The 57,671-nt window shown below is 29.4% G+C and carries 42 protein-coding genes, 3 pseudogenes and 1 other annotated feature (2 of these 46 cut by a window edge); of the genes and pseudogenes, 38 read left to right on the top strand and 7 right to left on the bottom strand.

Going from position 1 to position 57,671, the window contains the following annotated elements; translation table 11 throughout:
• From HMPREF9629_RS04095 to pepF, 12 genes are all read left to right on the top strand, one after another.
• Window positions 1-703, top strand: partial view of an ABC transporter substrate-binding protein gene (locus HMPREF9629_RS04095; protein WP_009525088.1) — the 3' portion only. It extends 476 nt beyond the left edge of the window; the window shows 703 of its 1,179 coding nt (coding positions 477-1,179); its start codon lies off the left edge, out of view; its stop codon occupies window positions 701-703.
• A gap of 85 nt (window positions 704-788) precedes the next feature.
• Window positions 789-1,673: a branched-chain amino acid ABC transporter permease gene (locus HMPREF9629_RS04090; protein ID WP_009525087.1), complete on the top strand. Its 885-nt coding sequence runs from the start codon at window positions 789-791 to the stop codon at window positions 1,671-1,673.
• Between the two features lie 9 nt (window positions 1,674-1,682).
• Window positions 1,683-2,669 (top strand): branched-chain amino acid ABC transporter permease, encoded by a 987-nt coding sequence (locus HMPREF9629_RS04085; RefSeq protein WP_009525086.1) that lies wholly within the window; start codon window positions 1,683-1,685, stop codon window positions 2,667-2,669.
• Window positions 2,662-3,429 carry an ABC transporter ATP-binding protein gene (locus HMPREF9629_RS04080; RefSeq protein WP_009525085.1) on the top strand — a complete coding sequence of 256 codons (768 nt, stop codon included), beginning with the start codon at window positions 2,662-2,664 and terminating at the stop codon, window positions 3,427-3,429. The genes HMPREF9629_RS04085 and HMPREF9629_RS04080 overlap by 8 nt, the downstream gene beginning before the upstream one ends.
• Window positions 3,430-3,441: 12 nt before the next feature.
• Window positions 3,442-4,158, top strand: a complete 717-nt coding sequence (locus HMPREF9629_RS04075) for an ABC transporter ATP-binding protein (RefSeq protein WP_009525084.1) — start codon at window positions 3,442-3,444, stop codon at window positions 4,156-4,158.
• A gap of 362 nt (window positions 4,159-4,520) precedes the next feature.
• Window positions 4,521-5,681: a GGDEF domain-containing protein gene (locus tag HMPREF9629_RS04070; protein ID WP_009525083.1), complete on the top strand. Its 1,161-nt coding sequence runs from the start codon at window positions 4,521-4,523 to the stop codon at window positions 5,679-5,681.
• A 388-nt stretch (window positions 5,682-6,069) separates the two neighbouring features.
• On the top strand, window positions 6,070-6,858 hold the full coding sequence (locus HMPREF9629_RS04065; RefSeq protein ID WP_009525082.1) for an MBL fold metallo-hydrolase: 789 nt from the start codon (window positions 6,070-6,072) through the stop codon (window positions 6,856-6,858).
• Between the two features lie 94 nt (window positions 6,859-6,952).
• Complete coding sequence (locus tag HMPREF9629_RS04060; RefSeq protein ID WP_009525081.1) at window positions 6,953-8,164, top strand: S1C family serine protease; 1,212 nt, start codon at window positions 6,953-6,955, stop codon at window positions 8,162-8,164.
• Between the two features lie 301 nt (window positions 8,165-8,465).
• Window positions 8,466-9,158, top strand: a complete 693-nt coding sequence (locus HMPREF9629_RS04055; RefSeq protein ID WP_009525080.1) for a hypothetical protein — start codon at window positions 8,466-8,468, stop codon at window positions 9,156-9,158.
• A 350-nt stretch (window positions 9,159-9,508) separates the two neighbouring features.
• Window positions 9,509-10,867, top strand: coding sequence for a glucose-6-phosphate isomerase (locus HMPREF9629_RS04050; protein ID WP_009525079.1), 1,359 nt, complete (start codon window positions 9,509-9,511; stop codon window positions 10,865-10,867).
• Window positions 10,860-11,372, top strand: a complete 513-nt coding sequence (locus HMPREF9629_RS04045) for a Gx transporter family protein (RefSeq protein ID WP_009525078.1) — start codon at window positions 10,860-10,862, stop codon at window positions 11,370-11,372. The genes HMPREF9629_RS04050 and HMPREF9629_RS04045 overlap by 8 nt, the downstream gene beginning before the upstream one ends.
• Before the next feature lie 36 nt (window positions 11,373-11,408).
• Entirely contained in the window at window positions 11,409-13,139 is a 1,731-nt protein-coding gene (gene pepF, locus HMPREF9629_RS04040) for an oligoendopeptidase F (RefSeq protein ID WP_009525077.1), read from the top strand.
• A 155-nt stretch (window positions 13,140-13,294) separates the two neighbouring features.
• On the opposite strand, the gene HMPREF9629_RS04035 is transcribed toward pepF, so the two are convergent.
• The 3 genes and pseudogenes from HMPREF9629_RS04035 to HMPREF9629_RS04025 form a co-directional block, all read right to left on the bottom strand.
• Window positions 13,295-14,503: a DUF1015 domain-containing protein gene (locus HMPREF9629_RS04035; protein WP_009525076.1), complete on the bottom strand. Its 1,209-nt coding sequence runs from the start codon at window positions 14,501-14,503 to the stop codon at window positions 13,295-13,297.
• 43 nt (window positions 14,504-14,546) lie between these two features.
• Entirely contained in the window at window positions 14,547-15,443 is an 897-nt protein-coding gene (locus HMPREF9629_RS04030) for an NAD(P)-dependent oxidoreductase (RefSeq protein WP_009525075.1), read from the bottom strand.
• A 212-nt stretch (window positions 15,444-15,655) separates the two neighbouring features.
• A pseudogene (locus HMPREF9629_RS04025) lies at window positions 15,656-16,727 on the bottom strand (pyridoxal-phosphate-dependent aminotransferase family protein).
• Window positions 16,728-16,914: 187 nt separating this feature from the next.
• Window positions 16,915-17,182: a binding site (T-box leader), on the bottom strand.
• A 230-nt stretch (window positions 17,183-17,412) separates the two neighbouring features.
• Here HMPREF9629_RS04025 and rsmB point away from each other — a divergent pair.
• The 22 genes from rsmB to HMPREF9629_RS03920 all read left to right on the top strand — a co-directional run bounded on the left by rsmB (window position 17,413) and on the right by HMPREF9629_RS03920 (window position 39,267).
• Complete coding sequence (rsmB, locus tag HMPREF9629_RS04020) at window positions 17,413-18,720, top strand: 16S rRNA (cytosine(967)-C(5))-methyltransferase RsmB (protein WP_009525072.1); 1,308 nt, start codon at window positions 17,413-17,415, stop codon at window positions 18,718-18,720.
• A 187-nt stretch (window positions 18,721-18,907) separates the two neighbouring features.
• Window positions 18,908-19,945, top strand: a complete 1,038-nt coding sequence (gene rlmN / locus HMPREF9629_RS04015; protein ID WP_009525071.1) for a 23S rRNA (adenine(2503)-C(2))-methyltransferase RlmN — start codon at window positions 18,908-18,910, stop codon at window positions 19,943-19,945.
• Complete coding sequence (locus tag HMPREF9629_RS04010) at window positions 19,942-20,679, top strand: Stp1/IreP family PP2C-type Ser/Thr phosphatase (protein WP_009525070.1); 738 nt, start codon at window positions 19,942-19,944, stop codon at window positions 20,677-20,679. The genes rlmN and HMPREF9629_RS04010 overlap by 4 nt, the downstream gene beginning before the upstream one ends.
• Before the next feature lie 24 nt (window positions 20,680-20,703).
• The gene (pknB, locus tag HMPREF9629_RS04005; protein ID WP_009525069.1) at window positions 20,704-22,635 is read left to right on the top strand and encodes a Stk1 family PASTA domain-containing Ser/Thr kinase; all 1,932 of its coding nucleotides are present in this window, start codon (window positions 20,704-20,706) and stop codon (window positions 22,633-22,635) included.
• Window positions 22,636-22,912: 277 nt separating this feature from the next.
• Window positions 22,913-23,830, top strand: coding sequence for a ribosome small subunit-dependent GTPase A (rsgA, locus tag HMPREF9629_RS04000; protein WP_009525068.1), 918 nt, complete (start codon window positions 22,913-22,915; stop codon window positions 23,828-23,830).
• Window positions 23,830-24,486 (top strand): ribulose-phosphate 3-epimerase, encoded by a 657-nt coding sequence (gene rpe / locus HMPREF9629_RS03995; protein WP_009525067.1) that lies wholly within the window; start codon window positions 23,830-23,832, stop codon window positions 24,484-24,486. Before rsgA ends, rpe begins: the two co-directional genes overlap by 1 nt.
• 25 nt (window positions 24,487-24,511) lie before the next feature.
• Entirely contained in the window at window positions 24,512-25,153 is a 642-nt protein-coding gene (locus HMPREF9629_RS03990; protein ID WP_242822009.1) for a thiamine diphosphokinase, read from the top strand.
• Between the two features lie 225 nt (window positions 25,154-25,378).
• Complete coding sequence (gene rsmD, locus HMPREF9629_RS03985) at window positions 25,379-25,933, top strand: 16S rRNA (guanine(966)-N(2))-methyltransferase RsmD (RefSeq protein ID WP_009525065.1); 555 nt, start codon at window positions 25,379-25,381, stop codon at window positions 25,931-25,933.
• A gap of 10 nt (window positions 25,934-25,943) precedes the next feature.
• The gene (gene coaD, locus HMPREF9629_RS03980) at window positions 25,944-26,426 is read left to right on the top strand and encodes a pantetheine-phosphate adenylyltransferase (RefSeq protein WP_009528933.1); all 483 of its coding nucleotides are present in this window, start codon (window positions 25,944-25,946) and stop codon (window positions 26,424-26,426) included.
• A 96-nt stretch (window positions 26,427-26,522) separates the two neighbouring features.
• Window positions 26,523-26,987 carry a hypothetical protein gene (locus HMPREF9629_RS03975; RefSeq protein ID WP_009525063.1) on the top strand — a complete coding sequence of 155 codons (465 nt, stop codon included), beginning with the start codon at window positions 26,523-26,525 and terminating at the stop codon, window positions 26,985-26,987.
• A 90-nt stretch (window positions 26,988-27,077) separates the two neighbouring features.
• Window positions 27,078-27,419, top strand: coding sequence for a hypothetical protein (locus tag HMPREF9629_RS03970; protein ID WP_009525062.1), 342 nt, complete (start codon window positions 27,078-27,080; stop codon window positions 27,417-27,419).
• Window positions 27,400-27,552, top strand: a complete 153-nt coding sequence (locus HMPREF9629_RS12135) for a hypothetical protein (protein ID WP_009525061.1) — start codon at window positions 27,400-27,402, stop codon at window positions 27,550-27,552. Before HMPREF9629_RS03970 ends, HMPREF9629_RS12135 begins: the two co-directional genes overlap by 20 nt.
• Before the next feature lie 413 nt (window positions 27,553-27,965).
• A complete protein-coding gene (locus HMPREF9629_RS03965) occupies window positions 27,966-28,358 on the top strand; it encodes a CoA-binding protein (protein ID WP_009525060.1) in 393 nt (130 codons plus the stop codon).
• Between the two features lie 42 nt (window positions 28,359-28,400).
• Entirely contained in the window at window positions 28,401-29,144 is a 744-nt protein-coding gene (gene nadE, locus HMPREF9629_RS03960; RefSeq protein WP_009525059.1) for an NAD(+) synthase, read from the top strand.
• A 94-nt stretch (window positions 29,145-29,238) separates the two neighbouring features.
• Window positions 29,239-29,967: a hypothetical protein gene (locus HMPREF9629_RS03955; protein ID WP_009525058.1), complete on the top strand. Its 729-nt coding sequence runs from the start codon at window positions 29,239-29,241 to the stop codon at window positions 29,965-29,967.
• Window positions 29,968-30,434: 467 nt separating this feature from the next.
• Window positions 30,435-31,982 carry an L-lactate permease gene (locus HMPREF9629_RS03950; RefSeq protein ID WP_009525057.1) on the top strand — a complete coding sequence of 516 codons (1,548 nt, stop codon included), beginning with the start codon at window positions 30,435-30,437 and terminating at the stop codon, window positions 31,980-31,982.
• 139 nt (window positions 31,983-32,121) lie between these two features.
• A complete protein-coding gene (locus tag HMPREF9629_RS03945; protein WP_009525056.1) occupies window positions 32,122-33,552 on the top strand; it encodes an FAD-binding oxidoreductase in 1,431 nt (476 codons plus the stop codon).
• An 86-nt stretch (window positions 33,553-33,638) separates the two neighbouring features.
• Entirely contained in the window at window positions 33,639-34,772 is a 1,134-nt protein-coding gene (locus HMPREF9629_RS03940; RefSeq protein ID WP_009525055.1) for an acyl-CoA dehydrogenase family protein, read from the top strand.
• 359 nt (window positions 34,773-35,131) lie between these two features.
• Complete coding sequence (locus HMPREF9629_RS03935) at window positions 35,132-35,911, top strand: electron transfer flavoprotein subunit beta/FixA family protein (protein ID WP_009525054.1); 780 nt, start codon at window positions 35,132-35,134, stop codon at window positions 35,909-35,911.
• Between the two features lie 9 nt (window positions 35,912-35,920).
• Window positions 35,921-36,895, top strand: coding sequence for an electron transfer flavoprotein subunit alpha/FixB family protein (locus tag HMPREF9629_RS03930; RefSeq protein WP_009525053.1), 975 nt, complete (start codon window positions 35,921-35,923; stop codon window positions 36,893-36,895).
• Window positions 36,896-36,973: 78 nt separating this feature from the next.
• Window positions 36,974-38,254, top strand: coding sequence for a nickel-dependent lactate racemase (gene larA, locus HMPREF9629_RS03925; protein WP_009525052.1), 1,281 nt, complete (start codon window positions 36,974-36,976; stop codon window positions 38,252-38,254).
• A gap of 323 nt (window positions 38,255-38,577) precedes the next feature.
• Window positions 38,578-39,267 carry a FadR/GntR family transcriptional regulator gene (locus HMPREF9629_RS03920; RefSeq protein WP_242822008.1) on the top strand — a complete coding sequence of 230 codons (690 nt, stop codon included), beginning with the start codon at window positions 38,578-38,580 and terminating at the stop codon, window positions 39,265-39,267.
• Window positions 39,268-39,314: 47 nt separating this feature from the next.
• Here HMPREF9629_RS03920 and asnA read toward each other — a convergent pair whose 3' ends face one another.
• The 3 genes and pseudogenes from asnA to nrdD form a co-directional block, all read right to left on the bottom strand.
• A complete protein-coding gene (asnA, locus tag HMPREF9629_RS03915; RefSeq protein ID WP_009525050.1) occupies window positions 39,315-40,301 on the bottom strand; it encodes an aspartate--ammonia ligase in 987 nt (328 codons plus the stop codon).
• A 402-nt stretch (window positions 40,302-40,703) separates the two neighbouring features.
• A complete protein-coding gene (gene nrdG, locus HMPREF9629_RS03910; RefSeq protein ID WP_009525049.1) occupies window positions 40,704-41,216 on the bottom strand; it encodes an anaerobic ribonucleoside-triphosphate reductase activating protein in 513 nt (170 codons plus the stop codon).
• Window positions 41,217-41,642: 426 nt separating this feature from the next.
• Window positions 41,643-43,770: pseudogene (gene nrdD, locus HMPREF9629_RS12655) on the bottom strand (anaerobic ribonucleoside-triphosphate reductase).
• 945 nt (window positions 43,771-44,715) lie between these two features.
• Here nrdD and xdh point away from each other — a divergent pair.
• From xdh to HMPREF9629_RS03885, 4 genes and pseudogenes are all read left to right on the top strand, one after another.
• Window positions 44,716-47,304, top strand: coding sequence for a selenium-dependent xanthine dehydrogenase (gene xdh / locus HMPREF9629_RS03900; protein WP_009525046.1), 2,589 nt, complete (start codon window positions 44,716-44,718; stop codon window positions 47,302-47,304).
• Window positions 47,305-47,700: 396 nt separating this feature from the next.
• Window positions 47,701-48,745: pseudogene (locus HMPREF9629_RS03895) on the top strand (YeiH family protein).
• Between the two features lie 468 nt (window positions 48,746-49,213).
• Window positions 49,214-51,559 (top strand): putative bifunctional diguanylate cyclase/phosphodiesterase, encoded by a 2,346-nt coding sequence (locus HMPREF9629_RS03890; RefSeq protein ID WP_009525043.1) that lies wholly within the window; start codon window positions 49,214-49,216, stop codon window positions 51,557-51,559.
• Between the two features lie 573 nt (window positions 51,560-52,132).
• The gene (locus tag HMPREF9629_RS03885; RefSeq protein ID WP_009525042.1) at window positions 52,133-56,752 is read left to right on the top strand and encodes a DUF7601 domain-containing protein; all 4,620 of its coding nucleotides are present in this window, start codon (window positions 52,133-52,135) and stop codon (window positions 56,750-56,752) included.
• 450 nt (window positions 56,753-57,202) lie between these two features.
• On the opposite strand, the gene HMPREF9629_RS03880 is transcribed toward HMPREF9629_RS03885, so the two are convergent.
• A protein-coding gene (locus HMPREF9629_RS03880) for a diguanylate cyclase domain-containing protein (protein WP_009525041.1) crosses the window boundary here: on the bottom strand, window positions 57,203-57,671 show its 3' portion. The gene runs 473 nt beyond the window's last position; only the last 469 of its 942 coding nucleotides appear in the window; its start codon lies beyond the right edge, outside the window; its stop codon occupies window positions 57,203-57,205.

Genomic DNA, 57,671 nt, shown 5'->3' with positions numbered 1-57,671 from the left:
TGATCCATATCAAGGTGAGGTTATGGCTGTATTTGCAAAAGATGAATTGAAAGTTCAAAAAGTTGCAGTAATAAGAAATAATTCAAGTGATTATTCAGACGGACTTGCAACAGCGTTTGTAGATAAAGCAAAAGAATTAGGATTGGAAGTAGTAGCAGACGAATCTTATGGAGAAAATGACGTAGATTTTAAATCACAACTTACAAAAATACAAAATGCAAACCCTGATGTATTATTTATACCTGATTATTATCAAAAAGTATCTCTAATAGCTCCACAAGCAAGACAAGTCGGAATAAATGTACAACTTATAGGTGGAGATGGTTGGGACGGAGTAATAAAATCTATAAAACAGGATGATCTGAATTCAGTAGAAGGTGCATATTTCTGCAATACATTTGCACTTGATGATCCGGAAGAAAAAGTACAAAATTTTATAAAAAAATATACAGACACTTATAATGAAGCTCCACAATCATTCTCAGCACTTGGATATGATTCAGTATATTTAATGGCGGAGGCTATGAAAAATGCGGATTCTACAGATTCAAAGGCAGTTGTTGAAGCACTTAAAAATATATCTTATGACGGAGTGACAGGTTCTTTCAAATTTGATGAGAATAGAAACCCTATAAAATCAGTATTTATGACTACAATAGAAGGCGATCAATATAAACTTTACAAAAAAATGGTAGCCGAATAAATTAGAATAGCTTTAAAAAAAGGGTATGCAAGCAGTTTTGCTGCCCTTTTTTTAATTTATATATAGTAAGAAAGGAGGATAATCAGTGGATTTCATAAAACAATTAATAAACGGATTACAAATAGGAAGCATATATGCACTTGTATCGCTCGGATATACAATGGTTTACGGTATAGTAAAACTTATCAATTTTGCACATGGAGATATAATAATGGTCGGAGCATACATTGCTTTCATATCGTTACCTGTATTATCATCTATGGGACTTCCTGTTTGGCTTACAGTTGTACCAGCAATAGTATTTTGCGCTGTTACTGGTATTTTAATAGAAAAAATAGCTTATAGACCTATGAGAAATTCGGCAAGGATATCTTCGCTTATAACTGCAATAGGGGTTTCATTGTTGTTACAAAATGCATTTATGCTTATATTTTCTCCAAATCCGAGAGCATTTGAAACTGTATTTTCTACAACTCCGATTCAAATGGGAGAGTTGAATATAAATATATCAACTATAATAACTATACTTGTATCAATAGTATTAATGGTATCATTACAATTATTTATAACTAAAACTAAGGCAGGTAAAGGTATGGTTGCAGTATCAGAAGATTTTTCTGCTGCACAGTTGGTTGGAATAAATGTTGATAATATAATATCTATGACATTTGCGATAGGTTCATCTCTTGCAGCTGTAGCATCTATATTATATGTATCTTCATATCCTCAGATAACACCTACAATGGGCTCTATGCTTGGCTTGAAAGCATTCGTTGCAGCTGTACTTGGAGGGATAGGTATAATTCCGGGAGCCATGATAGGCGGATTTATAATAGGTATAGTCGAGGCGCTTACAAAAGCATATATATCTACACAATTAGCAGATGCAGTTGTATTTGGTATATTGGTAATAGTGTTGTTATTTAAGCCGGCAGGAATTTTTGGAATAAATAAAAAAGAAAAAGTATAGGAGGAGCATATGAATACATTTAAAAAGAAAAATTTCATAATAAATATTTTCGGTGTAACTGCTGTGTTCCTGTTAGTTAATTTTCTTATGAAAATAGGCATAATAACCAATTATTTAAGCGGTATAATGATTTTGGTATGTATAAATATGGTTCTTGCAATAAGTCTTAACATAACTGCAGGTTGCCTTGGGCAGATGGCACTTGGACACGCAGGTTTTATGTCAATAGGAGCATATACAGCCGGATTGTTCACTAAATCAGGAATACTTCCGGGATTTGCAGGATATATAGTAGCACTCATATTAGGCGGATTAGTTGCTGCTATAATAGGATTGGGCATAGGTATACCTGCACTTAGGCTTAAAGGAGATTACTTGGCGATTCTTACTCTTGCATTTTGTGAGATAATAAGAGTTTTGATTGAGTTTTTTAAGTTTACAGGCGGAGCAAAAGGACTTACAGGAATAAAACTTTATAAAAACTTTTCAGTAATATATATTATCATGGTTTTATGTGTATTTATGATGTATACATTTATGAAATCAAGACACGGAAGAGCAATACTGTCAATAAGAGAAGATGAGATAGCATCTGAAGCATCAGGTATAAATCCTACATTTTATAAGACACTTGCATTTGTATATTCTGCTTTTTTTGCAGGATTAGCAGGAGGTATGTATGCGCATTATATAGGAATATTGGGAGCGAAAAATTTTGATTTCAATAAATCTATAGATATATTGGTTATTGTTGTACTTGGAGGACTTGGAAGTTTTACAGGTTCTGCAATAGGTGCAATGGTACTTACTATATTACCTGAGCTTCTTAGAGGATTTAATGATTATAGAATGTTCATCTATTCTATAATATTGATATTGATGATGATATTTAGACCATACGGATTGCTTGGAACAAAAGAGTTTTCTCTTACAAATTTGATTGATAGAGCGCTACCCAATGCAAAATTGAAAAAAGGCGGTGGGGCAAATGAGTAAAAATCTTATATTGTCAGCAAAAAATATAGGAATAACATTCGGCGGTTTGAAAGCAGTTTCAGAATTTAATTTGGAAATATATCAAAATGAAATAGTTGGACTTATAGGACCTAACGGAGCGGGAAAAACTACTGTATTTAATTTACTTACAGGAGTTTATGAACCTACAGAAGGCGAAATAAAATTAAACGGAACCTTGCTCAACGGAAAAAAAGTTCATCAAATAGTGTCTATGGGTATAGCAAGAACATTCCAAAATATAAGACTTTTTAAAGCACTTACAGTTGTCGAAAATGTTGCTGTAGCCTTTAATAAAGATATGAAAACGTCAATTTCTTCATCCATTTTCAGAACAAAAGGATTTTTTAAAGAAGAAAGAAAAATATATCATAAAGTAATGGATATTTTAAAAATATTTTCATTAGATGAATATAAAGATGAAAAAGCGGATAACCTTCCATATGGTAAACAAAGAAAATTGGAAATAGCAAGAGCCATGGCGACATCTCCACAATTGTTGTTGCTGGATGAACCCGCTGCCGGTATGAATGATACGGAAACGGCAGAACTTATGGAAACAATAGGTATATTAAAAGACAAATTCAAAGTATCTATATTATTGATAGAACATGATATGAACCTTGTGCTTGGAATATGTGAAAAATTGAATGTTTTGGATTATGGAAAAATGTTGGCATCAGGTAATCCGCAAGAAGTAATAAAAGATGAAAGAGTAATAAGTGCATACTTAGGGGATTAGGAGGAAAAACTTATGTCATTATTAGAGATAAAAGATTTGAATGTATATTATGGAAACATACACGCAATAAAAGATATATCCCTGATAGTAGAAAAAGGAGAAATAGTATCACTGATAGGTGCAAACGGTGCAGGTAAGACTACAACGCTTCAAACCATATCAGGAATAATAAGAGCGAAAAGCGGACAGATAATTTACCATGATAAAGATATAACCAAAATGAAGGCACATATAATACTTAAAGAAGGTATAGCACAAGTACCGGAAGGTAGAAGGATATTTTCGCATTTAACGGTATATGACAATCTTATGTTAGGTAGTTACAGTATAAAAGATAGTATGGAGAATAAAAAGAGGGAAATAGCACATATATATGAGAGATTTCCAAGACTTGAAGAAAGACAAAAGCAACTTGCAGGAACTCTGTCAGGTGGAGAACAACAAATGCTTGCGATAGGCAGAGCTATAATGAGCAGACCGGAGATACTCATATTAGATGAACCGTCAATGGGATTAGCACCTTTGCTCGTTAAAGAAATATTTGAAATAATAAAAGACCTCAATAAAAACAACAATACTACAATATTATTGGTAGAGCAAAATGCAAAAATGGCACTTAGCATTGCAGATAGAGCCTATGTATTGGAAACAGGTAAGATAATAAAAGAAGGAAATGCAAAAGATTTGTTGAATGATGATATAGTAAGAAAAGCATATTTAGGTGCATAAAATCATTCAAATATATAAAAAAAGTATATTTTTATAAAATTTGAAATTTATATAAATGTACTTTTTTTATATTGCACTGAAAATTATCTTACAGAATATATCAATACTAAATACTATTTAAATTAAAGTATTTTAAAATATATTTTACTCTATGTACTTTTATAACTACATGAAAAGCAGATATTTATAGAAGTGTTGGCGGTTTTGCTTATAAAATAATTTTAATATCATATTAAAATTATCTGTATTTAATTAGATAATAGCATAAAAATAGTTAAAATTTGAATTATTCCATCTTTTTTATGATATAATGTAAGCTATAGTGGATTATAAATTTTGAGAGAAATTGAGTTGATTATAATATGTACAGTATAAATTATTTTAATAAAGATGAATTTAAGGAGAGTCTGATAGAAAAAGGAACTATTCCGTTAAACGAAAAATGGCGAAAAATACATTTAAAGATAGAATTATTAGTTATATTTGTAACTTTTGTAATGGAATTGATAATACTTGTTGTAGGATACAAAAAATATATAAATATAAGTTCATCTACTTATCTGATTAGATATTTATTGACTCCTGTATCTATTAACCTGCTATTATATTTGATTGCATATCTTGTCAATAGATATAGTACGAATGATAAAAAATTTGAAAATATTAAAAACATAGTAGTAAATATTTCTTTCGTAATTCAAATATTTGTAGTAGCAGTTGTACATCAGTATTTTTCGGCAGTGTATTTTATATTCACAGTACCTATTTTATTATCAGTAATATATGGAAGTATAGGTATGGCGGCTATTATTACAATATTATCTATATTTTGTATAATGATAAGTGCATTTTTGATTAAATATGATTCTGATTTAGTTGTAAATTTCGCTTTTTCTGTAGATATTTTACTGATAGAAACAATGATTATAATATTTTTTATATTAGCTGTATTGATAATGGTATATATTAGAAAAAAGCAGGAAAAACTGATATCTACAATGATTGATATACAAACCCTGAAAAATAGTATTAATGTTGACAGATTGACAGGCGTATATACAAAAATAATGCTTAGAGAATTTTTTGAAGATGCAAAAGAAGGTTTGTTTGGAAATGAGTTTTGTATAGCTATATGTGATATTGATAATCTGAGCAATGTTAACAATGAGTTTAGCCATACAGCCGGAGACAGGATATTGAATATATTCGGGAATATATTGAAAAGATATGAGAGCAACAATTTTGTTCCTATAAGATATGGAGGAGAAGAATTTGTTTTAGGAATAAATGAAAATATCGACAAAGCAATAAGAGAACTTAATCAAATAAAAGAAAGATTTAAAAGAGAATGTAAAGATGAGTTCGGAAAACAGGTGAGTTTGAGTATAGGAATAACAATAGCCGATATAGATAAAGCACCACCACATATATTGTCTGAAGCGGATGTCGCTTTACGCTATGCTAAACAATCAGGTAAAGACAAGATTTCAATTTATGATGAGAAAACGATGAAAATAGATTAATATTGAATACTGTTAGAGTTAATACAAGATTAAATATATTAAAAAATATCCATATTTAATTATACAATAGTATAAAAATATTTATCAGATAAATTTTTTATGCTTCATTTTTTTTAAAGAACACTATTTTTTAGTGTTTTTTTTGTGGTATAATAAGAACTGTAGTCAATTAAAGGCTTTATATTTTTTAAAATAATCTTAAATGATATAAAGCAAATATTTGCTTTTTGTTTAAAATAATATAAAAATTAAAAAATAAATATCAATAAAATATAGGCAGATACTATATTTTTGGTATTAATATAATATAAATTAAAAAAATATAAAGTATTTAGATTAATTTAAGTCTTAGATGTTAGAATTAAAAATCATATATGAGAGGATAGATATGCAATATATATCAGTAGCATCCGGAAGTAGTGGAAACTGCCATTTCTTACAGGAAAAAAATACAAAAATTTTAATAGATGCAGGTCTTAGTGGAAAAAGTATAATAGATTTGTTGGCAAGGCACGATATTGAGCTTAATGGTATAAATGCTGTGTTCATAACTCATGAACATACAGATCACATAAAAGGAGCGGGTATAATATCAAGAAAATTTGATATACCTATATATTCTACACAAGGAACATGGGAAAGCATGATGCATAAAATAGGTAATATTAAAGAGCATAACATAAAAATTATAAAAAATATGGATGATGTTTTCATAGGTGATTTAAAGATATCGTCAACTCCTATAAATCACGATGCTGCAGATCCTGTAGCTTATAAAATAACAGATGGAAAAAAAGCTTTGTCAATAGTTACAGATCTCGGTATAGTAACAAAACAGCTGATGAATTTTATTAAAGAATGTGAGGTAATAATTTTAGAGGCAAATCATGATATAAATATGCTTGATGCAGGTCCGTACACTTATGAATTAAAAAGAAGGGTGAAATCTAATTTTGGTCATTTGTCAAATGACAGTGCTGGTGAATGTGCAGCATCTTTAGTAAAAGAAAAAGCGTATAAAATAATGCTTGCTCACCTGTCAAGACAAAACAACGTTCCTATATTGGCTTATCAAAGTGTACTTTCAATATTATCCGAGCATGGTATTAAAGTGGGTTGTGATGTAGAACTTTCAGTGCTTGAACAGTTTACTACATCAGAGAAAGTGACAGTATAGACGCTCTTTATATGATAGTGTTAAGCATAAAAATAAGCACTTGAAATAAGAATTTACAAGATGGAAAAAATTAAAAAGTTTGGAGGTAACAGCAATGAGAAATAGATTGGGCAACTTTTTTTCGGGACTTTTAGGGGTAGTAATCGGATGTGTTGTAACATTTGTGGCGATTGTACCGCAGGCAAATAGAGTTATGACTACCAATACAAGCAATAATGCAATTAATGAAATAGCAGTAGAAAAAACAAATGCAGATATAAGCAAATATGATTTTACAAATTTATATAAAAATGTAGCAAAATCGGCTATGCCGTCAGTAGTTGGTATAACAACAGTCTTTTTAGATGATTCATCACAAGATTCATATTTTGATTTTTATTTTGGCAACGGTGCGACTTCAAGAGTTAGAGAAGGTCTTGGAACAGGGGTTATCGTTGATTCATCAGGATATATATTGACAAATTCACACGTTGTAGAAGACGGTCAAGCTGAAAAAGTGAATGTATTGTTTAATGACGGTACAACAAAAGAAGCAGAAGTAAAATGGTATGATACAAGCTTGGATCTTGCAATAATAAAAGTGGAAGGCGAAAACTATCCGGTAGCAAAACTTGGAAACAGTGATAACGTAGAAGTTGGAGATATAGCAATAGCCATAGGTAATCCATTAGGTTTGCAATTTGAAAGAACAATGACTCAAGGAATAATAAGCGGAATAGACAGAACGGTTAGCGTAAGCGACTCCACATCTATGAGTAATTTATTGCAAACAGATGCGTCAATTAATCAGGGAAACAGTGGTGGACCGCTATTAAATGCAAACGGTGAAGTAATAGGAATAAATACAATTAAGGCAACAGGAGGAGAAGGTCTTGGCTTTTCAATTCCGATAAATACTGCAAAAGTATTCGTTGATATAATAAAAGAAAACGGAGAAATAAAAGATAAGCCTATTTTAGGAGTAAAAGCAATTACGCTAAGTCAAATAAAAAATTCAGCAAAATTGGAAACACAAACAAAAGACGGAGTATATGTTCACAGCATATATGACAATTCACCGGCTCAAAAAGCAGGTCTCAAAAAAGGAGATATAATTATAAAGCTAAACGATGATACAATAAAAAATATGTCAGATTTACAAGCAAGTTTATATAAGTATGGTCAAGACTTGAATAAACCTGTAACAATAACAATAGAAAGAAATAAAAAAGAAATGGTATTAAAAACCGCCTTGATGACTGAAGATGAAATAACAAACATTAAAAAGAAACAATCATCTCCATTAAATTCACTATTCGGTAATTAGACAACAAAACTGCCGTTAATACGGCAGTTATACATATAGTAATTAAGAAAAATTAATACGGTTATCCGATTAATGATAAATATAATAAAAAACTGTTATAAAACAGGTATCACTTAATCTAAAATATTTTTGTTGTATTTTTCAGCATAGTTCAGTATAATATTTTTTAACAGAGCTGAGTTTATTATTTTCTATAATAAGATAAACAAGTAAATTAAGCAATTTATTTGCTTAAAATATATGTAACATAAGGATAAAAATTATTCTTATGAAAAAAATTATAAAAACGAGGTATAAAATTATGAAAAGAAAATTATTGGGATTTATGTTAATTGGACTTATGGCGTTTTCTCTTGCAGCCTGCACTTCGCAAGATAAACCTAAGGGTGATGATGCCGGCAAAAAAACTGAAACAAGTCAAACTGAAAATACGAAAGAAAATGAAAAAGAAGATGCACAAGATTCATTATCAGAACTTCCTCAAATAGCTCAAATGGGAACAATAACTTCTGATGATGCTTCAGGTAATCAAATCGGTATAGAGGTTAAAGGTGCTACAGAAAAAGATACACAAGAAATTGTGTTGAATGTAGATGAAAATACACCTGTTGTAGATGCACAAACAGGTATGAAGGTGGAACGCTCACAATTAACAAAAGGAACTGAAGTTTTCGCTTGGGTTTCTAACGCATTTACAGCAAGTATGCCACCACAGACAACTGCATATGTTATATTGATTAATGTAAAAGATGGTGTGTTACCAAATTATTTAGAAGTTGACAACATAGAAAAAGGAGAAAGTGAAACGATACTTTCAGATAAGCCGGGAGCAAAATGGAGCGTTGATAACAACCTTGTTCCTATATCTTTGAAAGATGGAAAAGAAACTACATTTGATAGCATACAAAAAGACAGTAAATGTCTTGTTTGGCCATCTAATGAACAAGGAAAAGACGGTGCAATAAAAGTAGATAAATTATTGGTTTTAAATTAATAATTATGAAATAATTTAAGAAGATAAAATAAACCCTGTATAGCAGACAGTTTTTTACAGCTATCTATACAGGGTTTATTTTAATTCTCCAATATAATAACAGATAACTTATATGAGGAGTTTATATGGTATAAAATGCAGACTTAGTGTAATTTACAAAATTAAAAAACAATGATATAATTTATCAAGTATTTTGTAGTTTGTTATCATATTAATTCCAGAAAAAATTAATTTTTTATTATGTATTAATCTAAAATTTTTATATCATTTTAAACATAGGTTTGAGATTAAATTAGGCAAACTTAACAAACTTAATTAACTATTAATTATTCATTTAGGGGGTATTTTTTATGAGCAATTTGAATTTGACATTAAACTACTCAAAATGCAACGCATTTATAAAAAAACATGAAATAGATAATATGATTGAAACGGCAAAAAATGCACAAGATATGTTAAAAAAAGGCAATGGTGCAGGTAAAGATTTTCTGGGTTGGGTAAATTTACCTTGTAATTATGATAAAGAAGAGTTTGACAGGATAAAAAAGGCAGCAAATAAGATACAGTCTAACAGCGAAGTGCTTGTAGTTATAGGTATAGGTGGTTCATATTTGGGTGCAAGAGCTGTCATAGAGGCACTTTCAAATAATTTTACAAATTTTATGTCAAAAACTGAAAATAAGTTTCCGAAGATAATTTTTGCGGGAAATTCCATATCTTCTACCTATTTAAGCGAACTTGTAGAATTTTTGCAAGATAAAGAATTTTCTATAAATGTAATATCAAAATCAGGTACTACTACAGAACCTGCGATAGCTTTTAGAATTATAAGAGAAGTATTGTTAAATAAATATACAAAAGAAGAGGCAAAAGACAGAATATTTGTGACTACTGACAGGCAAAAAGGAGCTTTGAAAAATTTTGCCGATGATGAAGGCTATGAAACTTTTGTAGTTCCTGATGATGTAGGAGGAAGATATTCCGTACTTACTGCTGTAGGTTTGCTTCCAATTGCGGTAGCGGGTATGAATATAGATGAACTTATGTCAGGTGCTAAAAAAGCGAAAGATGAGTTTGAAAAAGATGATGTGCTTAAAAATGATGCACTTATGTATGCAATTCACAGAAATATACTTTACAGAAAAGGCAAAGTTGTAGAAATTCTTGTAAACTATGAGCCTCAAATGATGTATTTCAACGAATGGTTCAAACAACTATACGGTGAAAGTGAAGGAAAAGATCAAAGAGGTATATTCCCGGCAAGCGTGGTATTTTCTACTGATTTACACTCAATGGGACAATTTATACAAGACGGCAACAGAAATATATTTGAAACAGTTATAAGCATATCTTCTCCAAGAAAAGATATAACGCTTAAAAAAGAAGAGCAGGATTTGGACGGACTCAACTATCTTGAAGGAAAGACGGTTGATTTTGTAAATAAAAAAGCTATGCAGGCTACTTTACTTGCTCATATAGACGGAGGAGTGCCTAATCTTATTTTAAATATAGAAAAACTTGATGAATTTAATTTAGGATATATGATTTATTTCTTTGAATATGCTTGTGGAGTAAGCGGATATATAAATAATGTAAATCCTTTTGACCAAGAAGGTGTAGAAGATTATAAGAAAAATATGTTTGCACTTTTAGGTAAAAAAGGATATGAAGATAAGAAAACAGAATTGGAAAAAAGATTAAATGAATAAGACGAGTAAGATGGTGTTGCTTGCTATAATGCTGTCATTTTCTCTTGTTTTGTATTATATAGAAAATATGTTGCCTCCGATAAATTTGATAGCTCCCGGTGCAAAACTGGGATTATCAAATATCATAAGTCTTACATGCCTGTATGTTTTCGGTTTTAAAGAGGCTTTTGTGATTTTGTTTATGAGGATATTTCTCTCATCTACATTTTATGGTGGAATATCGACATTTATGTATAGTATATCAGGAGGAATATTGAGCATTATAGCCATGGGTATATTAAAAAAATTAGATTTAAAATCTGTAAGCATGATAGGAATATCAGTAGTTGGAGCATTATTTTTTAATATAGGTCAGCTTTTGGTAGCATCATTTATGATATCAAATACTAAGATATTTTATTATTTGCCGTATATGTCATTTATTTCGATAGGAACAGGTATATTTATAGGTATCACATCGCAATTTTTGACAGAACATTTGAAAAAAATAATAAAGAAAAATTGATTGTATAATAGTTTTGACAAAAGAAAGGGAAATTATATGAAAGAATTTAACTGGGATTTATCGCTTATATATAATTCTGATGAATCTATACAAAAAGATATGAAAAAAATAGAAGATTTGATTGCTAAGTTCAGCAATATAAAATCAGAAAAAAATATATCTCTTGAAGAATTGCTGAAAGTTGTAGAAGAAGCATCTGTTATTATGTCAAGACTTATAGCATACTCAAATATGAAAAGAGATGAAGATACAACGGTATCTAAAAGTCAAAAAACAGCGCTTGAAGTGGAAGCATTATCTGCAAAAATGAGCGAAGAATTCTCATCATTTGAACCGATTGTTATGAGTACAAGCGAAGAAAAGATAAATGATTTTATGAAAAAATCTGACAGGGATGATTATAAGCAAGTTATATCAAGAACATTAAGGAATAAACCTTATGTTTTGAGTGAAAAAGAAGAATATCTTTTAAGTATGGCTCAAGATATAGCGAGCGATACAGAAAACAGTTTTTATATGCTTTCATATGCAGATATGAGATTTCCTGTAATCGAGTCAGATAAAGAAAAAAGGGTACTTACTCATGCTAATTACAGCAATTTTCAAACTGATCCTAACAGACAGGTAAGAAAAGAGTCCTTTGAAAAAATGTACGAAACTTACGGGAAATATGTAAATACGTTTGCAGCAGATTATTATGGTCATGTAAAGGCTAAGGAAAAATTGGCAAAAGCGAGAAATTTTAAATCAAATTTATCTCAAGAATTATTTGGAGATAATGTTGATGAAAAAGTATATGATACTCTTATAGAAGCAATACATGATTATATACCGGTACTTTCAAAATATATGGATATAAAGAAAAAATATTTGGGAGTAGATGAAATACACAACTACGACTTATATGTGCCATTATTTGAAAAAGACGAAACAAAATATAGATATGAAGAGGCTGAACAAATAATAAAAAATGCTTTGAAACCTTTAGGGGAAGAATATCTTTCAATATTGAAAAAAGGTTTTGAAGACAGGTGGATAGACGTATATCCTAAAGAAGGTAAAAAAGCCGGTGCCTACTCTTTTGGTGCATATGACACCAATCCGTATATACTTATGAATTATACGGATAACTTAAACTCAGTATTTACATTAGCACATGAGCTTGGTCACTCAATACACAGCTATTATTCAAGAAAAAATAATCCATTCTTGCAATCAGACTATACCATATTTGTAGCAGAAGTTGCATCTACTACAAACGAGTTGTTGCTTTACAATTATATGCTGAAAAATGCAGATACAGATATTCAGAAAAAAAATCTTATGGTATATAATATGGAACAATTCAGAACAACAGTTTTCAGACAAGTGATGTTTGCAGAATTTGAAAAAATTGTGCATGACGAAGTTTTGTCAGGTAAAGCATTGACGGCAGAAAGCTTGAATGAAATATATTATAACTTGAACAAGACATATTATCCTACAGTAAAATTAAATGATGAGATTGCTTTGGAATGGGCGAGAATACCACATTTCTATTCAGATTATTATGTATATAAATATGCTACAGGGTTTACTTGTGCAACGTTCTTATCACAAGCTGTATTAAAAGGTGCAGAGAATGTAAACAGATATATCAACTTCTTAAAAGACGGTAATAAAAATTATCCGATAGATCAATTAAAAATGGCAGGAGTGGATATAAGCAAAAAAGAAACAATATGCCAAGCATTAGATGTGTTTAAAGATACATTGGATAAATTTTAAAAGTTTAGATGAAAACTATGTAATATAAGTCATCATTTATACTATTACCTAATTAAAATTTAAATATATGTTTTTTTAAATTAGGTAATAGTATTGCTGATAAATTTTTAAAAATAAGAATATTCGTTTTTTTATTAACATTTAGTATAAAATTTCTAAAATTCATGTATAAATAAACCGCTTCTGAGTTTCGGCTCAAACCAAGTGGATTTTGGAGGCATTATAGCATCAATATCACTTATGTTTTTTATCTGCTCAATTTGAGTAGGATACATTAAAAATACAATATTTCCATTTTTAAGCTCATCTATATTTTTCAGTGCGTTTGTACCGCCTACGAACTCAATATCATCTTCATTTTTTATATCTGTTATTTTAAATAAAGGTTCTATTATATTTTTGTGAAGTATTATAGTATCCAATGAGTTTATTGGATCTTTTTCGTCTATTATGCTTTTGTTTGCTGTGAGTTTATAAATTTTATTGTTTAATATCATTGTAAAGCTGTGTTTTTCAGTGGGAAAAGTTACTTTATCATATAGTTGCACTTTGAAATTTGTTTTTATTTCTTTCAATATATTTTCAATATCATATTTTTCTAAGCTTTTTATAATTCTGTTATATGGTAATATTTTTAGCTCGTCCTCAAAAAATATAACTGCCATAAAATAGTTGAATTCACTATTTTTATCATAAGCAGGATTTTCTTGTCGTATTTTTAGTGCTACGTCTATGGATGATGCTGTTCTATGATGTCCGTCAGCTATATAAAGAGAGTTTACTTTCTTAAACAAGCTTTCGAGCTTATTTACAACTGTTTCGTCATCTATTTTCCATAAAATATGTCTTACATTATCTTCGCTTATAAAATCATATTCTTTTTGCTTGGTAAGTTTTGTATTATAAATTATTTTTTCAATTTCTGCATTTCTGTTTTGAAATAAAAATACAGGTTCAGTGTTGGCTTTACAAGTATAAAAGTTATTTATTCTGTCTATTTCTTTTTCTTTTAGAGTTTTTTCGTGTTTTTTTACATTTCCTTTTATATATTCATCAATATTTATAGTTGCGACGATACCTGTTTGATTTATGTCTTTGAAAATTTCTTGATATATATAAAATGACTTTTTCTCGTCTTGTATTAATAAATTTTCTTTTTTTAATTGTTCAAGGTTTTCTCTTGCTTTTTCGTAGATGTTTTCATCATATAAAGAGTCTGTCTTTATAACTTTGAAAAACAAATTTGTGTTATTTTGAATTGCAGTTTTTACCTGTGTATCGTTTACTACATCATAGGGCAAGGTAGAAAAATCTTTTACGAAATCAGCTTTCGGTCGTAATGCTTTAAATCCTCGTATATCCATAATATTCTCCAATTTTTAAATGAAAAATTTGATTATTTCTAAATTACATATTCATAAATTCTTTTACAATGTCAACTATTTCCATACCTATTTTTTGCTGTGCTTCATCGGTTGCACCGCCTAAGTGAGGGGATAAATATATCTTGTCATTTTGCATTAATTTTTCGTTTTCTATAGGTTCTTTTTTTAATACGTCCATAAAACAGCCTGCAACCTTTCCGTTTTCTATGGCTGTTATAAGTGCATCTTCGTCCAAGTTATCACCTCTGGATGTGTTTACTATATAACAACCATCTTTCATAATATTGAACTCATTTGTAGATATGAAATTATCTCTTACAAACGGTGTGTGTATGCTTATAAAATCTGATGTTCTAAGTAAATCTTCAAGTGAAAGATAGGCATAATTTTCGCATTTATCCACAAATTTATCATAAAATACTACTTTCATACCGAGTGCATCGGCTTTTTTTGCAAGAAGTTTGCCGATATTACCCATACCTATTATGCCGAGTGTTTTGCCTTGTATTTCTATACCTTGATATTGTTTTTTGTTCCACTTTTTATTTTTGCAGGTAAAATTTGCTACAGGTATGAATCTTGCGAGTGAAATTATAGCGCCTATAACGAATTCTGCTACTGAATTGGCGCTTGAATTGGGTGTGTTTCTTACAATGTATCCGTTGTTTTTGGCGTATTCAACATCGATATTGTCAAGTCCAACTCCTGCTCTTATGAGAAGTTTAAGCTTCGTATTTTTTGTCTTTTCGAGTATTTTGGAAGTTAATTTTGTGGCAGAACGTATTATAACGATATCGACTTCTTTGAGTTTGTTTATCAGCAGTTCGTCATCATAATGATTCAAATCTATTTCTATATTAAGTTTTTTCAATTCTTCTACTGCTATATTGTCAAGCCCATCATTTGCAAGTATTTTCATTTTAATTCTCCAATTTGTTTTATAGTAAATAAAATTAATATTAATTGTTAGTAATTTTAAAAATATGATTTCAATATATTGGCACTAAAATATAATAAAATAACAGATATTTTCAATTTATAATCATCAAAAAATTAATTATTATTCCTTGTGATATCAATTAGTCAAACAGATATTATTATAAAAAATTAAAACAATTATGAAAATATAAATTAAAATCCTAAAATATTATCAATTTTGTTTAATAAATCTTGCATATCATCTATGTTAAAATCCGCCATATGTGCAATCCTGAAGGTTTTATCTTTTAAATCTCCATATCCGTTTCCAAGAAGTATGTCTTGTTTTTTTAATTCCTTTATAAGATTGGCAACATCTATATTTTTTGTATTTTTTATGCAAGTTACCGTATTTGATGCATATTTTTCTTCTTTTGCAAACAAATCAAAATGTTTTTTTGCCCAAGCTCTTACCAAATCAGCCATATTTTTATGGTTTTGTATTCTTTTTTCAAGAGTTTGCTCGTTTAATATATAATCTAACTGGAAGTTTGCAGCATACATTAAAGATAGAGCAGGTGTAGTAGGGTATTGGTTGTCCTTTTTGTCAATGAAGCTTTTAAGGTTTAAAAGATCGAAATAGCTTCCTCTATTTTCAACTTTTTTAGCTCTGTTTTCAGCTTTTGGAGAAAAAGTACAAAATGCAAGCCCCGGAGGAAGACCTAATGATTTTTGTGAAGAAGTTATTGCTATATCAACACCAAAGTCATCTGCATCAATTTTTATGCCACCGGCAGAGCTTACATAATCTACACAAAATATTACATCATCATATTTTTTTACTATTTCTCCTATTTCTTTTATAGGATTGGCAATTCCTGTTGTAGTTTCATTTCCTGTTACTGTTATAAGATCGTACTTGCCTGTTTTAAGCACTTCGTCCACTTGCTCAGGTGTAGTTATATCGCCTAACTCTGATTTGAACAAGTCGGCAGGAGTATTGTTATTTATTGCCATTTTATACCATTTTTCGCCAAAATCACCTATTGCAAAACAAGCGGCTCTTTTTAATGTGCAAGATCTTATTGCACCTTCCATTAGACCACTGCCTGAAGAAGTAGACAGCAATACTTGATTTTCAGTGCCGAATATTTTTTGCATTTTTTCAGTTATGTTTTTTTTGAAGCTTAGAGGCATCTGCCGTTCTATGCCCTATCATTTGTTTAGCCATTTCATTTAAAACATCTTGTCTTACTGTAACTGGACCTGGAATAAAAAGTTTCATTGGTTATATCTCCTTTAAATAATAATTATAAAATATGAAAAATATAACCGTCGACGGAAAATACAAGTATAACTAAAATATTTACTTGGGATATAATCTTAACATACTTGCAGAATAAACCTTGCTTAGCCCTGCAAGGAATATTCTTTGGGCTATTTTGTATATAAAAAAATCCCTCGGCTAAATGCCGAGGGACGAAATATTCGTGGTGCCACCCAAGTTCATTGAAGTAAAATGTGGAGTAAATGAATTAAATAAACATTCTTACTTCAATCTCAAATCCTTTAACGCAGAATATACGCATCAGTTAATGAATATTCTTATGCTCAGTTTTTTAAATCTATACTTTTCCTGATGTGGCAAAAAGCGGATTCATCAGTTCATATATAATCTTGCACCATCCGATTACTCTCTGAAAAATTTACCTGATTACTATTCTTTTTTACGCCGATTCAATTATTTAAAAATGTATTATAATGCTTTTTTTAAATTTGTCAATAGAAATTTTTAAAAAATGCAATTTTTTTATGTAAAAATGTCAAAATTATTATAAACAGAACTAAAAAATAGATTGTTATAAAAGGCTTATATTCAAACATTTGGCAATTCTTGTATTATTTTGCAAAATATGGTAAAATATCAATGTTTAAAAAGATTTTTTATAATAAAATTTTTAGAGGATTGTATGATTAACGCAAGGTGGATTATATATAAAATATTATATGATGTGAAATATGATAAAAAATATTCTAACATAACAATAAATGAAACTTTTAAAAATATTGATTTAGATTATGAAATGAGAGGTTTCATAACGTATATTGTCTATGGCGTTTTGAGCAATATAAATTATTTGGACTATTTTATAAAGCAATATAGTGATATAGCATTTTCAAAAATATCAAAAAAAGCTAAACTGATTCTTGAAATGGCGTTTTTTGAAATAATTTTTATGAATTCATCGGTAAATTATGCGAGTGTGAATGAGAATGTAAAACTTGTGAAAAAATATGATAATAGAGCCAAGAGTTTTGTGAATGCCGTTCTTAGAAAATTTACATCAGACGAAAACAATATAAATATTGCTAAGAATTATGAATTTTCAGATATAAAAGAAGACGTAAAATATATATTGACAAGATATAGTGTAAGTGAATATATAGCGCAAAGACTGCTTGATAATTACAAAATAGAATTTACACAAGAACTTCTTAGGTCAATGGCAGATACACCTGATATATTTATAAGAGGAAACAGATTAAAAACAGACATATATGATTTAAAAACAAATTTACAAAAATTAGGCAATAAGTTTGATATTATAGATGAAGAAAATATGATAGTATCGCTTAAAAATTTTAAGGATATAAGTAAAAATGATATGTACAAAAAAGGGTTGTTCAGCGTCCAAGATTATGCGAGCATGAAAACTGTACTTGTTTTATCACCAAAGTCCTATGAAGATGTGCTTGATATATGTGCAGCTCCTGGAGGAAAATCTGTGTTTATGGCTGAACTTATGGAAAATAAAGGGAGTATAACAAGCCTTGATATATCATCAAAAAAACTTAAATTATTAGAAGAACAGACAAAAAGACTTGGAATAGATATAATAAAAACATATGTAAATGATGCGACTATATATAAAAGCGAATATAAAAATAAATTTGATAAGGTTTTGTGTGATGTGCCTTGTAGCGGTATAGGTATATTAAGGCGTAAACCTGAGATAAGATATAAAAAATTTGAAGATATACAAAATATTATAGATGTTCAAAAACAAATATTGAAAAACGCATCTTTATATCTAAAAAAAGATGGAATATTAGTGTATAGTACTTGCACTCTGGGAAAAGAAGAAAATAGTGATGTTATAAGTGAGTTTTTAGACAAAAACGGAAATTTTGAACTGCTTTCTCAAAATGAATATTATCCACACATAGATTCAACAGACGGTTTTTTTTATATGCAAGATGAGAAAAAATGGAAATGATTAAAAATTTCATCAATTAAATTAAATTTATAAATTCAATATGCAGGTAATCATAAAAGAGTAATATAAAATACCGGAAAGTCAGCAATATTTTTTCAAATGCTTTATTAACCGGTTTAGTTATATAAGACTTAAAAACTTGCAAATTTATTTAAAATTTAGAGAAAAAAAGTAAATTAGGGAAGATATGAAAAAAAATATATTAGATTTAAATATGAAAGAATTCGAAGATATATTGATATCCAATTCTTTTGAAAAATATAGGGCAAAACAGATATATCCTTTAGTGTTTGACAAAATATCGTCATTTGATGAAATAAACAACATACCTAAAAAATTAAAAGAATTTTTAAATGAAAATTTTTGTGTAAATCCTGTATCCATATATAAAAAGTTACAATCACAAAAGGATTATACTAAAAAGTATCTCATGAAGTTAGATGATGATAATATAATAGAGTCCGTACTTATGAAATATAAGTTCGGCTTATCGGCATGTATATCTTCTCAGGTAGGCTGTCTTATGGGATGCACATTTTGTGCATCAACGGTAAATTCAAAAATAAGAGATTTGACAGCAGGAGAAATGATAGGTCAGATAGTATCTATGTCAAAAGATGTGTCGAAGAGAATCTCAAATATAGTTATAATGGGAAGCGGAGAACCGTTTGATAATTACAATAATTTTATCAAGTTTTTGGAGCTGATAGGTGATGAAAACGGACTTAATATAGGTCAAAGGCATATAACGGTATCCACTTGTGGAATTGCGGATAAGATAAGAGATTTTGCAGATAGAAAAATGCAAATAAATCTTGCTATATCCTTACATTCTCCATATCAAGAAAAAAGAGAGAATATAATGCCTATTTCAAGAAAATTTTCGATAGAAGATCTCATAAAATCAACTGATTATTATATAAAAAAGACAAATAGGCGCATAACTTATGAATATGCGATAATAAAAAATGTAAACGATTCTGAAAAAGATGCTTTGGTTTTATCCAAACTTATAGGTCATCAATTATGCCATGTAAATATAATACCTGTAAATACTTCATCTCATAATGATTATGAAAAACCGAATGATCAAAAAATAAAAAAATTTTTGAAGATTTTAGCTGATAACCATATAAATGCAACTGTAAGAAGAGAAATGGGCAGTGATATAAACGGTGCTTGCGGACAACTGAGAATATCAACTATTTCAAAGGAGAACTTATGATTTATTTTTCATTAACAGATATTGGTCAAAGGCATGAAAAAAATGAAGACAGTTTTTTTGCGAATATCAAAGAATATAATAATGTGCCTGTGGGGCTGTTTATAATAGCTGACGGCTTGGGAGGCTACAATTATGGAGAATATGCAAGTGCAAAATGTGTTGAAGTGGTAAAAGATATAATTGATGAACACATGTACAATATGAATTTTGATAATTTAGAAGATGATTATGTAAAATCTGTAATATGTAATTCTATAAAAATAGCCAACGATGTAATATTTGAAAATCCAAATAAAACTTTGATGGGAACTACTTTGGTTTGTGCACTTATAATAAATGAAAAATTATATGTGGCAAATGTAGGAGATTCAAGGACTTATATGATGAGCGAAAATAATCTTGTGCAAATCACTAAAGACAATTCATATGTTCAACATTTATTGGATGAAGGCTTTATTGATGAAAAAGAGGCAAGAACTCATAAAGACAGAAATAAAATAACAAGAGCGGTAGGATTTGAAGAGCAAGTGCAAGTAGATTTTTATGTAAGAGAAGTTCAAAAAGATGATAGAATCCTTTTATGTTCTGATGGTCTTACAACAATGGTTGAAGATGAAGTTATAAAAAATATATTGAAAACTTCCGAACCTAAAGATATCTGTGAAGAACTTGTAAAGTTGGCAAATGATAACGGTGGAAGAGATAATATAACCGTAATCAGTATTATTATATAAATTCAGCGTATATGGAGAATACTTATGGACAAAATAATATTAGGAAATAGATATGAACTCCTTGAAAAAATAGCAGACGGCGGAATGTCTACTGTATATAAAGCTTATTGTCATACGCTTAACAGGGTAGTTGCAGTAAAGATATTAAAACCTGAATTTTCAAAAGATGAAGAATTCTTAATAAAATTTAATAATGAAGCAAAAGCTGCGGCATCTCTTAATCATGCAAATATAATAAATATATATGATGTATGTCAGGAAGATGATATTGCCTATATAGTTATGGAATATGTTGACGGTATAAATTTAAAGCAGCTTATAACTAAAAAAGGAAAATTCAGTGAAAAAGAAGCACTTGATATATTAAGACAAATATGTTCGGCATTAAGAGAAGCTCACAAAAATAAGATTGTACACAGAGATATAAAACCGCATAATATTATGATAAACAAAGATAATATAGTAAAAGTAGGGGATTTCGGGATAGCAAAAGCTGCAACCTCTGCCACAATCACGACAGTCGGAGGAGTTATAGGCTCTGTACATTACTTTTCTCCTGAACAGGCGAGAGGCGGGTATATGGATGAGCGTTCAGATATATATTCATTAGGAGTTGTGTTTTATGAACTATTGACAGGCGAGATACCATATGACGGGGACAGTCCTATAAATGTAGCCTTAAAACATTTACATGAGAATATAACAATACCGGAAGAATATAAAGATAAAATATCGCCTTCCGTTAAAAATATGTTGCTTAAAATGACACAAAAAAATATGGACAAGAGATATGCGTCAGTTGACCAAATAGTATCCGATATAGCCAAAATTCAAGATGGAAATTCAGATATAAAGTATTTTGACAGAGAAGAAGACTTTAATACAAGAATAATAAAACTTCCTAAAGAAAAGATTAAAGAAAATTCCGACAAAAATAAAACAAAAATAAAAAAACGCAGAATAAAAAAATTGCCTGTCACAATATTAGGCATAATTATAATACTTGTAATTATGTTTGTAATGTTAATCATAAATGGTGGCAACATATTTGATGCCATACACAATACCAATACAACTATAATACCCGATATAAAAGGAAAAACTATAATAGAGGCACAAAAAGACTTGGAAAAAAGTGACTTGAAGTTGAAAATAATGTCTGAAAAAGAAGACGATACTCAAAAAGAAGGCACTATATTAGAGCAAAACCCTGAATCAGGCGTAAAGATGAGAAAGGGAGAAGAAGTATCCGTTGTAGTTGCAAAAGAGCCTCAAAATATTGTAATAGTACCAAGTGTAGTGGATAAAGAAGAAAAAGAAGCAAAATCTATTTTGGAGCAGGCAAATTTAAAATCAAGTGTAGATTATGAATTTAATGACAATGTGGAAAAGAATCATGTCATATCTCAAGACCCAAGTTCAGATGTAAAGTCTAAGATAGATGATGTGATAAAATTAAAAGTCAGTAAAGGAAAAGAAGTAAAACAGGAAAAAATACCTTCATTTATAGGTATGAACTTGGATTATGTAGAATCCAATATAGGAAATTTTAAAATCGGTAATGTGAGCTATGAAGAAGATACATCAAAAAAAGAAGGTACGGTATTGTACCAAAATCCGAAAGCCGATACAACTCATGACGTCGGTACGGAGATTGATTTTGTAATAAATAAATTGTCAAAGAGCAACAATGAAAATAACAATACAAGTAGTGTGTCAAATTTGCAGATACCGTTATCTAAGACTATAACATTGGTTTTACCTCAAAAAGACAGCTTGTTGTTATCAGTTTTGGACAAGTCAGATAATACGGTAGTTTATACCGCAACAATTTCAACGGCGGTTAATCAAAATGTAGACATAACATTATCGGCTTATTTAGGTCAGACAAAAGTCTATGATATATATATAAACGGAGAATATTATTCCACTACCGGAGAAATTGTATTTAACTAAGATTTTTTATAATTGGGTTTCTTATAAAACAAAATATTTAAATTAGAATATGTTTAAATATATTTTGTTTTATGTGCTTTTATAAATATATTCAAATCAGATGTTTATAAAAGTGTTAACCATATAGCCTGCAAATAATTTTAGTATTATATTAAAAAATACCTATATTTCTTTATATAAAAGTATAAATTATATTTAAAAATCAAATATAAAAATGTTATGTATTAATTTAGTATATTTATTTCATAATATTTTTATTATACAAGTTGTTTAATTAGTGAAGAATTATGAAAGATGGAGGGAAATTATCAAAGGTCTTGTAATAAAAAAAATAGCAGATTTTTTCTATGTTGAAACTGAAACAGATGTTTATGAATCAAAACCGAGAGGAAGTTTTAAAAAAGATAAACAGAACATAATAGTTGGAGATTATGTAGATATATCTATCTTAGATGAAGAGAATAAAAAAGCGGTTGTGGAAAAAGTGTATAATAGAAAAAATATGCTGATTCGTCCGTCTATTGCAAACATAACAAAAATGATATTGGTATTTTCTGTCAAAAATCCGAAATTAAATACATTTTTAATAGATAATTTTCTTGTGATAGCAGAAAAAGAGCAGATAGATGTAGTGATTTGTTTTTCAAAAATTGATTTGGATGAAGAAAAAAATTATAAAAATATAATAAAAATATACCAAGATATAGGTTATCAAACAGTAGAAATATCATCTAATAATAACATAGGTATTGAGGATATAAAACTCAAAATAAGTGGGAATATTACAGTTATAGCAGGGCCTTCAGGTGCAGGAAAAAGTAGCCTTATAAACTGTATTTCAGACAGATTTTCACAAACAACTTCAGATATAAGTATGAAACTTCAAAAAGGAAAAAATACTACAACATATGCAACTTTGCTTGAGTTTGCCAAAAACTCATATATAGCGGATACACCAGGATTTACATCACTTAAAATTACAGATATAGATAAATATGAGCTTAAAGATTATTTTTTGGAGTTCAAAAAATTTGAAGATGATTGTAAATTTGCAAGCAAGTGTATACATGAGCACGAACCTTATTGTGGTGTAAAAAATGCAGTTCAAAATGGAGACATTCAAAAATCGAGATATGATTCATATTTAAAAATTCTTGATGATATAAAAAAATTTGAAAAAAGGAGAAAGTATTGATGATTAAAATAGCTCCGTCAATATTGTCAGCTAATTTTGCCAATATTGAGAAAGATATAAAAATAGTTGAAAATGATACAAATTGTGAGTATCTTCACATAGATGTTATGGATGGAAATTTCGTGCCTAATATATCTATAGGTCAACCTTTTATAAAGTCTATAAGAAAAATAACTTCTATGAAATTTGATGTGCATTTGATGGTTGAAAAACCTGAAAGATATATAGAAGATTTTAAAAAGTGTGGAGCCGATATACTCACAATACATTTTGAATCTTGTGTTCACTTGCATAGAGCACTTGAACATATAAAATCTCTTGGAATGAAAGCAGGAGTAACACTTAATCCTTCAACTCCTATAGAGATGTTAAAACCTGTGCTTGATTTAGTTGATTTAGTGCTTGTGATGAGTGTAAATCCCGGATTTGGAGGACAAAGTTTTATTGAAAACAGTATATATAAAATAGAAATGTTATCAAAATGGAAAAAAGAGTATGGTTATGACTATATAATAGAAGTTGACGGAGGAATAAACGAAAAAACAATAAAAAAAGCAGTAGATGCAGGTGCAGAGTTGTTAGTGGCAGGTTCAGCAGTATTCAATGAAAAAGGCATAAAAGAAAATGTAGAAAATTTAGAAAAAATGTGCAGATAAATTAATGGTTCAAGGTGACATATTTATGGATTATGCAGTTCTTGTAGTAAATGGAAATATAGATGATATTACTTATTATAAAGATATATTATCAAACGCTAAGGTTGTTGTTTGTGCGGATGGCGGAGCAAATCTGTTATATAAATATAAAATTCATACGGATTTTATTATAGGGGATTTAGACTCTATACGTGAGGATACCCTGTCTTATTACAAGTCACAAAATGTGGTTGTACATAAATATCCGGTTAAAAAAAATAAGACAGACTCGGAAATATCAATAGATATTATAAAAAGCCTCGGCATGAATAAGATTTTTATGATAGGTGCAATAGGTAATAGAATAGACCACTTGCTTACCAATATAAATCTGCTTTATTATGCAGACAAATTGAATATAGATATGTCCATTTTAGATGAAAATAATGAAATAATTTTATTAAATAAAAAAGAAAATTTTATTGATACCTATATAGGACAGACGATATCATTTGTAAGCATATCAGGTGATGTTTGCGGTATAAGTTTAAAAGGCTTTGAATATGAACTGCAAAATTATGGCTTAAGTCATGATAGCAGTATACTCACATCTAATGTGGCAAGAAGTGAAAAAGTTTTTGTAAGCATAGAAAAAGGAAGTCTACTCTGCATAAAAGTAAATGAATAAAATAATGAGCTTATACTGTTAGCTGATGGAACATATATTTTTTAAATAAGCTTTATACTAATACCTGATAAAATAATAGGTAGCTTTAATTTATTTATAATCATTAAAAAATTAATTATTGTTTTATGTATATATATCTTAAGTAAAACAGATTTTAGTATTTGTATTGATTAAAGTATTTATTGTTCATCTTTTAATTAATTTTAAATATAAAAAAGGGAATATATGAGAGTAATAAGTGGTAAATATAGAGGTAAAAAGTTATTATCACCAAAAGATGACGACATAAGACCTACTACTGACAGAGTGAAGGAATCTATGTTTAATATGATACAAAACTATATATATGGCAGTAAGTTTTTAGACTTGTTTTCCGGAAGCGGAGCCATAGGTATAGAGGCATTTTCAAGAGATGCAAAACATATAACAATGGTAGAAAATGCCAAAGATTCATTAAAATTGATAAATGCAAATTTAAAATCCATAAATGCTGATAAGGGTAACATAGAGCTTGTAAATAGAGATGTCATAGATTTTCTAAAAACATCAAGAGAAAAATATGATATAATATTTGCAGACCCGCCATATGATTATTCAAAAATAAATGAAATTATAAAAATAGTGTCAGATAATAAACTTTTAAGTGATGAGGGAATATTGATAATAGAAACTGAAAAAGATTTTACATTAGAAGAATGCTCCGATTTTATTATAGAAAAAGAGAAAATATATTCAATAAGTAAATTAACAGTGATGAAGATTAATAATTTGGAAAGGTAATGTGAAAACAATGGAGAAAATAGCAGTATATCCCGGAAGTTTTGATCCTATAACTAACGGGCATATGGACATAATTACGAGAGCATCAAAAATGTACGATAAGTTGGTAGTTGCAGTGCTTGTAAATAAACAAAAAAAATCACTTTTTACGGTTGAAGAAAGGGTGGCGCTTATAAAAAAAAGTACAGTAGATATACCAAATGTTGAAGTTGACAGTTTTTCCGGATTATTTGTAGATTATTGCACTCAGAAAGAAATACATATAGCTATAAGGGGATTGAGAGCATTATCAGATTTTGATTTGGAGCTTCAAATGGCGCATATGAATGATTTTTTGAGCAAAGGAAAAGTAGATACGGTATTTTTAGTGACAAGTACAAAACATTCTTATATAAGTTCAAGCACAGTTAAAGAAATAGCTATGTTTAAAGGGAGATGTTGTGATTTAGTGCCAAAGCCTGTATGTGATGAGCTTACAAAAAAGTTTTTATGAAATTAAAATTTAATTTAAATTTGATTGAAAAAAAGATAAAAAAATAGTATCATTATTTTTAAACAAGATAAAATATTAATATTAAGGAGAAACGGTATGGCTGCTATAGATGGAGATATAATAAAGCGACTTGAAGAAATCGAAGAAATGTTGGATGAGGCATCAAATATACCTTTCAGTAGGAAAGTTGCAGTAGATAAAGAGTTGCTTTTGGAATTGGTAAAAGATATAAAAATAAGCTTGCCTAATCAATTTAAACAGGCTGAGTGGGTAAATAAAGAAAAGGAAAAGATAATAGATGATGCAAAAAAACAAGCTGATTCAAAAATAGAGGAGGCTCAAAAATATGTAGATGAAAAGATACAAGACAGCGAAATAACAAAGCTTGCACAAGAAAATGCAAGAGCTATACAAGAAGAGGCAATTATGACATCTCAACAGATAAAAGAAGGTGCAAGAAATTATGCAATAGAAATGCTTACGAAATTGAATTCCAATATTGAAAAGATAAACTCGAGGATAGATAAAAATATAAAAGAATTGGAAGAATATGACTTATAAAAAAATAATATATAATTTAATCCCTAAACTTTAAAAAAATTTTTACGATAATTATTATATGGTAGTAAAGATTCACAAGGAGGTGTGAGAATGAAAATACAGGATGTATTTGAAAGTGGTAGGGAAGAAGATAAAGCGCTCATAATGCAACGTCATAATGAGCTTATGAAAGAGATTAAAGAAAAGAAAAACTCCAAGATTGAAAAAAATGAAAATAAGTCATCTGTAGGAGCAAACAAAGAAGATCAGGATACAAACACATATTTAGAGTCTCTGGAAAGAATAAAAGCCGCCGCAATAGCTGCAAGAATAGCAAGAGGAGAAGAAATTGCAAAAGCACAAGAAGATTTTCTAAGTACTAAATATCCTGATATGTTAAGTGATGCAGAGATAGTTAAAAACAAAATCAACAATGTACTCAAAAAAAATTGAAGGTACAAAAACTAAAAAAGAAGCAGAAGAAATATTGCAAAAATTAGATGCAGGAGTTTTAACTCTTCCTCATGGAAGTGGTAACGATACCGTTTTTGATAAAGCGGTAAGAATTATAAAAGAAAAAAAATAATATACTCTACTTGAGAGCCATATACAAAAGATATGTGGCTCTATTTTTATTTTGAAAAATTTGTAAATTAAGTTTACAGCAATACAAAAATAGTATAAAATTAAATATAATAATTATACAGATACCTAACTAATCCTAAAACTCAATAGAATGATAGAAAAATAGCATTGTATAAATTTGTAAGATAGAACAATATCTATAAACTTCTTATAATAAATTATCTATGATTCTATGAGAGATTAGTATAAATAGGCATACGATAAAAATACTGAATTTAGTGTATTTGATTATGGATACTTTTGACTGTACCGGAGTTTCAAATCCATTTAATCAAACACATTTTTATACTTAAGTATTACAATGTTATTTCAAATAGATTTTTTAGTATTAACAAATGTTTTAGGAGGATGGACATGAGTATAAAAAAAGAAATGTTAAGTAAAAGAAATTGGGCTATATATGGTATAACAGCAGATACAGAAAAATTCGGTTATAAAATACCGGAAGTTATGAAAGAAAACGGATATAATGTAATTGGAATAAACAAGAAGTATAAAGGACAAGATATATTAGGTATAAAAGTGTATGGTTCATTAGAAGAAGTAACAGAAGAAGTGGATTGTATAGATGTTATAGTAAACCCTAATATATCAATGCTTGTAGTAGATGAAGCAATAAAAAAAGGTATTAAAAATATATGGTTTCAGCCACATACATTTAATGAAGAAGTCATAGAAAAAGTTAAAAAAGCTGATATAAGCTATGTAGATGATGATTGTGTATATGCAATACTTACGGGTGAATAAAAAATCTTTATCTAAAATTTATATAATGGAGCTTTTGAAATTATGGATAATAAAATACTGATAGATGAAATAGTAAATTGGTTGAAAATGCAAGTAAAATCATCCAATTCAAAGGGGCTGTTGGTAGGAATATCAGGAGGAATTGATTCTGCTGTGGTTGCGAATCTCATAAAATTAGCGTGTCCTAATAATTCGCTTGGAGTAATATTACCTATAAATTCAAGTGAAAATAGTGTAGAAGATGCAAATTTACTTGTAAAACAATGTAAAATAAGTAGCCTAACTGTTGATATAAGTGAAGAGCATTCAAAGCTGTTTGAAAAATCTATGGAAAAATTAAAGAATATAGGGTTGTATAAAGATGAGTATTCAAGGATGACAGATGCAAATTTAAGGGCAAGACTTAGAATGTCCACTCTATATGCAATAGCAAATAATTTAGGATATATGGTAGTAGGTACTGACAATGCAGATGAAACATACACAGGGTATTTTACCAAATATGGAGACGGCGGAGTAGATATTCTTCCATTGAAAAAAATCTTCAAATCAGATGTATATGAAATGGGGAAAATCTTAGGAGTTCCACAAAGTATACTATCTAAAGCACCATCGGCAGATTTGTGGGAAAATCAAACAGATGAAGCGGAAATGGGAGTAAGCTACGACAGCATAGAAAAATATATGCGAGGAGAAAAAGTGTCTGAAAAAGATGAAAAAATAATATCGAATTTACACAAAAAATCAGAGCATAAAAGAAATCTTCCGCCATGTTTCGAGATTTAAACATAAAATCTATTAAAATTATTATGTAGCAATATTTTGTCTGTTTATAGAGAATCTGATTTAATTTTGATAATGAATTAATGGAGGTTGACAAATGTTTGTTAAAAACATTAGCAGATATATGAAAACAGGAAAAGTAATTAGTTATATTTTATTAGCTGCTATATTAACTGCATCATTAAGTTGTATAATCTATGCAAATGTTTATATGCAAGGTTCAATGAAAGTAAATAAAGAAAATTTGCCTGAATTGGACAGTATGTATAATATAGAGACAAGAGAACTTGAAAAAACGTCGAATTATACCGAACATATTTATGAATCAAACATGATTAAAAAATTTCAAAATGAAACAGGGATTTCGTTGCTCTATAGTAAATTGGCAAGTAAAAATCCGTATGTTATAGAAAAAATAAAAACAGATAACAAAGATTATGCAATATTGACACTTGATAATTATATTACGGGAGATACTTCAAATTATAATTACAGCAAAGAAGAAGGCTTTTATAGTTATAAAAAAGGAATGGAATATCATTCTCCTATATCACTAAAAATAGATATTATGTTAAGTGAAAATCAGATGAAAAACGGTTGGGATATAGAATATTTAGGAAATTATAAATTTAAAGAACAATATATATCCGGACAAGGATATAAAGTGAATATAATAGAAAGCATGGTTAAAAATAATAACATAGAAAATTATATTTCAGAAAAATGTGCTGTTTTTGTAGCAAATGGTATTAGGTACACATTAAAAGGCAGAACTTCTTTAGAAAATATTAAAGCTATAGTTGACACTATGAAATATAAAAATTGAAATGTTTATGCTTTAAATGATTATTTAATACTAATATCTATTTTAATTTTAGGTTTACAATATAAAAGTGCAACACCTAACAAAAAAATATTTCAAAAATAAAAAAGATTAGGAGTAAAATCTTAGATGTTTTGTTCACAAAACAATTTAAAAATATATTAATTTTTAAATATATTTATATTATTAATGATTTATAAAAAGAGCATTTAACTTTAATGTTCTTTTTTATTTTTTATAAATAAGTTATATTTTTAACAATAAATATCGTTTATCTATAAAAAATAAAAAATATAAAAATTATATATTAACTGAATATATTCTAAATAAATAAAAAATAAGATGACGAAAATTATTTTTAATATAAAAGTGTTGTGAAAAAAATATCTATAGTTGACAAAAATAAAAATAAAGTTTTAAATATAAGTATCTGGTCTGACCTGTAACCAATTATTAATGGAGGTGATTTTGTGTTAAATTTTATTTTGGCATTATTACCAATAATATTTTTGATAATTGTGCTGAGCTATTTTAAAATGCCTGGTTTTAAGGCCTGTCCGATTGCTTTGATAATTGCGGCTTTAGAGGCACTTTTCATATGGAAACAACCTGCAAAAGATGTTTTTACAGGTTTTCTTGAAGGAGTCGCTATGGCATTGTGGCCTATATGTCTTGTAATTATTGCGGCCATATTTGTCTACAATCTTGTTGTACATACTAAGTATATGGAAGTAATCAAGCAAATGCTTGTTTCTGTGTCTAAAGACAAACGTATTCTTGCTCTTATAATAGCATGGGGCTTTGGCGGATTTATGGAGGGCATGGCAGGTTTCGGAACAGCTGTTGCAATTCCGGCGGGTATACTTGTGGCTGTCGGGTTTGAACCTTTATTTGCCGCTATAATATGTTTGGTTGCAAATACTACACCCGTCGCATTCGGCTCAATAGGTATTCCTACAGTTACGGCAATAAAAGTAACTGAGCTTGACCCTATAGTGACTGCTACAAGTATAGTGTTACAATCAGGTATTATGAGTATACTGGTTCCGTTTTTTTTGGTTGCAATGATTGGGAAACAAAACGGAAAAAGTATAGGAGAGTCATTTAAAGGTGTATTTTTAACAACACTTATATCAGGATTCAGTTTTTTTATTCCACAATATTTTACAGCCGGATTTATCGGACCGGAGCTTCCGTCCATAATAGGCTCTGTAGTATGTATGGGAGTTACAATCGGTTGTGCCAAGATATTTATTGGAGATAAACAAAGTGATTTTGATCTGCTTTCAGAAAAATCCAACGAGAGTATAGATATGAATAAAGGACTTGTTGCTTGCAGTCCGTTTATACTTGTATTATTGTTTCTTGTTCTGACATCTTCTTTGTTCCCTGCAATAAGAGGCCCTCTTGCAGTTGTAAAGACAGCCGTTCCGATTTATTCGGGAGAAGGAGCGAAACCGTACGAGTTTTCTTGGCTTGTTACTCCGGGTGTACTCATAATATTAGCAGGAATATTAGGCGGTTTGATTCAGAAATGTTCTTTGGGAGAAATATTCGGCATATTAGGATCTTCAATCAAGCAAATGCAAAAAACTATAATAACTATAGTTGCAGTAATTTCAACAGCTAAAATAATGGGTTATTCAGGGATGACACAGGATATTGCAAACTTTATGGTTGCAACTACAGGTAATTTCTATCCGCTTATTGCTCCTCTTATAGGTGCTATAGGCACATTTGTTACAGGAAGTTCAACATCAAGCAGTGTATTATTCTCAAAATTGCAGTATTCAACGGCACAGACGCTCGGTATGAATCCTACATGGCTTGTTGCGGCCAATACTGTAGGATCTACAGCAGGAAAGATAGTTTCTCCTCAAAGTATAGCTGTAGCAACTGCAGCTGCAAATATAGTAGGTGAAGAAAGTAAAATATTAAACGGAGTAGTTAAATATTTTATAATATTTGCGGCAATATACGGTTTGGTTGTATTTTTCGGAGCAAATTTGCTCATGTAAGAAAAACTTAATTTTGACATAAATAATCAGAGCTTAAATTTATTAATTATAGTCTATAATTTTTGCAAAATGTTTATTAGATATTCATTGCAAAATAATATAGTTTTATTATTGAAAATAAAAAATGTAGGAGGCTAAAATGAGTGAAATTAAATACAATAAGGTAACTCCGGAAATCATAGAGGAGTTTAAAAAAATCGTACCCGGTAAGGTACATACAGCAGATGATATAAACGAAGACTATTCACACGATGAAATGCCTATTTACGGTAACGGATATCCTGACGTACTTATAGAAGCAACTAATACGGAAGATATAGCTAAGATAGTTAAAATATGTTATGATAACAATATAGTTGTTATACCGAGAGGAGCAGGTACAGGTTTAACAGGAGCGGCTGTTGCTATGTATGGCGGTGTTATGCTTGATATGGCTAAAATGAATAAAATTCTTGAATATGATAAAGAGAATTTTGTTGTAAAAGTTGAACCGGGAGTTCTTTTAAATGATTTGGCAGAGGATGCTTTAAAGCAAGGGCTTTTATATCCGCCTGATCCGGGTGAAAAATTTGCAACTTTAGGTGGAAACGTAGCTACAAACGCAGGTGGAATGAGGGCTGTAAAATACGGCACTACAAGAGATTATGTAAGAGCTATGACAGTTGTACTTCCTACAGGTGAAATCATAAAATTGGGAGCTACAGTTTCAAAGACAAGTACAGGTTACAGCCTTATAAATCTTATGATAGGTTCAGAAGGAACTCTTGGAATAATAACAGAGTTGACTCTTAAATTGATACCTGCACCAAAAGAAACAATAAGCCTTATAGTTCCATTTGAAAATTTGGATGACTGTATTGCAACCGTTCCGCAAATATTTTTAAATCACTTGAATCCTCAAGCAGTGGAATTTATGGAAAAAGAAATAGTTCTTGCATCTGAGAGATATATAGGAAGAGCGGTATATCCTAAAGAAGTTGAAGGAGTAGATGTAGGCGCATATCTTCTACTTACTTTTGACGGTGAAGATATGGCTCAATTAGAGGAAGTTACAGAAAGAGCAGCTGAAGTCGTATTAGAGGCCGGAGCGGTAGATGTTTTGGTAGCTGATACACCAACTAAGAAAAAAGATGCTTGGGCAGCAAGAAGTACATTCCTTGAGGCGATAGAAGCTGAAACTGAATTACTTGATGAGTGCGATGTCGTAGTTCCTGTTAATCAAATAGCTAAATATATAAAATATGTATATGAAATCGGAGAAAAATACGATTTTACAGTTAAAAGTTTCGGTCATGCAGGCGATGGAAATCTACACATCTATACTTGTTCAAACGATATGCAACTTGATGAATTTAAAAAACAAGTAGCTGAATTCTTTGATTATGCTTATAATAAGGCGGCTGAAATGGGCGGACTTATATCAGGAGAGCATGGTATAGGATTTGGTAAACGTGATTATTTGGCAAGTTTTTCAGGTGAAGTGCAAATGAAATTGATGAAGGGAATTAAAGAAACATTTGATCCTAAGATGATACTTAATCCTGGAAAAGTTTGTTATAAAGTTAATTAATAAGTACATTATAATTTTTTCAGCTTGATTAAAATTGTTTATATTAGTATAAATTTTGTAAATGTAAAAATTTGGAGGTTATAATTATGGCATATATTATTTCTGATGAAGCGAAAGACTTATTAAAAGATATTAAAAAATTCTGTGATAATGAGGTAAGAGAACAAGCAAAAGAATATGATAAAACAGGCGAATGGCCAAAGGAAATATATGACAAGGCTATAGAACAAGGATATACAGCACTTGAAGTGCCGGAAGAATATGGTGGAATAGGTTTATCAAGAGTAGATATTGCAGCACTTATGGAAGAAATGGCAAAAGCTGACGCAGGTTTTGCAACAACTATATCAGCAAGCGGATTGGGAATGAAACCTGTGCTTATTGCAGGAAACGAAGAACAAAAGAAAAAAGTTTGTGATATAATATTAAACGGCGGATTTGCTGCGTTTGCACTTACCGAACCGGGAGCAGGTTCTGATGCAGGTTCAGGAAAAACAACAGCAGTAAAAGACGGAGATTATTATGTATTAAACGGTAGAAAATGCTTCATAACGAATGGGGAAATGGCTGATTTTTATTGTGTTACAGCTATGACAGACAAAGAAGCCGGCTTAAAAGGAATATCAATGTTCTTGGTAGAAAAAGGAACACCCGGATTAAGCACAGGTCACCATGAAGATAAGATGGGTATAAGAGGTTCAAATACTTGTGATGTAGTATTTGAAGATTGTAAAATACCTGCATCAAACTTAATAGGACAAGAAGGCAAAGGATTTAAAATTGCAATGCAAACATTGGATCAAGCAAGAACTTGGATGGGTTGTGTAGCTACAGGTATAGCTCAAAGAGCTATGGAGGAAGCAATAGCTTACACAAAAGAAAGAAAACAATTTGGAAAACCTATAATCAAAAATCAAGCTATACATTTCAAAATTGCAGACATGGAAATAAAAATTGAAACAGCTCGTCAAATGGTAGCGCATGCGCTTACAAAAATGGATATGGGATTGCCGTTCAGCATGGAATCAGCAATAGCAAAATGCTATGCATCAGATATAGCAATGCAAGTAGCAAGTGAAGCTATACAATCATTTGGCGGATACGGTTATTCAAGGGAATATCCTGTAGAAAAACTTTTAAGAGATGCAAAAATATTCCAAATATTTGAAGGAACAAATGAAATATTAAGAATAGTAGTAGGTAATAATATAATAGCATAGGAATTTAAAAAGTTTTAAAATATAATTCAAATACTATTTAATCAAATTGGCTTTGTTTGATTATGTTTTAAAATAAGCTTATGAATATCTTTGCTTTAAAAAATAAATAGCCCTTGTAAATATATGTAATTTACGTATTTTTGAAAAATAAAGATAATTCATATGGAGATTTTAAGGCATATACAATTTGAGAGTGTAAATATTTTTATTTGCACTCTCAAAAAATATATAGTTTATTTATGTTGAAAAAAAGAGGATATTGTTTTATTATAATAATTGGAACAATTTTTTAATTAATGTAATATAATTACTTAAAAGAAAGGAGAGTATGGTATTTCAAAGTATCATACAATGAACAGATGAATATATTGGTTTGTATAAAACAGGTATTTGATGATTCTGTAGAGATCGGGTATGATGAGACATCTAATAAGTTCTTGCCTGAAAATGTGGAAAAAGTAGAAAATGCGTTTGACACTTATGCACTTGAAATGGCTACAAGACTTAAAGAAAAAATAGGTGACACACATATTACGCTTTTATCTATAGGTACAGATGCTTCTAAAAATGCGTTGAAAAACGGTTTGGCTGTAGGTGGAGATGAGGCTACTGTAATTTTAAATGATAAATATCAAGATTCAGATTCATATTCAATAGCAAATGCACTTGCACAAGGAATAAAGAAAATAGAAGAAAAAATAGGCAATAAATTTGACATAATATTTTGCGGTAAAGAAACTACAGACTATACAGCAGGTCAAGTTGGAGTTATGCTTGCCAATGCTATGAATATGGGAGTTATAACAGACCTTGTTGACATAGACTATGTAGATGGAAAAGTTGTAGGAAAACACGAAACAGAAATGGGATATGATATGATAGAAGGCGTTTCTCCATGTGTTGTTACAGTTAGCAAACCTCCTTACGATCCAAGGTATGCTACTGTAAAAAATAAAATGGCAGCCAGAAAAAAAGTAATAGATGAAATATCAGACATATCACTTGATGACAGTAAGATAGTTGTTAAAAAAACATACTCACGCCCTAAAAGACAAGCCGGAGTGAAAATTGTAGGTAAAACACCTGAAGAAGCAGTAGCTCAAGCTATTTCTTTGATGAGTGATGCAAAGGTATTATAGGAGGTTTATATGTCTAATACAAATAATTTGATGGTATATATACAATGTGATGAAAATACTCCTATAAATGCGTCATTAGAAGCATTATCAAAAGGAGTAGTGCTTGGAAAAGAAAATAATCTTGATGTCATAGCAGTTTTGATAGGAAAATTTGATGAAAATATTGAAAAGATATGTAAAGATTATGGTGCAAATAAAATAATAGAAGTGGATGTTGAGCAATACAATATAAAATCATATGGAGAAATTGTAACTAAATTGGTTAAAGAATATTCTCCAAAATTGTTTTTAGCAGGAACTACACCGGTTGCAAAAGATGTAACTGCATATGCATCTTCAAAGCTGGATATGGTAAGTTTATCCAATGTATCTGATATAAAAATGCAAGATGATTTTGAATTTACTATAGCTTTATATGGTGGAGCGGTTTTAAGAGATGCTTCTATAAATTCAGATACTACAAAATTTGCCCTTCTTAGTAGCGGGGCGTTTAAAAAAGTATTATCGCCGGTTGATAATGTGGAAATTATAAAAGAGGATTGTAGTGAACAAATAAAAGATTTATTGACAATAATAAAAGAAAGCGTAACTGAAATATCTGAGAGTGTAAATCTTGAAGAAGCTGAGATAATTGTGGCTTGTGGTAGAGGTATGGGTACACCTGAAGGATATAAATTAGTAGAAGACTTAGCAAAACAATTAGGCGGAGCAATAGGAGCTACAAGACCTGTAACTGAAAGCGGATTAGTTGCAAGAACACAACAAGTTGGACAATCAGGAAAAATAGTTGCACCTAAACTTTATATAGGTTGCGGTGTATCAGGAGCAGTGCAACACTTATCAGGAATATTAGGTTCAGACTATATAGTAGCAATTAATAAAGATGAAGATGCACCTATATTTGAAGTTGCAGATGTAGGTATAGTAGGCGATGCTATGGCAGTAATACCGCTTTTTATGGAAGAAATAAAAAAAGTAAAATAAATTTTCAGCATTAATTATATTATTAATAATTGAGATAATTTTTTAGGTAATATCCTTAGTTTAAAGGAGAGATACAGTATGTTAATAAAATTTCCTTTTGGAAAAGAAAAAATTGAGGTAGAGCTGCCTGATTCTACTGACGTATTGGAATCAAAAGCCACAGAATATATTCCTACCAAATCACAAGAAGAGCTTGTACAAGAAGCTTTAGAAAATCCTATAGGCGGTAAAAGGGTATCAGAATTGGCTGTAGGAAAGAAAAATATAGTCATTATAACTTCTGACCATACAAGACCTGTACCAAGTAAGGTTACTTTGCCTCTTTATTTAAAGGAGATTAGAAAAAATAACCCAACTTGTGATATAACTATACTTATTGCTACAGGATTCCATAGAGAAACGACAAAAGAAGAAATGATAGATAAATATGGAGAAGATATAGTAAAAAATGAGAAATTTGTAATTCATAAATCGCAAAATGATGAAGATATGGTATATCTTGGAAAATTACCTTCAGGAGGAGATTTGCTTATAAATAAGTTAGCTGTAGAGGCAGACTTATTGGTATCGGAAGGTTTCATTGAGCCTCACTTCTTTGCAGGATTTTCAGGTGGAAGAAAATCAATACTTCCTGGAATAGCATCACAAAAGACTGTTTTTGGAAATCACTGTGCGAAGTTTATAGCATCTGATAAATCAAGAACAGGAAATCTTGATGGAAATCCAATCCACAAAGATATGGAATTTGCAGCTAAAGAGGCTAAACTTGCATTTATATTGAATGTTGCTATAGATGCAGATAAAAAAGTTATTGCAGCATTTGCAGGAGATCCGTTTAAGGCACACGAAGAAGGCTGTGCATTTGTAAAAGGTCTTTCAGTTGTAGAAGGTACTGATGCAGATATTGTTATTACTACAAATGGAGGATATCCGTTAGATCAAAATATATATCAGTCAGTTAAGAGTATGACTGCTGCTGAAGCGTGTGCAAAACCTGACGGAATAATAATCGAAGCATCTAAATGCAACGATGGTCATGGAGGAGAATCTTTCTACCAAACATTTAAAAATGCAAAATCAGCACAAGAGGTGGAAGATACAATACTTAAAGTGAAGATGGAAGATACAATAGCTGATCAATGGGAAAGTCAAATATTGGCAAGAATATTGGCAAGACATGAAGTATTGTATGTAGCAGATGAATCAGCAAAACAAATATTGGAAGATATGCATATGCAATATGTACCCACTATCAAGGAAGCATTAGAAATAGCTCTTGAGAAAAAGGGTAAAAATGCAAAAATAGCAGTTATTCCTGAAGGAATATCTGTGATTGTAAATCCAAAATCTGCAAAATAAAAAATGTAAAGAATATTAAATTAAAGGCTATTTAAAAGGCGGACTGTTTTTCAACTGTTGAAAATATCATTCTTGTATAATTTGAATTTATATGTTGAAATATAAAATTTTTTCATGTATGATTAAGAGAAACCTTTTTAATAGCCTTTAATTATAAATACAATTAACCGAATTAAATAGATTATACTAACACCTATTTGATTAACAGGTATTTAAAAAATAATAATTAGTTTTTTTAATGATTATAAATTTAAAAATATCCGTTATTTTACAGGTTATTAGTATCTGTGTAAGCTTATACTGTGAGGGTGTAAATCATGATAATGAAACCTATAAAAAATATAAATATTCCTAACAAGATAATGGAGCAGATAAAGACAAATATAATGAATAAAGAATTAAGACCGGGAGACAGATTGCCTTCAGAAAGAGAAATAGCAGAAAAAACAGGAGCCTCAAGGGCGTCCGTAAGAGAAGCGTTAAGATCTCTGGAGATGATAGGGGTAATTAAAACCATATGGGGAGACGGCAGTTATGTAAATGACAACATAGAAGATAATTTGTCGGAATCAATAGAACTTTTATTTTCCCTAAGCGGACACAGCTATGAGCAGGTAGTGCAATTAAGGCGAGCTATAGAAATAGAAACTGTATCATTAGCCGCTAAAAAGGCGAATGAATCCGATATTTCAAGATTAAAAAAACTCTTTGACAAAATTGAAAACGGAAAAAATCCGGCAGAAAGTGCAGAGTATGACAGGCAATTTCACTATGAAATTGCCAGGATATCTAAAAATATATTTTTTATAAATCTGTTAAGAGGAATAAACCATATAATGACATCATTTATCTTGATTACCAGAGAAAATATAATTGCCGGAGAAAACAGACCTATGATAACAAAACATCACGAGGATATAATATCAGCCATACAAGAAAACAATGAGAAGATGGCAAGAAAAGTTATGACACAACATATAGAAATGATTGAAAAATATTATAAGAGGTATTGAAAAAAGGATATACAACTTTAAAAGTTAAAATATATCCTTTTTTTATATTATAATAATTCTATTCCTAATTCTTCACATTTTTTAATATTTTTTTCATCCCATACAGATGATTGAACTTCACCTATATGCCTCTTTTCCAACATATACATACATATTCTTGACTGACCTATGCCACCTCCGATTGTAAGAGGAAGCTTTTCGCCTATAAGATCTTTATGGTAACTTTGTTCAAGTCTATCTTCCTTGCCGGAAATTTTTAATTGATTTAACAATGAATTTTTATTCACTCTTATACCCATACTTGAAAGTTCGATGGCATCATTCATTACAGGATTCCAAAAGAGTATATCTCCGTTTAATGACCAGTCATCATAATCAGGACTTCTGTCGTCGTGGGAAGCACCATTTGAAAGTTTGCCCCCTATACCTTGTATAAATACAGCTTTTTTTTCTTTACAGATTGCCTTTTCTCTTTCTTTTGAATTTAAATCAGGGTACATATCAAGTAACTCTTGTGACTTTATAAAATATATTTCATCTGGTAATTTTTGAGAGAAATAACCTTCATATTTTTCATTAATCATTTTTTCTGTATTTTTAAATACATCATATATTTTATTCACTATAGAATATAAATATTCTTCATTGCGATTTTCTGCGCTTATGATTTTTTCCCAATCCCATTGATCTACATATATTGAATGAACTTCATCCAATTTTTCGTCAGCTCTTATGGCATTCATATCTGTGTATAATCCTTCATTAAGTTTAAAGCCATATCTAAGAAGAGCAAATCTTTTCCATTTTGCAAGAGATTGAACTATTTCCAAATGTATATTGGAATCTCCTAAATCAAATGATACAGGTTTTTCAATTCCGCTAAGATTATCGTTAAGACCTGTTTCAGGTCTTACAAAAAGAGGAGCAGAGACTCTTGTAAGGTTAAGTGCTTTAGATAAATTATTTTGAAAATAGTCTTTAACAGTTTTTATGGCTATTTGAGTTTGTTTTAAATCCATTTTTTTGTTTTGCATAAAAAAATCTCCCAATCAAAAAATCTATTTTATTTAAATTGTTTTTATTAGTTTTGTTATTTTTTATCATTAAAGAAAAGTTAATACTAATATATGTTTAATTAACAGATACATTTATATAATTTATTTATTCTAATTATACTTAATTTTACTTATCTAATAAATTCTTAAAAATAGAAATATCCATTATTCTATTAGTTTTTAGTATAAAATTATAAAGGGTATATAAAAACAACAACTTATTATACACTTTTATATAAATTACAACAAGTATTTTTGACTATATTTTAAAAATATTGTTTTATGTTAATTTTGTTTAGAAATTTTATAAGACTCTCCTATATACTTGAATTTTGAAAATATAGTTTAGGAGTTGTATTAGTAATATTTGCATTTTTTAGATTATATATAGTCTGATATATTTATAATTTTACCAGTTTTTAATGATTGTCGAATATCTATGATTCTTTGATTGGAACTTCCTCTGAATTTTAATCTGAGATTTTTTAACTCTTCTACATATTTTCCGTCTACAAGTATGTCGCAATATGATATAATTTTTGTTTTTTCTGAGTCTTCTAAAATTTCTTCATATGTATAACCTGAATATATCCATATTTTTTTGTTTACATCATCAGAGGCTTTTCTTACTTGAGATAAAAAGTTACACATCTCGTCTATATTTTGTTGAAGAGGTTCTCCTCCGAGCAGGGTGATACCGGAAACTTCATCTTCTTTTATATATTTTATTATTAAATCAATCTCTTTTTGTGTAAATTCTTTTCCGTATGAAAAATCTTGGTATTCTTTGTTAAAGCAATTATAACAATTATGTGTACAACCGGAAAAAAAGATGCTTGTTCTTATTCCGGTGCCGTTTGATATATCATAATGTCTTATTTGTGCATATTTCATAACAATTCCTACTTTTTATAAATTTATGCTGAAATCTAAGTTAGATACTGAAAAATTGAAAAGTTTTTTATTCATACTAAACTCTATTACAAATTATAAAATTTAGATAATTTGTTGTTTTAAAAAAATATAAATTTTCAAGCATATAATTGTGATGTATTTTTAATTAGTGTTTAGTATAAGATATGATTATACTATTATCCAATGAAATACAGATATTTTTAATATAATGCTCAAATATATTTTGCTTTAGGCACTTTTTTTATAAATGTCCATTTTTAAGATATATTAATAAAAAATTAAAGGAGTACGTTTAATTTTGTACCCCTTTAATTTTAATGCTGAATTTAATATAAATAAGCTATTTACAAATATTTGAAGATATTTATTATATTATCTGTAATGAATCAGATTGGGTATAAACAATTATAAATGCATTACTCTGTCTTTTATATCTTTTGTTCTTCCTTTTGACCAGTAATTTTCTCCCAAGTATCCGCAAGTACGTCTTACTACATTCATCTTTTGCATATCTTTATTGTGACATTGTGGGCATTCCCATTCTAAATCATCATTTACTATAATTTCGCCATCATAGCCGCATACTTGACAGTAGTCGGACTTTGTGTTAAATTCTGCATAAGTTATATTGTTGTACATAAAATCTATTACTGATTCTATAGCTTCTATATTGTTTGTCATATTAGGTATTTCTATATATGATATGCAACCGCCTGTTGATATTTTTTGAAAATCTGCTTCCAATTTTAACTTATTAAATGCGTCTATCTCTTCTGACGGTGTTACGTGATATGAATTAGTGTAATAACCTTTATCTGTAACACCTTCTATTATTCCGAAGTTCTCTGCATCTATTTCACAAAGTCTACCGGCAGTAGATTCGCTTGGTGTGCCATATAATGTAAATGCCAATCTTGTTTCAAACTTCCATTTATCCGCTCTGCTCTTCATAAAATTAAGTATATCAAGTGCAAATTGATGTCCTTCATCTGTTGTTATAGAGTCGTCTAACATAGCATATACAGCTTCATGTAAACCTATATATCCGACAGATATTGTAGCATAACCGTCTAAAAACAATTTTCCTATTTTCTCGCCTTGCTCCAATCTTGCTATTGCACCATATTGCCAATGTATAGGTGATACATCTGACGGCTGATTTTTTAGCAGATTGTATCTTAGAAGTCCCATTTCTTTTATTAAATTAAGTCTTTCTTCGAGTATGTTGTAAAATAGATTTTTATCTTTGTTTGCAAGTATAGCTACTTGTGGTAAGTTAAGTGTTTGTACTCCTATATTCAATCTGCCTTCAAATTTGTATTCGCCATTTTCATCTTTGTAAGCAGGCAAAAAAACTTCTGCAACCCATAGGAGAAAATGTATTGCCTTCATATATCTCCGACATTTTCTTCTCGCTTATATAGTCAGGATACATTCTTTTAGCTGTACATTTTGCGGCTAATTTAGTAAGATAATAGTATTTTCCGCCTTTTGTTGTGCTTTCATTCAGAACGTATACAAGCTTTGGAAAAGATGGAGTTATTTTTACTCCGACTGCATTTTCGATTCCTTCTATCCTTTGATTCAAAACTTCTTCTATTATCATTGCCATTTCATCTTCATATGACATACCTTCCTTTATATCCATAAACATGGTTACAAAAGGGGCTTGACCGTTTGTAGTAAGTAGTGTATTTACCTGATATTGTATAGTTTGGATTCCTGATTGAAGTTCTTTTTTTGTGAGTTTGGAAGCTATTTTTTTTGCAGTTTCTTCATCTTTTACATCATCTATTATGCTGTTGTAGTATTTTTGGTATGAAATAGGTAAAAATTGGGCTAAATGCTTTAAATCTACTGACTGACCACCATACTGATTACTTGCAACCTGTGCGATTATCTGTGTCAAAACTGTACAAGCTACCTGAAAAGAGCGTGGCTTTTTGATTTGTTTTTTATTTATAACAGTTCCATTTTCAAACATATCACCTATGTTTATAAGGCAACAATTTGTCATTGGCTGAAGGATATAATCCATGTCATGTATATGAATGCTTGCGTTTTTATGAGCTTGTACAAGATGAGCAGGGATTAATTTTCTCATTGCAATATCTTTTGATATCTCACCTGCCAACAAATCCCTTTGAGTAGAGTTGAGGATAGCATCTTTATTGGAATTTTCATTTATTACTTGCTCATTTGTTCTATCTATAAGAGTCATTATATTTTCATCTGTAGTATTATTTTCTCTTTGATATTTTCTTACAGCCTTATAAGCTTCATATACCTGTGCTGTTGTATTTTGACCGTGAGCTATAAGTTTGTTGAAAACTTTGTCTTCTATTGTAAATATAGAAATTTTCGTTATATTCTCGTTTACACATTCACTATATATTTCTTTTGCAACATCTACTGCAATTTGATATGAGTAGATACCGCTACCATATTTCATAGCTTTTTCAATGGCTCTGACTATTCTTTGCTTATCAAAATCTACTTCTTTGCCATTTCTTTTTATAACTTTAATTTGCATTTTAATCCCCTATCTGTTTTTTATCGAAGTAAATCTATATTAAAAAATAATAAAAACATCAAATATATTTTTTAAATTACAATTCTCTAAACTAATTTCATAGAAAGTATGTCAGTATTGATAATGTATCTAATTTTGCCGTATTACCAAGTCGATTGTGAAATCAATATATTTTAAGAATTTATTTATCGGAAGTTGCAAAATCTCATAAAATATATCAATTTTACAAAAATAAAAAATATTTTAAAATCTTTTTTCATAAGTAAATAAAAGTGTAAAATGTAGCAATAGTTTATAAGTAATTATATAAAACACTTTTCAATACACAATATTTTGTTAAAAATTAATATTCTGACACTATATATTGTGTGTTATAATATTTTACTACAAATTTTTTAAAAATCAATTATTGACTTTTTTTAAAATTTGTATATGTGTTGAAACAGTCTATTTTTTTATTAAAAAATTTTTTTATATGTTATTTTAAATTTTTTATTTGAAAATTTAATGAATAATTTTATAAAATATATTATACTTATTTTTTATAATTTATCGTAATGATAAAAAAATGAATAAAATATTTATAACGGCTTGATATAAGGGCTTGAAAACAAAAAATCGTTATTTATTTTTTTAAAATTTTATGTTAATATATATTAAACAATTGCAAATTTATTATATCATATAAAAACTTGTGTATACAAAGTTTACATAAAAAACAATATTATTTGTCTTTATGGGTGTGAATAAATTTAAGATATTATTTTTTGTATAAATGATTAAGCGGGAGTTTTATCAGTTTATATTTTGAATTTATTTTAGGCGAATATTTATTATGTTTTTTTAGTAGATATATTTTTGAACTTACACAAAAAATTTATATATTATTATGTGATTGTATGAAAATAATAATATTATTGGGAGATAATAAAAGGGGAGATAATTATGCCTGAAACTTATAGTTTTACGGTTAATGGTAATGTGATTGAGACTGATAAAGACAAGTCGCTTTTAAGATTTCTTAGAGATGATATGAAGCTTAAATCAGTAAAAGACGGATGTAGTCAAGGTGCTTGTGGAACTTGTACAATAATAGTAGACGGAAAGGCTACAAGAGCCTGTATACTGACAACTAAACGAGCGGTAGGGAAAAATATTATAACAGTTGAAGGTCTTAGTGACAGAGAAAAAGAAGCGTTTGTATATGCTTTTGGTGCAAAGGGAGCTGTACAATGCGGATTTTGTATACCTGGAATGGTTATATCAGGAAAAGCCTTGATTGATACCAATCCGGATCCTAATGAAGATGAGATAAAAGAGGCATTAAAAAATAATATATGCAGATGTACAGGTTATAAAAAAATAATAGAAGGCATACAATTAGTTGCAAAAATCCTAAGAGGGGAAAGCAGTATAGATGAAGAACTTGAAAAAGGGCATAAATATGGTGTAGGAGATAGTGCTTTCAGAATTGATGTGCGTGAAAAAGTTCTTGGATATGGAGAATATGTAGATGATGTTGAAATCGATGATATGTTACACGTTTCAGCTGTAAGAACAAAATATCCGAGAGCGAAGATTATAGATATAGATTTTTCTGAAGCACTCAAATTAGATGGAGTAGTCGCAGTATTAACAGCAGAAGATGTACCGAATAATAAAGTAGGGCACATACAGCAAGATTGGGATGTAATGATTGCAAAAGGTGATATTACGAGATGTATGGGAGATGCCATATGTTTGGTTGTTGCAGAAAGTGAAGAAATCCTTAAAAAAGCAAAACCTCTTGTAAAAATTGAATATGAAGTTTTAGAACCTGTAAGAAATATAGATGAAGCTATGAAGGAAGATGCACCTAAGTTACATCCTAACGGTAATCTGTGCCAAAGCAGACACGTTACGAGAGGTAACGCTAAAGAAGCTATTGCAAATTCTAAATATGTAGTTACTCGTACTTATGATACACCTTTTACGGAACATGCGTTTTTAGAACCGGAATGTGCTATAGCTTTTCCTTACAAAGATGGTGTAAAGATATACAGTTCAGATCAAAGTGTTTTTGATACAAGAAAAGAAGTATCTATAATGTTAGGTTGGGATAAAGAAAGAATAGTTGTAGAAAATAAACTTGTAGGTGGTGGATTTGGCGGAAAAGAAGATATGTCAGTTCAGCATATAGCTGCTCTTTGTGCAGTGAAATTGCAAAGAACTGTAAAAGCCAAGCTTACAAGAGATGAATCATTGGCATTTCATCCAAAACGTCATGCAATGCATGGAACATTTACTCTTGCTTGTGACGAAAATGGTATATTTACAGGACTTGATTGTGATATATATTTTGATACAGGTGCATATGCTTCATTATGCGGACCTGTATTGGAACGTGCCTGCACGCATTCAGTAGGTCCTTATTGTTATCAAAATACGGATATAAGAGGATACGGATATTATACAAATAATCCTCCTGCCGGAGCTTTTAGAGGTTTTGGTGTATGCCAAAGTGAGTTTGCATTGGAGTCAAATATAAATATACTCGCAGAAATGGTAGGAATATCTCCATGGGAGATAAGATATAGAAATGCTATAGAGCCTGGAAAAGTACTTCCTAACGGACAGATAGCGGATTGTTCAACAGCGCTTAAAGAAACACTTGATGCGGTAAAAGATGTGTATGAAAAGAATTATCCGAATGCAGGTATAGCTTGTGCTATGAAAAATGCAGGTGTCGGAGTTGGACTTCCTGACACAGGACGTGCAAAATTAATAGTAAATGACGGAATTATTGAAATTTATTGTGGAGGTTCTGAGATAGGACAAGGTTGTGCTACGATTTTTATACAAATGGCTGCAGAAACTTTAAATATGCCTAAATCCAAATTTAAAAATATGGGTTGTAACTCTGAACTTGCACCTGATTCAGGCACTACATCAGGATCAAGACAAACACTCATAAGTGGAGAGGCTGTAAGACGTGTATCAGTATTACTTAAAAATGATCTCGATAAGGTAGATGGTGATTTAAGTAAACTTGATGGAAAAGAATATTATGACGAGTATTTTGAACCTACAGATAAATTAGGAGCAGATGTACCTAATCCGAAATCACACGTTGCTTACGGTTATGCTACTCATGTTGTTATATTGGATGATGATGGCAAGGTAAAAGAAGTTTATGCTGCACATGATTCAGGGAAAGTTGTAAATCCTATATCTATACAAGGACAAATTGAAGGTGGAGTGCTTATGTCGCTCGGATACGCACTTACAGAAGATTTTAAACTTCAAGACTGTGTTCCTAAATCAAAATTTGGTACATTAGGTCTTATGAAATCAATAGATATTCCGAAAATAAATGCTATATATGTAGAAAAAGACGAATTGCTCGGGGTTTCATACGGCTCAAAGGGAATAGGAGAAATAGCCACAATACCTACTGCACCGGCAGTTCAAGGAGCATATTATGCGAGAGATCATAAGTTAAGACCTAAATTACCTATGGAAGACACATTTTATACAAATAAAAAGAAAAAGTAAAATTTTGGTAAAAATTTTACTTAAAGATATTATAGAATTATATAATACAGTTAATTAAGAAATCAGTGCTTTATTATTTAAGTACTGATTTTTTGTTGAAAAAATAATTATTAGGTAGTATAATTTAATTTGCAATTTCAGATTTCTGTTTTTATTTAAAGCTCAATAACGATGAGAAACTTAAAATACTAATATATAAGTATATAAAGTCATAAAAATTTTTAATTTTTATGGTTGTTTTATATTAAAAATATAATAAGTTTAATAATATATTTATTATAATTGCTTTACCATATTTACTATTTGACGAGACAGTATGTGTGTAATTTTTTATGAGTCAATATTTTATTGAAAAATAAGCTTTATTTAATCCGTATTTTAAAAGGAGTGAGTAAGATGAGTAAAAATATTAAAGGTATTGTAATGTGCATATTGATAGCTGTTCCAGCATGGCTGCTCGGTAATATTAAACCTGTAATAGGTGCACCTGTATTTGCAATACTGTTCGGTATGATTATAGGTATGTTTTTTAAAGATAAAGGCGATTTTTCAGCAGGAATTGCTTTTACATCTAAAAAAGTATTACAATATGCGGTTATATTGTTGGGTTTCGGGCTTAATTTGAAGACGGTTTTATCTGTAGGAGCTATCTCATTACCTATAATATTATCTACTATACTTACATCGCTTATAGTTGCGTATTTTATGTCAAAATTATTCAAAATAGATACCAAGATAGCCACACTTATAGGTGTGGGTTCATCTATATGCGGAGGTTCTGCAATAGCAGCTACTGCTCCGGTGATAGATGCTGATGATAGTGAAATTGCACAGGCAATATCAGTAATATTCTTGTTCAATTTGATAGCTGCAATTATTTTTCCTACAATAGGAATGATGTTGGGATTTTCTAATGACGGATTTGCGCTTTTTGCGGGTACTGCCGTGAATGATACATCTTCCGTAACAGCTACCGCATCGGCTTGGGACAGTATACATAATACAGGTTCATTGGTATTGGATAAAGCGACTATAGTTAAGCTTACAAGAACTTTAGCTATAATACCTATAACACTTACACTTGCAGTATATAGAGCAAAAAAAAATGCGAATACAAATGCTTCTATAGATATAAAGAAGATATTTCCTATGTTCATATTATATTTTGTTATTTGTTCGTTTGTTACAACTTTAGCAGAGGTTTTGATAGGAAATAATGTAATAAATCAGGATATGGCAGTGTATGTTCATGAGTTTTTCCACATTGCTAAAAAAATTGAGCAAATTTTTTATAGTTATGGCAATGTCTGCTATAGGACTTAATACAGATATAGTAAAACTTATAAAATCAGGTGCAAAGCCTGTGTTATTAGGTTGTTGCTGTTGGGGAGCAATTATAATAATGAGTATAAGTGTTCAAAAAATAATAGGAATTTTTTAAAACTTATATCAATATATTGAAAAATGAATATTTTTATTATTTATAAATAATATATATTTTAATTTGCATGAAAAATATTAATAAATAAAGTCTTATAAATTTATAATATAGAGTTTTTATATGATTTATAAGAACATATGCCTATAAAAATAATTCTATTATACTTTTTTTATTGCAAAAAAATAAATAAATCTATTGCAAAATTTGTGAAAAACAATATAATAATTATTGTAAATTAATATAGGCTGTATTCGGAAGTGAACGTTAGTTTCATATAAGGATTTTTTAAAGTTATAAATATATCACTTCAAAATTTATTGCAAGGAAAGGCACCGGATTTGTGATACTAAGATTTTCAGGAATTACGGTTGCAGTACAGATTATGTCGGTCATATATCTTGGTTAGTTGAAAGATTTGTAAATTGCAGGTTAAATAGAGTTTAATACATTAATAATGAAAGGGATAGTATGGGTTATAAAATAAAAAAAATTATTCTTTTTATAATTGCCATAAGTTTTGTTTTATATCAAACAGCATCTTTTCACAGGTTTAATTATGCGATTGATATAGCAAAATCTGTAAATAGCTTAGCAGTAAGCATATTTATTTTTTTAAATTTAAAAAATGGTAAGGAAAGAAATAATTTAATATATTTTTTAATAGGAGCATTTGTATTTCTTGTATTCGTCACTGATATAGGATATGTTACGCTTAGATTTAAATTCTTTCCATATGTTTTTGTGAAAAGTGCAGTTGATACAATATACTTGATAATACCTTTTGTTATTGTAACCGTGTGCTTTTTGATAATAAAATCGGAATGGTCTTATGTAGATAAAAAACAATCTTTTATGAACTTTATAGTACTTTTTATATGTTCATACTATATGTTAAGAGGCATAATAAGTATTATGTTTCCGAGGATATTACTGTCACTTGGAGATTTAAACATAATTTTTACATCTGTAACATTATCAATATTATTACTTGCTCTTATAATGCTGTTATCCTCCAATTCACAAAAGATAGCATTTTCTAATTTTATGACTGCCGTTGTAGTTTCATTTATTATATTTTCCATAGTAGATTCGGTATATACTTATCAAGTTTCCGCTATATCCTACAGCTCTACTGTATTATTGGATTCATTGTATGCAATACCTGTAAATATTATAGTAATAGCCATATGTATGTATAAGAGAGATATAAACAGAAATATTTCCTCTGATTATAAAGATGAAATTGAAAAATATACTCCAAATAAATCAAGTGGATATATAGTGACTTTGATATTGTTTGTTATTATGATAGCGGATGTTATTTTATACAGTCTTAAGGCAATTTCAAGTTCACAAATTTTAATAGCATTTTTAGCGATGATATTATATTTGCTTATAACGCTATATTATACAAGTCTTAAAGAAAATAAAGTGTTATTGGAATCTCAATTACAGATAAATTATGAACTTGAAAAGAGAGTGTATGAGAGAACTAAAGAATTGGAAGAAAAAAATAGGGAATTTTTAAAAATAATAAATACAGATTCTTTAACAATGCTCGGTTCAAGAAAATATCTTATGGATATATTGGATTCATATGATGAATACAAAACTGAGAATGTAATAATTTTTATTATAGATATATTGCATTTTAAAGTTATTAACAACACATCCGGACATAAAACAGGAGATATGGTTTTAAAGGAAGTATCTCGAAGGCTGAAAAATATATTTAAAGGAGAAAAAGTATTCAGAACTGACTCCAATGAATTTGCAGTATTAATACAAGATAATAAAAGTACGGCTCAATTAGTAGATATAGCACAAAACATAACATTGGAATTAACTGATGTGATATATATAGATACGGATTTTATAAATATTGATATAGCGATAGGTTGCTGCAAGTATGACAGCAATATGGAAGAGTATTCCGAATTATTAAAAAATGCGGAATATGCCTCAAAAGAAGCTAAAGCGGATTATAAGACATTCAACAACTACAGATTTTATGATCAGGAAATGGCTGACAAGATAAATAGGAGAATTACTATAGAATCACTTTTGAGAACTATAAACTATGATGATGAATTTACAATGTTTTTTCAACCACAATTCAGTATAGACGGAAGTGAATTGATAGGTATGGAATCATTACTTAGATGGAACAGCCCTGTTTTAGGAAATGTTTCACCGGGAGAGTTTATACCTATAGCTGAAGAAAGCAACTCAATATTAAAAGTAGTTCAGTGGACTATAAAAAAATCATCAGAGCAGATAAAAGAATGGAATTTAAAATATAATAAGAATTATAGAATAGCCATAAACATATCGCCTAAATACCTTAAAAATTATGACTTCCTGAGTGAAGTAAAATATTTTGTAGATGAAAAACAAGTAAATCCTGTTTGGTTGGATTTTGAAATGACAGAAATGAGTGTAATGCAAGCCGGAGAATCTATATGTGATCTTTTTGATAAACTCCATCACATGGGAATAAATATAAGCATAGATGATTTCGGTACAGGATATTCCTCTTTAAGTTATATTAAGAATTTTAATGTAGATAAGATAAAGATATCTAAAGAACTTGTAGATAATATAGTTACAGACAAAAATGAATATATGATAGTAAACGCAATAATAATGATGTCAAAAGGTCTGAAATTGGAAACAATAGCAGAAGGCGTTGAAAAAAAAGAGCAAAGAGATATATTACTTGAACTCGGTTGTAATCAAATACAAGGATATTATTACGGCAGACCGGTTAATGCACAAGAGTTTGAAAAAACATATTTGATAAATAGAATATAAAATAAAAACTTATAATTTATTATAAGTTTTTATTTTTTGCTATAAATTTTGAAATATTCAATACTAAGTACTAATTAAAACTGTATTATAATTATATTATCTAAAAAATCATATTTTTTTGAATTGAAAAATATATAAAAATTAGAAATTTTATATTTTGTAATAGTGTTTTAGTATTAAATTATAAAATAATAGAAAATTTTATTTTTTTACAAGTTTATAAAAATATGATTTGAAAATATCTTTTTTTAAAATATATGTTGATAAAATAAAAATAATATGGTATACTTTAAATAAGCAAAAGGGACTATTTTTAGAAATGAAATGGTATTGTTGCAATATGTATTGTTGCAATATAAAGTGTTTATTTAAACCATTTTTTTTGTTAAATATGTTTCAGCAGACTTTAACGTATTTCAGTATAGCAAAAATCTGATAAAATTTTATTAACAATTGATACTAAAACCGTGTTTTAAGTAAAATATTGAAAGTTATTATAAAAATATAATATGAATTATATGATATTTTTTAATATTTTTAAATCGAAAACGGATTAAAAGAAGGGAGAGAAGAATGAAACAAAAAAGTAAACAGATCAGATTATTGAGTTTTATATTAACTTTTATTTTACTGATAGGAAGTATATCGGTTCCAAAAAATTTATATGCAGATGAATCCGACGATGTGAGTGGTATATTAGAAAAAGATGTTATTTTAATGCAGGACGGAAATATAGTTCCTGAGGGTGGAAGTATAGTTATGGACAAAAACTTCCAGTTAAAAGTAAGTATAAATGTACCTGTTAAAAAATCGGATCCTGCGCCCCTTAAATATGTCAAACATGGAGATAAAGCTAAGATAAAAATAGGGAAAGGTATAGATATAAAGGATATAAATAATTCTTTTGAATTAAAAGATGATAGAGAAAAGATAAAAATAGGAACGGCAAAATATACAAAAGATGGAGATACTCTTTTCTTAAATATATCTTTTGACGGAAGTAAAGATTTTTTTGAAAATGCCGACAAATTGCAGTTTTCAATCAGTGATACATTTATGATAGATAAGCAGGTAATACCTGCATATACGGAAGTGTATATATTGGGCAAAAAATATAAAACTGTTCCGGGAGAAGGGTATATATCAATAGAAAAAACAGGAAAAGCAGACTATAACGATGCAACTGTAGAATGGATAGTAAATATAAAGAAAAATTCATATAAAGATGAGGCTGAATTAAAAGATTTTTTATTTTATGATGATTTAAAAACTGTCGGAGATTATGTAAAAGGCAGTTTTAAAGTTGGTGAAAATGCTGTGCCGGAAGATTCCATTGAATGGAATGACATATCTAAAGAATTAAAATATAAGTTTAAGGACACAGATAAAACACCACTTACAATCAAGTTCAAGACTCAAATAGGTGAAGAGTTTTACTCCACTCCGGCTGAGTATCAAACAGCCGTCAAAAATAACCAAAAGTTAACACTTACAAAAGAAAATACAGCTAAAATTCTTAAAAATGATAAAGAATATGCTCAAGATAATTCGGCAGTAACGATTGACAGAATGTGGATGAAAAAGTCTGCAAAAGGAAGCACGGCCGAATATTATAAGGAAAATAACGATTATTATATAGATTGGGTAATAGAGTTCAACAGTGAGAGAAAATCATTAAAGAATGTAAAAATAGAAGATAAATTACCTCAAGATTATTATAATAGCGGTACAAAACTTGAATTTGTAAGTGCTATATTGGAAAAAGAAGTATTAAAAGACGGAAAATATGAAAAAGAAAGTAAAAATATAACACCGGAAAATAATAATTCTATTTATAATGTAGGAAATATAGACGGCAAGATAAAACTTACTATAAAATCCAAGATTTTAAATTATACGGATAATTTGGAAACAGGTTCGTCAAAAAGATTTTCGAATATAGGTGTTATAACTTGGGGTTACGAAGGGCAACTGAAGTTGAATGATCAAAAAGCGGTTACAATAGGTAATCCTTTAATTAAAAAAAGAGCGGTAAAAAAAGACAGAAATTATACAGGGCAAGAAATCACGTGGAATATAAAAGTTGAAGGAGATAAAAATATAAGAATAACGGATAAAACATATGTCTATGATATGATGATTTTTGATCCTGATGCAAATTTGGAGAATATCCGAAAAGGAAATTACCAAATACGTAAAAATGATGAAACACCTGTAATTTCTTTGGACGGAGTGAATATTGGTACAACTGAAGGAAAACAAAGTCTTCTTCCAAAAGATGCTCAAGGAAATATACAAATGAACTGGATAAAATTCCAGAAATATACGGATAAATTTGAAGTTAAATCTCCGGCAGGACAAAACATAGAACATAAAACATATAAGATTTATGTAGATAATGCGGATAATGGAGAAAATTATCATGTATATGCAGGAGATTTGTTGGAAGTATCCAATTTAAATCAAGATAGTATGAATGAATTTACATTTACAACTGTAATAACGGATCATAGAATATTATTAAATGCTCTTCAACAGGGAACAAGCGGACTGAAATTTAACAAAAATTTCAATATATCATATATGTTCACAGATAAAAAATTTGTTAAAAGTGCAGAAGATTGGCCGTTATATAAAGCGAGGATGCTTGAAAAGCAAGCTCTACCTGCAATAAATGCAGATGTAATAAAATCAAATTATAACGATATTGATAAAATTAATGACAATATATTCGACAATAATACAAATACACCTATAGATAATAGAAAAAACTCATTTAATACAAAAACAAATTCTGCTATATTCAGACTCAGTATAAATGCGGCAGGTATAGATAATACAGCCGGCAATAATGTAATCGGAGATATAGTGGTGGAAGATATGTTGCCTGAAGGTTGGGAACTTACTGAAATAGTTGCAGGTAAAAATTATTTGTTATATGAGGGAGAGAGATTTGTTTCTTATACCAATGAAGACAACAAAGATGCAACGGTAAAGGCTGTAAAATATACAGATGTAGACAGCAGTGATTTTCAAGATAAACTTATCACTGATTTTTCGGATGTTAACAAACCTAAATTTACTTTCAAGAAAATAACAAAACCGTATGTTATTTTGTTAGAGGCTAAACCTAAGGATGCAAATAAATTTTATAAAGAGATAAGAAATATTGCGACAGTTAATATTAGAAAAAGTTTTTTAAGTGATGATCAAGTTATAGATACTACCAACCCTAAATTTTATGATAAATTTATAAGTGATGAGAGTAATATTGAAAATGGTTATTTGGAATGGACGATTCAATATGACCCGAATAATTATTTGACGAAAGATGAGATTGTTATAGCCGATAAACTCGGAAGCGGACTGGAAATAAGAAGAGAGCCTTATACAAATGATTTACAATTTGACGGTAAAAATTATAAAATTGTAGAAGGCAAAATTGTAAATAAAATTGAATCCGGAAAACCTGTTAAAGTTTTTGAACAAACAGCACTTCATACAGAAAAAGAATATTTGGAGAAATATATAAAATATGACAGAGACAGTAGACAACTAAGTTTCACCATACCTGATAAAAATAAAGCGTATCAGTTTATGTATATTACGGATGTCTATGGAGAAACGGGAGATGCGGTTAATAATAAAGCGTTCATTCAGGGAGAAGGAGACGTTGACTCTGTAGATAAGAGATATGTGATTCCTAACAGAGCTATAGATATAAATAAATCTATAGTTGCCGAGTTGAATATAAAAAAGGTTGACGGAAATGATAAACCGTTAAAAGGCGTAGAATTTGAATTAAAATCTGTAGACGGGCTCTATGTGGCTTCTAAAACTACGGATGAAAATGGAGAAATTATTTTTGAACGTTTAAAATTCGGTAAATATAAGCTGAAAGAAATTAAAACATTAGACGGTTATATTCCGGATACAAAAGAGTATAATGTCACTATTATAAAATTAAAGGACAATTATGAAATAGATATAGAAACGGACGGAAATACCAATATAAGAAAAGATAAAAATAAAATAACCGTAATAAACAGACAGATAGTACCGTCCACTACATCGGCAACACTTTTTGTAAATAAGCGAGTTGAAGGTAAGTGGGCTGATAAAAATGACATTTTTAAATTTAAAGTTGAGTTCAAATATAAAGACGGTACACCTTTTGACGGTATGTTCGATTATTATTTGAACGGAATAACAGGCAAGATAGGTAATAATGGTGAATTTGAGTTAAAAGACGGCGATAATATAACAATAAAGGAAATACCTACAGAAATTAATTATATATTGACAGAAACTGATTACAAGGATTATATACCTTATGAAAAGGTCAAATCAGGAACAATAACTACAAAACCTCAGTTGCACAGAGTTGAGTTTGTCAATAGAACTACTACACATGGACAGCTGAAAATAGAAAAAGAAGTGTCCGGTTCTGTCGACGACAAATCAAAAAAATTTAAATTCAGATTCAATATAGGAAATGATCCTGATAAGAATTATACCTATGAATATAAAGGTTCTGACGGAGAAATAATTAAAGGATATATAAAAGCAAAAGACACCATAGATCTTTCAGATGGAGAATATATAATAATTAAAGGTATAAAATTCAATACAACTTATGAAGTAAGCGAAGATGTTGATAATAATTATACTACAACTGTTAACGGAAAAGACGGTAGAGAAGAAAAAGGAACTGTTGTAACAGAAGAAGGAGACATTGTAAAATTTGTAAATACTCGAATTGTAACACCTCCTGGACCTAATACTCCTGATGATCCTACACCGCCTAAACCTACAGATCCTACTCCGAATACACCGCCTGACAGACCGGATAGACCTGAAAAACCGGATAAACCGGACAGACCTGAAAAACCGAATTTACCTACACCGTCAATACCGAGTTATCCGATAGATGATACACCGAATCCTAACGATCCTAATTCACCTGATAATATAGTAGTATCAGATGAAGACGGAGTACCGCTTGGAACATATACTAAGAGAGAAAATCCTGACGGCAGTATAGAATATGTAGATGAAGACGGAGTACCGCTTGGAGGTTCGAAATTAGTCAAAACAGGGAATGAATTTCCTCAAGGAACATTAATGATAACTTCTATTTTATCACTATTCGGACTTATAATATTAAGACGATATAGAAAAAATGATAGATAGATTAAAAAGGAAAAAATATTATTTTAATATAGATATAATTAAAAATCATTTATCTTATTGATATTGAACAACATAAAAAATGTATAAACAGGAAATTTGAATATAAATTTTTATAATAAAAAAGAGATTGTTTGAAATATGCTTATTATTTTGCAAACAATCTCTTTTTTAATAAAGTTTTTTAATATTCTAATACTGAACATTAATTGATACTAATACCTGATACTAAAAATCAATTAAATATCTACATAATTGTATTGCAACAAAATTACTTATAATCTATAAATATATAATCTCATAAAGTATGAAATACTTGGTATTATAAATGATGATTAGTATGATAAAATAATGAACATTTTTGTTTTTAAAAATTCATTGCTAAGAAAAATATATATGATTATAGCAAAAAATATACATATATTTTATCAGCTAATTAAACAAATATTAGTATTATATAGCAAAGAAACCGCCTCGTTTTGTTTTTTTAACAACATAAAGAGATTTATCGGCATTTTCTAAGGCTTCATCAATAGACATACCGGATGTTACCTCTGCCGCACCGACTGACACTGTTGTCCAATACAAATTTGATTCTCCTGCTTTTCTAACTTCGTTTATAAGTCTTTGAGCAAATTCTGTCGCATCTGATTTATTTTTCATTTCACTACAAAAAATTAAAAATTCATCTCCGCCCATTCTGCAAAGCAAATCATTTTCACGTATTACAGATCGAAATACCTTACCCATATATAATAGAACTTCATTACCTGCTAAGTGTCCGTAAGTATCATTAATTTGTTTAAAATGGTCTAAATCCAACACAAAAAACCAACCATATTTACTTCTATGCTCCCATTGATTACTGAATGTTCGAAAATTATCAAGACCTGTCAAGCCATCTTTTTGTGCCAACGCTCTC

It is taken from the genome of Peptoanaerobacter stomatis, assembly GCF_000238115.1.
GTDB classification, from domain to species: domain Bacteria; phylum Bacillota; class Clostridia; order Peptostreptococcales; family Filifactoraceae; genus Peptoanaerobacter; species Peptoanaerobacter stomatis.
This window is presented reverse-complemented; position numbering and strand designations above follow the sequence as displayed.

Excerpts from the sequence above, each read along its gene's own strand:
- asnA (WP_009525050.1), bottom strand. The coding sequence starts at position 40,301 with ATGCAAAACAAAAAAATGGATTTAAAACAAACTCAAATAGCCATAAAA.
- HMPREF9629_RS04050 (WP_009525079.1), top strand. The coding sequence starts at position 9,509 with ATGAGCAATTTGAATTTGACATTAAACTACTCAAAATGCAACGCATTT.
- HMPREF9629_RS03920 (WP_242822008.1), top strand. The coding sequence starts at position 38,578 with ATGAAACCTATAAAAAATATAAATATTCCTAACAAGATAATGGAGCAG.
- pepF (WP_009525077.1), top strand. The coding sequence starts at position 11,409 with ATGAAAGAATTTAACTGGGATTTATCGCTTATATATAATTCTGATGAA.
- HMPREF9629_RS03930 (WP_009525053.1), top strand. The coding sequence starts at position 35,921 with ATGTCTAATACAAATAATTTGATGGTATATATACAATGTGATGAAAAT.
- HMPREF9629_RS03890 (WP_009525043.1), top strand. The coding sequence starts at position 49,214 with ATGGGTTATAAAATAAAAAAAATTATTCTTTTTATAATTGCCATAAGT.
- HMPREF9629_RS03990 (WP_242822009.1), top strand. The coding sequence starts at position 24,512 with ATGGATTATGCAGTTCTTGTAGTAAATGGAAATATAGATGATATTACT.
- HMPREF9629_RS04070 (WP_009525083.1), top strand. The coding sequence starts at position 4,521 with ATGTACAGTATAAATTATTTTAATAAAGATGAATTTAAGGAGAGTCTG.
- HMPREF9629_RS04085 (WP_009525086.1), top strand. The coding sequence starts at position 1,683 with ATGAATACATTTAAAAAGAAAAATTTCATAATAAATATTTTCGGTGTA.
- HMPREF9629_RS03965 (WP_009525060.1), top strand. The coding sequence starts at position 27,966 with ATGAGTATAAAAAAAGAAATGTTAAGTAAAAGAAATTGGGCTATATAT.
- HMPREF9629_RS04075 (WP_009525084.1), top strand. The coding sequence starts at position 3,442 with ATGTCATTATTAGAGATAAAAGATTTGAATGTATATTATGGAAACATA.
- rsmB (WP_009525072.1), top strand. The coding sequence starts at position 17,413 with ATGATTAACGCAAGGTGGATTATATATAAAATATTATATGATGTGAAA.
- xdh (WP_009525046.1), top strand. The coding sequence starts at position 44,716 with ATGCCTGAAACTTATAGTTTTACGGTTAATGGTAATGTGATTGAGACT.
- HMPREF9629_RS04030 (WP_009525075.1), bottom strand. The coding sequence starts at position 15,443 with ATGAAAATACTTGCAAATGATGGGCTTGACAATATAGCAGTAGAAGAA.
- HMPREF9629_RS04010 (WP_009525070.1), top strand. The coding sequence starts at position 19,942 with ATGATTTATTTTTCATTAACAGATATTGGTCAAAGGCATGAAAAAAAT.
- HMPREF9629_RS03945 (WP_009525056.1), top strand. The coding sequence starts at position 32,122 with ATGAGTGAAATTAAATACAATAAGGTAACTCCGGAAATCATAGAGGAG.
- HMPREF9629_RS03955 (WP_009525058.1), top strand. The coding sequence starts at position 29,239 with ATGTTTGTTAAAAACATTAGCAGATATATGAAAACAGGAAAAGTAATT.
- HMPREF9629_RS03885 (WP_009525042.1), top strand. The coding sequence starts at position 52,133 with ATGAAACAAAAAAGTAAACAGATCAGATTATTGAGTTTTATATTAACT.
- larA (WP_009525052.1), top strand. The coding sequence starts at position 36,974 with ATGTTAATAAAATTTCCTTTTGGAAAAGAAAAAATTGAGGTAGAGCTG.
- rpe (WP_009525067.1), top strand. The coding sequence starts at position 23,830 with ATGATTAAAATAGCTCCGTCAATATTGTCAGCTAATTTTGCCAATATT.
- HMPREF9629_RS04045 (WP_009525078.1), top strand. The coding sequence starts at position 10,860 with ATGAATAAGACGAGTAAGATGGTGTTGCTTGCTATAATGCTGTCATTT.
- HMPREF9629_RS03935 (WP_009525054.1), top strand. The coding sequence starts at position 35,132 with ATGAATATATTGGTTTGTATAAAACAGGTATTTGATGATTCTGTAGAG.
- coaD (WP_009528933.1), top strand. The coding sequence starts at position 25,944 with ATGGAGAAAATAGCAGTATATCCCGGAAGTTTTGATCCTATAACTAAC.
- pknB (WP_009525069.1), top strand. The coding sequence starts at position 20,704 with ATGGACAAAATAATATTAGGAAATAGATATGAACTCCTTGAAAAAATA.
- HMPREF9629_RS03940 (WP_009525055.1), top strand. The coding sequence starts at position 33,639 with ATGGCATATATTATTTCTGATGAAGCGAAAGACTTATTAAAAGATATT.
- HMPREF9629_RS12135 (WP_009525061.1), top strand. The coding sequence starts at position 27,400 with ATGTACTCAAAAAAAATTGAAGGTACAAAAACTAAAAAAGAAGCAGAA.
- HMPREF9629_RS04065 (WP_009525082.1), top strand. The coding sequence starts at position 6,070 with ATGCAATATATATCAGTAGCATCCGGAAGTAGTGGAAACTGCCATTTC.
- HMPREF9629_RS04055 (WP_009525080.1), top strand. The coding sequence starts at position 8,466 with ATGAAAAGAAAATTATTGGGATTTATGTTAATTGGACTTATGGCGTTT.
- rlmN (WP_009525071.1), top strand. The coding sequence starts at position 18,908 with ATGAAAAAAAATATATTAGATTTAAATATGAAAGAATTCGAAGATATA.
- HMPREF9629_RS03975 (WP_009525063.1), top strand. The coding sequence starts at position 26,523 with ATGGCTGCTATAGATGGAGATATAATAAAGCGACTTGAAGAAATCGAA.
- rsmD (WP_009525065.1), top strand. The coding sequence starts at position 25,379 with ATGAGAGTAATAAGTGGTAAATATAGAGGTAAAAAGTTATTATCACCA.
- HMPREF9629_RS04060 (WP_009525081.1), top strand. The coding sequence starts at position 6,953 with ATGAGAAATAGATTGGGCAACTTTTTTTCGGGACTTTTAGGGGTAGTA.
- nrdG (WP_009525049.1), bottom strand. The coding sequence starts at position 41,216 with ATGAAATATGCACAAATAAGACATTATGATATATCAAACGGCACCGGA.
- HMPREF9629_RS04035 (WP_009525076.1), bottom strand. The coding sequence starts at position 14,503 with ATGGATATACGAGGATTTAAAGCATTACGACCGAAAGCTGATTTCGTA.
- nadE (WP_009525059.1), top strand. The coding sequence starts at position 28,401 with ATGGATAATAAAATACTGATAGATGAAATAGTAAATTGGTTGAAAATG.
- HMPREF9629_RS03970 (WP_009525062.1), top strand. The coding sequence starts at position 27,078 with ATGAAAATACAGGATGTATTTGAAAGTGGTAGGGAAGAAGATAAAGCG.
- HMPREF9629_RS04080 (WP_009525085.1), top strand. The coding sequence starts at position 2,662 with ATGAGTAAAAATCTTATATTGTCAGCAAAAAATATAGGAATAACATTC.